Raw genomic sequence first — 57,671 nt, 5'->3', positions numbered from 1 at the left:
AATCATTTTCGCATACTCATTGCTGCACAGTATAAGTCCGCCCCTCGGACCTCTCAAAGTCTTGTGAGTGGTAGTAGTAACAAAGTGGGCATAAGGAACAGGATTCGGATGAAGTCCTGCAGCAACAAGTCCTGCTATATGGGCAATATCCACCATCAAATATGCGCCAACTTCGTCTGCAATATCTCTGAAAGCTTTAAAATCAATTATTCTGGGGTATGCACTGGCACCTGCAACTATAAGTTTGGGCCTGTGCTCCTTTGCAAGCTTTCTCACTTCCTCATAGTCTATCCTGCAATCTTCCTGACTTACTCCATAGGATACAACATTGAAATACTTTCCGGACATATTTACAGGGCTTCCATGGCTTAAATGGCCCCCATGGGAAAGGTTCATTCCAAGAATCGTATCCCCGGGATTCAGAACTGCAAAAAACACAGCCATGTTTGCCTGAGCTCCTGAATGAGGCTGAACATTTGCATGCTCTGCTCCGAATATTTTTTTAGCCCGTTCAATAGCAAGATTTTCAACAATATCAACATATTCACAGCCGCCGTAATACCTTTTTCCCGGATATCCTTCAGCATATTTGTTGGTGAGCGGTGTACCCATTGCTTCTATTACCGCTTTACTGACAAATTTTCAGATGCAATAAGTTCTATCTTATTTCTCTGACGATTAATCTCAAGTTCGATTGCCTTTGCAACTTCGGGATCGATTTTCGATACTTCTTTCAAACAATACATAAAAAACCTCCTATAAATTAAGGGAACATAAAATTCCGATTAATATGAATTAAAATAACAGAAAAAGCCAAATCCAAAGGATTTGACCTCCGAAAAGACTGGCAAAAAAGGAGTCCCAAACTATATTAGCCCATAAAAATAAAAACACTTCTCTGTCCTTTTGCCTGAGAGATTTCTGAATCGTCCTCTACGGAACCATTCATTTGCCCCTTCGGCGCCTTTACGGTCTCTCCAGAGGTGCGTCCGGCCATGGTCACAAACCTGAAAGTATCACTCCTTCGGTGCATCGGAATATCTCCAATGACTCTCCCATGACAATCATCCGCTTTATTCACTTAACCAATAAAATTATAATAATAATTTCCTACTATGTCAACAACTATTTTCGACAAACGCGCGGCCAAAGCATAAACATTATCTCTACCCAAGACCTTTAAAATTAATTTTCTGCAAAATCAAACCAAAAAATCAAAACCGGAATAAGCTTTGATTTTCAAGCTATCCCGGTTAGTGTTTAAATATATAAGAATATGCTTTTGGAAATGACTTTACTTCAGGATTTAGCTCTGTATGCCAAATCCATATCTATCTATACAGGGTCGTTCCAATAACCGCTTGATATAACAACGCGTTCTCCCGATAAATTCAGCTTCCGGTTAATGCCTTGCTCATAACAAAGCACTTCTCCTGTCTCTATATCACTTATTTTTATCCATTCTATCTTCCAATCGTCGCTTCCTTTTTTATAGAATTCAAAGGATTTGATAGAAGACTTTTGAACCCTTCTAGGCAGATTAATATTGAAAGTGTCGACATCTCCTCTTTCAAAATCATTGTGCCAATCCGTATTAAGATAAACTTTGTGTTCGCCGTCGTCAAATTTTATCTCCATATATACATTATCATCAGTTCCGGACCACAAATCGTTGCTTGTTTTTATCACTACCTGAAGCCTGCATATTCCCAAACCCTCGTCCCTATTTATAAAATTGTCCATGTATGTCCTGTCAAAGGGAACAAGGGTCCACGCCGATGTAACTTTTCCGCTAAATCTGTGATGAGCCAGACATATTCCGGTTCTACGATCACACACAGTTATATGTTCAGGCTTCCAATCACTTCCACCCCTCTTTCTTATATAAAAATTCTTAATTTCATTATAATCTATAGGGTTGCGAATTTGAAAGGGATATGTATCGAGATCTCCCCTTTCAAAATCATTGTAAAAACTTTTATCGAGCACATGTTCCACATTTCCCTGAGTTGTCTCCATTTTAAATATAACATCTCCGTCCGTTCCCGAACCAAAGTCACTGCTGGTTTTGATAGTAACCATAAGCCAGTTATGGTAGTTACTCTTGTAGCCCCATCTTGCAATTGGCAATATGCATCCTCAAGATGTTCTAATACACCTATTTCAATGGTCTTTCCACCATCCAGCGTAATATTGGATGCTTTTGCAAGCATGATACCGGTTCTTACATCAATTACATATATATTCTCTGCTTTCCATTGGTTACTGCCTGCAAGACGAAGGGTAAAAGACTTTATGCTTGATATAGGCACCACCGACGGCAGAATATGGTGTACACGCGCACAACTTCCCGGTATTGTCAGTCCCACCAGTCCACTATTCAATTGTATTTCAAAGTCCTTATCTTCCATATTATTGCTTGTTTTCAAACCAAAGAATACCTTGCTTGTAGTACTTGCGTTTCCTGACTTTGCAGTCGTGGCAACAACCATAATCTCATGCAATGACCACTGTAAGGTGTGCTTGTGAAGCTTAATCTCCGTTTTCTCGCAATCAGGCTCGCCTGCCTTTGGTTTTTCATAATACTTGTCTATTATTTTGTTTATGTTGTCAGTTCCGATAAGGCATAGTTTCCCCATGTTCAAACAGCGTTTAAATTCGGGAAACGGCTGGTCAAAGCAGTCATTCTTTTTCCAGAATTCGCCCCATTCCTTCTCCAATTTTTGCTGAAGATTATTCATTCCCAATGAAAGGAAGAGCTTTGCAGGATTGGCGAAATGCTCTTTAATGCTTTCAATGGCCTCATCATAGTCATCTATATATTTCGGGTCTCTGCCGGTAATATACGCCGCAATGGGACGAACATAAGGAAGGAGTATTTTGTCCTCAATAATATCTTCAATCTCTTCACTTATTACATCAATGAAAGGGATTGATAAATCAGAGAACAGTCTTGCAACTGAAGAAAAGAGTTCCCAAGTATTTCTTGCCTCTTCCGAACTACACAAATAATTAGCCAGCAAATCAATAAAATCCGGTTTATAGTCAGACCATGCTTCCGAGAAACCTTTGTCGATTATTCTCTGCGTAAATTCGCCCCAAACCCTAAGCCATCTTTCAATATACTCTCCTCTTTCCGTAATATCAGTGAGGGATACCGATCCCCCTTGAGCATTTTCTTCGAGAAGCCTCTCATAATAGAATACAAAACGCTCCAAAAAGTTGAAATCTGTAAATTTCCCTTTCGACACCCCGCTTTTTCCTTTCAATGCATTTGTTTCCTCTATAGCGCCCCGCGTTGCAAAACAGGTTCGAAGAAAGCTTATAGGAATGTCAATGCGGAAATCATCCTCAGAATGGTCGTAGCTTATTAAATTATCCAGATGAGTTTCTATTGCGAAATGTATAATGATAATTCTGATTTTTTGGAATATGGGGTTATCCAGACTTATTTTTTTCCAATCATCAACCGCTTCCAAAATGCTGGAGATTTCAGGGAATGGACCGCCGGCATAATCATTTACATAATCGTGTGTAAACATATCACCAGCATAATGTATCATATATCCCAGATAAAAAGCCAACGCTTCATTAAAATCATTATCTGCCGGGGAGTAGGTTAAAAGCTTCTCTTGCATATAGGGAAGCCATTTGCCCGAATCTCTCGGGTGTATCCCCCCCTGCCCTTCAAAAATATCAGGAAAGAAGTCCGGTCCTACTGCACCGCCGCGAAAATATGTAGGACAATTTTTATAGCTCTATAAAACATATCCGGTACTTTGTATTCTTTTCTTACCATCTTTCCGTTCTCGTACTCTTCAAGATAAAGGCACCCATTGTTTTTTATCAGTTCATCTCGAAGTAAATTTGCCGACAATATATGCCCTTTTGGTTTCATATGTACACCTCCATTTATTTAGTTTTTTACTTATCGAATCCCATTAGTTTTGCAAAGAAATTGTTTTTTATTCCGTTATTTTTATTAAACCAGAATTCTTCGTTTTCCCATTGTCTAAAGCCCACTCTATCCGATTCACGTTTATTGGCATCTAAACTGTACAGCGAATCAACCACTTTAGAATCGAGCGGTACACTTTTTGCCCGGGTTGATTTCCGGTTATCTAGAGAGGCCCCCTTTTTTTGAAACATCTTCTTAACCGTTTCAATTTCTTTTTCGCATTGCTCACGACTGTCAAATTCCACACTGCTTGCCAGTAGCTTTCCGTTTCCAGCATACACGTTAAAATAATACAGATTATTTCTCTTGCTTATCACTACCGAACCTTTTTTGTTAACAAGAGCAAGTTTCAAGGTCAAAATACCTTTAGCAGCACTTCGACGCTCCTTATACGAATCTGATTTCATAATCAACTGCCCCTCCGGTGTATGAATCGTAAAATAGTAGCTACCTGCGGTACTTTCTTCTCTTACAACTGCAACCCAACTACTCATAATTCCTCCTTTCTGCCTTCTCGGCAAATTAGATATGATTAAATATACTCTGGGAAAGCTAAGAAACTTGATTTGATAGTGTTTTCAAAAACAAGAACAGTTAGATTTTTAATTCCTTAGAAACTTTATTATATTGCTAAAAAATATTATTTTATGATATTACAAGACTTCAGTTTAAAGAAAAATTTTTGAGTTGTGAAAAAATTTTCTTGGATTGCAAAGTTATGCTTTATTGCTATTATATGAATCGTTTTGTCAAACCTTATATAACTCATCCGAACCCGGCTCACAAATATCAATGACTTGATTATCCTCATAAACAAGCTTTCTATCCAAATCGGCTGTTATTTTTCCGATAATAGCCGCCTCTATTCCATTATCTTCAAGCTCTTTTACAAGTGCAGGACCGTCTTTGCAGGTTATTATCATACAACCGCTTGATATAAGCTTTAAAGGATCAATTCCATAAACTTTGCAGATTTTTTGTGTTTCATCTTTCACAGGAACTTTGGTTTTATATACCACAGCTCCGGTTCCCGAGGCTTCTGTCACTTCCCATACAGCTCCTAGTATACCTCCCTCGGTCACATCGTGCATTGAATTTACTCCAAAGGATCCCGCTATAATTCCTTCCTTGAGCACACTTACGTCATTTATAAAAGCTTTAGCCCGTTCCACAGCATTCGCACCAATTATGCCTACCAGCTCTTCTTCTCTGTCATGGGCTATAATAGCCGTTCCTTCGATACCCGCAGCCTTGGTAACAATAATATCGTCTCCAGGCTCTGCCCCCGATGTGGTAACCAGCTTATCCTTTAATACCTTTCCTACGGCAGTACTGATTATAACTATCCTGTTTACGGCAGTAGTTATCTCGGTATGCCCCCCAATAATATCGACATTCAAAGAATTGGCAGTATCGATAATCTGAGTCATGACACTTTCGATATCCTTTTCTTCGGTACCTTCCGGTGCAAGAATTGTCATAAGAAGGCCTAACGGCTCGGCACCGCACGAAGCGACATCATTGCAGGATACATGCACGGCAAGGCGCCCCACCTCGCTAACAGCACCTGTAATGGGGTCGGACGACAGAACGCAAACATCCTTGCCGAAATCCACAGCACAGCAATCCTCGCCTACCTTTGGTCTTATGAGTATCTCTTTTCTGTTCGCCCTAATCTTATTTATTATCAGTTCCGTTAATACACTGTTCGGAACTTTACCTATCTCCATATTTACCTCCGCTGCAACTCCGTCGACAAGTTAACTTGTATAAAAATACTAAAGTTTGTACACTTTACACAGGCTAATTCCACGTAAAAAATCTATATTATTTACAATAACCATTTTACATTGATTTTGGATATTAAAAATATATACATTGATTTATATGTTGAGAAAAGTTCAGCTTCTATCCTGAAAAGGCAGATGCTTTAACTGCTTTTGCAAAATCTTTTTTGCAATATATCTATGTTTATATAAGTATATCATAATTTTTAACAAATATAAAGATCTAATTTATCAAAAAATGAAATTTTTACCCTTTTTCCTTGGCTTCCTTTGCCAAACGGTACTGCTCCCTGGTATTATCCATCAATGTTTTATTTGCTCTAGCTTCAGGAGAGCTTATTACCTTATTGAACCAAGATATGGCATCGTCATATTTTCCCACACGCCGGTTCAGCTCTGCAATCAGATACATACATGTATACTGATCAAGCTTCCCCACAGGAAACGTTTCACTTTCATAGGTTTCACTATAGTACCTCAAAGCATATTTTAAAAATTCTATCTCACGCTCATCCTTTTTCATTCTATAGAGCCATGCGATTCGTAAGCATACTTTTGCAAACTCAATCGGTTTTGCGCTGGTCTTGCAAAGGTTATAAAGCGCAAGTTTAAAAGCTTCCATGGCTTTTTCAATATCCCTTTCCCCACAGAAGCTTCTAGGTTTCCAATACTTAGAAATATTTTCTTTTACTATCTTTGCCTCAATCGGCGAAATATTTTCAAATCTTTCTTGCTGTGCCGCATAACCGCAGTGTTCGCAAACCCATACATCATAGAAAAGCGGATTTACATTTTCATAATAAATGCAAAAATCCGAATCCCTGGATGCAATAACACAATCCTTTGATTTAACTTTTGTAACCTCAATTTTATTTTGACATACAGGACATACTACAGTTTTGTTATACAGTGAATCAAGCATTAATTCATCCCTCTTTTTTATAGTTTATTATCCGTCTTCCGCAACATCGTTGTTACTCGGGCCTACTCTTTTGCGGCCTTGTACCGGTTTGTAAATATCTTCGGATATTTTTTCTCTTTCAATTAGTTTATTGCTTTCATAAGTTTCCCTGTAAACCACCACTTTCATACCCTGTACCGGTTCTCTTTCAACTTCGACCGCTCCTTTAGGCAATGTATTGTCGACAATTATCTCATCTGCCGGAGGAGACATACGCTCTACAACAACAGATTTCAGCCTTACATCACGCTTAGAATCACTTTTTGCTCCAAGCAGCTTTATGACTATCTTGTTTCCGACAACCGACGCGCTTATAAGGCAGGCACGGTCTGTGTTATTCCTAAATTTAAAATCAATATAGCCTTCCGATATTGTCGCATCCTGCCCGGGTTCCACATAACCTAAAGGCATTGAATGCTTCACCCTCTCAACACATCGAGCTTTGCCTTGAGCACTGCAACATACAGCGTAGTCGTAACCTGACATACACCTCCTCCGACTCCTTCAATTAAACGGCCTTTAACAATAACAGGTGCATCTTTATAGCCGTTTTCTTTTGTTCTTGTCCCTAAAGAGGCATCCATGGAAAATATCTCACCGGGAAGCAATATTTTATTATTGATTCTTTCGCATGCAAGTTTAATATTATGACTTCTATTAACATTGGATAAATTAAAAACAGTAGAAAAAGAGGAAATTACCTCCTCAATATGAGAAATATCTTTGTACAAAACTCTCGGATAAATCTTTTTGACTTCAAGTTCAAAAGACGATAAATCTCTCCTTAATAATTTATTTTCTAATAAATCCACATTTTTGTCAACTTCCATAAATCGTCCAATAATCTCTTTATCAAACACAATTTTGCCGTTTTGATAGGTTACAGTTGCATTCTTCGCATTTTCATCCACTTGCTTTTTGATGCTGGTAATATACTCCTCAAGCTGTGATTTCGAAAAGACCACTTCCGCAAGAACATTCTTTTTATTAGACTTTAGGCCCCTTATGGTTTTAAGCCTATTAAAAACTCCGCCCTCTCTTCCTATTGAATAGGCTCTTTCTATTGCCTCATCCACAAGAAAGCCGTAGGATATGTCCGAAAGTCCAATCTTCCATGACATGTCTTCGTAGTTTAGTAAAAGACTGTTTCCATACACAATCCCGTCAAGTTTTCTTTTTACCTGCTCCTTTGCCTCGTCAATACTCAGCCCCGAGACATCTATCCCTTCAATGACGACACCATCGTAAAAGGTTTTTCTGTTTAAGACAACCATAATACGGATTGAAACAGCTAAAGTTATAAGCAGAAAGCTGCTTACTGCAATGATTAAAATTTTATTTTTGTTTTTTGATAAAAAATTAAGCAACATATCCATACCTTCTATGCCAATTGATTCTATCCTTCAATCGAACATCTCTTTATATAGATATTGTTGCTTGTTGATATATTATTACATACATTTCAAACTTTATTTTTTAATTTTGCTTTAATCCCCGGTTATTGTCAAAACTTCAGCATTTTCCACTGCTTTGCTTATCAAATCTTCCATATCCAGCTTGCTTTCCGAAATAAGTATTTTTTCCATCTTCGGCTTGGTAGTAGGATGCTTTGCAACAAAAACCGTGCAGCAATCCTCATAAGGAAGAATCGATGTCTCAAAAGTGCCGATTTTTCTGGCAATATCTATGACCTCATTTTTGTCCATACCTATCAGGGGCCTGAAAACCGGGAGACTTACCACTGCATTTGTAACCGCAAGACTTTGCATTGTCTGACTTGCAACCTGTCCGACACTCTCTCCGGTCACAAGAGCCAGAGCCCCTGTCTTTTTGGCAATTATTTCGGCTATTTTCATCATCGCTCTTCTCATAATTATTGTCAATTCTTCATGGGGGCATTTTTCATTTATCTCCAACTGTATATCGGTAAAAGGTACAATATGAAGATTTATTTTTTGGCAGTATGAAGCAAGAATTTTTGCCAGTTCAATAACCTTCTCTTTTGCCCTTTCGCTAGTGTAAGGATAACTGTAAAAATGCACTGCCTCTATTTCAACACCCCTTTTTCCTATCATCCAGCCGGCCACAGGACTATCAATACCTCCCGAAAGCAAAAGCATTGCCTTTCCGTTGCAGCCAAGGGGCATTCCGCAAACCGCCGGTATTATCTCCGAATAAATATACGTAAACTCCCTTACTTCCACATACAAAATAAAATCTGGTTTTTTCACATCAACACTGAGTCTGGGAATATTTCTCAAAATATGTCCTCCCAATTCCCTGCTTATCTCGGGCGAATCCATGGGAAAACGCTTATTTCCCCTCTTTGTCTCAACTTTAAAGGTTTTATATCCTTCCCGCTTTATGAGATCCTTCACCATGATTACAGAATACTCTTTTATAACTTCAAAATCCGAATCTATCTTCCACACCGGACTTACGGATACGATTCCGAAAACCTTTGATAAGAGCTTTAAAGCTTCATCAAAATCATAATTTTCTTCCTCAGGCTCAATATATATCCTTGCTTGCGATCTGGTAATAGACACCTTGCCCAGCTTGTGAATAGCCCTTTTTATGTTACTTACGAGCTTACTCTCAAATATAGGCCTGTTCAAGCCTTTCAAAAGTATTTCACCATATCTTACCAAAATAACCTTCTTCATTTTCTTCCTCCACGTTTTATTCTAATTTTCGGCAAAATATCTTTAATAGCCTCCACGGTCTTTATTATATCCTCTTCGGTGTTGAAGGACGAAAAGCTGAACCTAATCGCCCCTTCAATTATTTCAGGCTTAATTCCCATTGCTTTTAGCACATGGCTTAAAACCTGCTTTCTGGAAGAGCAGGCTGCACCTGTTGACACAAATATATTCTTTGTCTCCAAATGGTGAAGCAGCACCTCTGCACGGACATTCAAAAAAGAGACATTCAGAATATAAGGCGATGCTCCTTCGGGAGATATCACAACCACATCCTCAACCTCTCTCTTCAGCATGTCTAAAAGCAATGCTTTTAAATTCTCACAGCGCCCGGCACTTTCCTCTATTGTCCTAAAGGTTATATCAACCGCAGCCCCAAAACCACAGATTCCCGGAACATTTTCAGTACCGGATCTCAACTGGCTCTCCTGCCCTCCGCCAAAGATAACCGGTTTTAGTTTTATGTCACGGCTGGCGTATAAAGCCCCTACACCCTTAGGTCCGTGAATCTTGTGGGAGCTCATGGTCAAAATATCAATTCCCTGTTTTTTGGGAGCAATTTTTATCTTTCCGTATGCCTGAACCGCATCCACATGCAGCACTATATCCCTGTTTAAACTGTTTTTTATCTCTGCGATCTCTTCAACAGGCTGAACCGCACCAGTCTCATTATTAATATAAATTACACTTATCAAAGAAGTCTCTTCATTTATTTTTTTTCGCAAATCATCAACAATCACTATACCGTTTTTGTCAACATCTATAAAATCAACTTTGTATCCGTATTGGGATAAGTTGTTATATACTTCCATAACGGAAGGATGCTCAATCTTTGTGGTAATAATATGCTTTCCCTTTCGGGGATTTGCATAAAGATATCCGGAAATAGCAAGATTATTGGCTTCGGTTCCGCCGGACGTAAAATAAATCTCATCCCTTGATACTCCCAAAGATTTTGCAACAATCTCCCTCGCGTTTCTCACCATTCGTTCGGCTTCAATCCCTTTGGTATGTAGTGAAGAAGGATTGCCGTAAACATTCATGCTTATATGAGTTACAAACTCTATAACCTCATCATACGGCCTTGTAGTGGCACTGTTGTCAAGATAAATTTCCCTGCTCATCTCAATTCCTTTCCTTAGTCTCATTTAACTTACTGTATTTTATAACACTTCAGTTCATCATTAAGACTTACACTTTAGAATATTCTAACATACAATATATAGTTTAACCAATAAAATCTGCAATTTTAAAAGAAATATTAAAAAATTGCATATAAAAAAGTCCTTCCGTAAAACCGGAAAGACCGATTTCCTCATATGAAAAATTATCTATAATCCGAATCGAGCCATTTTAAGTAGTGATAAAGGCATTTTAAGTTATTCTCCGATATACCCCTTATCTCAATACCGTATTCAAAATAATCCCTCACCTTGTTTTTCCTCACTACTGCTCCACTGAAAACAAGTTTGTTCGTCCTGTCCAGTAAAATTTCCACCTCAAGAACATCTTCCGTCGTAAGCTGATCGTTGCAATTTATCTTTATGCCTCCGGAGCTCATGTTTTTGACAACGGCAAAAACAAGCTTGGAAGTACCGTATACTCTGATATTGGCCATAAGGCTTACATAAAATCTCTCATGCTTTCTCAAATCATTTAATTTTTCAACTTTGTTTATCTTCACATCAACAAGCAGAGGATTTATATTATAAACGTAGTTAATACTTCCATCCATTACATAAAGTTCATTGGTATTGGAATAGTTTACGACAACGTGATCACCGGGAAAGAAAAGGGTCTCTTTCACAATATCCTTTGCTTCTACCTTTATTGTATCGTCTTTTTTTGCAAGAACTTCGGCATTTATGTATTCAAACATTTTAAAATGTTTTATGTCAACTCCAGAACCTGGCTTAATGACTTTTGTATGACTTCTGATTCCTAAGACGTTAAACAGTCCGGTACCCCCATCCAGATTATACTTTGTCATATTTCCACTCCTTCCGAGTTGAATTCCAAACGTCAATAATAACTACCATCAAGAATTACAATTTCAGACTTATGATAAATAAACTTTACACCCATTTTCCCCAAAACAGACTTAAAGAAATAAAACCTCATAGAATGTTTATTTCACAATAAACCAAAAACTATTAAAACACTTGGGATAAATAATGACAGAAAAATCTTCATAGTTTAATTATATCATTATTTACTTTTAAATTACAGACTATTATTGAATTTTTTAAGAATAGTAATATTTTATAAGAAAATCGTAAAATAGTACTCGAATGCCTCTTTATTTTTTATAAATGCTGTGTTATAATAAATATATAGTTCAATATTTCCTCCCGAAAAAGGTATAAGGAGATATAAACTGTGACTTATGAAACAGGGCAAAATCACTGAAAGGTGATGACGCAAAGCCGTGGGTCTAACGTTTTAAATTAATAATTTAAAGCTATGATTGCCAGGCTGCCATTAAAAGTCCTGTTTAATCTCTTTAAAATAAATTTTAATAGGAAATAGGTCATAAGATATTTCCTTATACCGCCCTTTTTTTTACACTTTACACTGTCAAGGTCTTAATAAAATCCAGCTTGTTGTAATTCTTCTCCAGTCTATCCCTCATATATCTTTGCGACACTCTGCCAAGTTCCTCCAAAACATTTCCGGATACCTCGAAACTGAACAAAGCGTTCATTTTACTGTGCACTATATAATTTAATGCTTTTGCAGCACCTTCTGATATCCTTAATGCTCCTTTATCCTTTTCCCCGCACTTGGTACATAAAAAACCGCACTTTAAAAAGCTGAAACACATACTGTCAAAGACGGTGCTTCCGCACTCAGTGCAGCTACTCACCCATGGTGCATATCCAATCATCGAAAGAAGTCTTAACTCGAATATTCTTACTATTTGCAACGGGGACTTATCCGTTTTCGAAAGCATATGCAATGAGTTTAAAAAAAGCTGCAGCAACCTGCTTGCAGCTGATTCTCCAAAATAACGTCATTTACTATATCTATCATATGGGCTGCATATGTCAACCTTGTAAGATCGTTTCGAATATCATAAAATGACTCTATAACATCACAACTATTGACAGAATACATATCCTTACCTTTAAAAAGCACGAATTCACTATAGCACAACAACTGTGTCCCTGCAACCAGGTGACTTTTCGGTCTCCTTGCACCTTTTGCTAAAGCAGACATCTTTCCCTTGTTTTTAGAAAATATAGTTATTATCCTGTCAGCTTCTCCTGTATTAACTTCTTTTATAACTATTCCTGATGTTTTTAAATAACTCATTCTCTATATCCCTCTAATGATGAGTACTTGCAACCTCATCCCTTGCTATCTCGGTCTCTCTTACAGCTTTAGCTTTTTCTTCTATTTCTTTAAAAAACATATATGTTGTAATATCTCCTGTATTTTCAAAAGCCTTCCATGCAAACTCTTTCAACATAAATGCATTCCCCCTTATTATTTCTTGATAATAATTAGGTTACACTAAAAATTTATTTGTATACTTTGAAAATTTATCATATAATTTCTACCCGGGAACCACACTTATGTAACAGCTTGAATGCTGCTTTACACAAGAGTTTCAGGCATCTATTTCTTGTACCCCAGCATCTTTAGCATAAACTCATTATTCCGCCAATCAGGCTTTACTTTAACCCACAGTTCCAAAAATACTTTTGTGGCAAAAAGTCTTTCTATTTCCGCTCTGGATAGGCTGCCTATGTTCTTTAGCATTTTACCTCCTTTGCCAATCAGAATCCCTTTATGACTGTCCTTTTCGCAGTAAATATTGGCCTGAATATCCAAAATGTCCTTATCCTCTTTCTTGAAGTTATAACCTCAACACCGACGCATGGGGCACTTCATCACTCAATAGTCCCAGTATCTTCTCTCTTATAAGTTCTGCCGCTATTACTTTTTCTGGCTGGTCGGTTATCATATCTTCAGGAAAATATTTTGGTCCCTCCGGCAAAACCTTTTTGATTTCTTCTTTAACGATATCCACGCTTTTATCTTCAAGAGCAGAAATAGGTATTATCTGGGAAAAGTCCATAGTTTCCTTATAGGCTGCTATTGTGGGCAGTATTTGGTCCTTTTCCACAAGGTCAATTTTATTTATCAAGCAAAATACCGGTGTCTTTACCTTTTTAAGCTGTTCTATAATATATAAATCCCCCGGTCCCGGCTCCTTATCCAATGCTTCAACCAAAAACAACACCAAATCCACCTCGTTCAGGGAATCTTTGGCGATATTAACCATGAAATCCCCCAACTTTGTTTTCGGCTTATGTATACCGGGAGTATCAATATATATTATCTGATAATCCTCCCTGTGTCTATTGCCCGTATAGTGTTTCTGGTTGTCTGGGGCTTGTCCGACATAATTGCAATCTTCTCTCCAGTAAATTTGTTAAGCAAAGTAGACTTACCTACGTTGGGCCTGCCCACTATTGAGACAAAGCCTGATTTAAAAGCCATATACTCACCCTCCGGTCAAAAAATATTAGAATTTGAAAAAAGCATTAGGTAAAAGCTCTCCGAGCTTAAAAACCTTGAATTCTCCGCTTTTATTGCCGCATATTACTCGAGTACCGTCATCACCGAATTCTCTGAGCACCTGCCTGCATATACCGCACGGAAAAGTGTACTCGTCACTGTCACTCGTTATGGCTACAGCCACTATTTTTCGTTCGCCTTCGGATACTGCCTTAAAAACAGCAGTTCTCTCCGCACAGATGGTGGCACCAAAGCTTGCGTTTTCCACATTCACTCCCGCAAAAGTTTTACCGCTTTGAGTAAGTACGGCAGCCCCCACCCTGAAATTGGAATAAGGAGAATAGGAGTTCTTTTTTATATTTTCAGCTATAGCCAAAAGCTCTCTGTCATCCATTTTTCTGCCTCCAAAATACATTATTGCTACTCAAATTGATATTCTATCCAGTTTTTAATTTATCGGCAATATTTTATTATCCAATTACCAAAGTTTATAATATTTTTAAAGCCTGTTAATGCCTCTCAAGGTTTAAGCTTTTAAGAATGATCTCCTGTTTTTCAAACATTTTTTCTCCCTTTCGGGAATATCGTGGTCATAACCCAAAAGGTGGAAAACACCGTGAACCAACAGGAATATCAGCTCCCTTTCAAAAGAATGCCCATATTCAACGGATTGCTCTTTTGCCTTTTCCAAAGAAATCAATATGTCACCTAAAATAATCCGTCCTTCATCCATGTCAAAATCGCCCTGACTTGATTTTATCACTCCTTCATACATATCTACAATAGGAAATGACAAAACATCCGTCGGTTTGTCAATATTTCTTTGCTCGCTGTTGACCTCTCTTATTTTTTCATTGTCCGTAAGAATTATACTTATTTCATAAGGATGCTCAAACTTTTCATGTTCAAGACATGCTTTTACAGCTTTTTTCATCAGCTCAAGCATTTCATCGGTAACTTCAATCTCATCCTGTATGTTTTCAATAAATATTTCCATATATTTTCTCCCCTTAAATCTCTTTCTAAATCCATTTTAGTCTTTTATTTTTAAGAGTTTTTCCAAATTTCCTATTAAAAATGCTTATTTCAAAGACTCCGATTCCAAGTTTTCATGCTCCAACTCTTTATCATTATGAACTTCTTCCCCGCCGCCTTCTTTCTTTATATCGGGATACTCCTCTCTTGCATGAAATACCCCGCTAAAAACCTTCATAAATGCTTTTGCAATATTATCAAGGTCTTTTAATGTAAGATTGCAATTGTCAAGCTGTCCGTCATCCAGCTTGTCCTTTATTATTTTTCTTATAAGACCTTCAATCTTTCCTTCCGTCTTGTCGGGCATAGACCTTACAGCAGCTTCAACAGAATCTGCCAGCATAACCACCGCAGCCTCTTTTGTCATGGGCTTTATTCCATCATATCTGAAATTTTTTTCTTCAACATTCTCCGAGTTTTCGGCCATTTTGGCTTATGATAAAAATATGCCACAAGAGTAGTCCCATGATGTTGTAAAATTATATCCCTTATCGGAAGCGGTATTTTGTATTTTTTCGCCATCTCATTGCCGTCATGGATATGAGATGTAATAATAAGGGCACTTAAGTTTGCAGTCATCATGTCGTGGGGATTGCCGTTCATTTGATTCTCAATAAAGAAATTGGGCTTTTTAAGCTTTCCGATATCGTGAAAATATGCTCCAACTCTTGCAAGCAGAGCATTTCCCCCGATAGCTTCGGTACCTGCCTCCGCAAGGTTACCCACCATCAGACTGTGATGATATGTCCCAGGTGCTTCCATAAGCAGCCTTTTTAAAAGGGGTTGATTGGGATTGGCAAACTCCAAAAGTCTCAAAGGCGTAATTATATTAAATGTACTTTCAAGAAATGGCAGAACCCCGATTGTAATTACCATTGACATTATTCCGTTCACAAAAACCAGGTACATTCTCTAAGTATTGTCTCCCATCCTGCCTTATACATAATATCTATGGCAGCCACTAACAGCACATTGATTACCGAAACAACAATTCCGGCCAAAGAAAGCCTGTTTCTTTGATTTGCCTTTGATACTATGAAAGCAGAAAAGGTCCCGGATATAAGGGCCATATAGACAAACTTGAAATCGTAATTTATCATTAAGGATATTGCTATGGTCAAAACAACATTGACCACGATGGCAAGCCTTAAGTCAAGCAAAATAGATATAAGCATTGTTGCTATAAATACAGGTATAATCAAAGAGGAATACTCATAAGCCCCTCTTGCGATAAGAAGCATCATAAGAATAACAACGGACAACAGAATCAAATCGGTTCTGTTGTAATATACTTTTTTGCAAAAGTTATGCATATACAAAATCAAAAGCAAGGACAAAAGAATCAGAATAACCAGTATTCCTCCGGCAAAAGAAAAGTCAAACCTGCTCGTGGTTTCAAGAAGATTCAGTTCCTCCAATACCTTAAGCTTGTCCTCTGTCACTCTCTCACCGACACTTAAAATCCTCTGACCCTTTTTAATTGTCTCAATATTTCTAGGGTCGTTATATGCAGCATCTTTCCTTGCCTTTGTAAGCTCATCATCAATAGTCCTGTTGGGCTTTAGAATAAAATCCGCGACTGTAAGGCTACATTCTTCAGCTCATATTTTATTTCGCTATTAAAAATGCCGTCTTTTAGCTCATTTATCCTCTCTTTTAGATTGTCCTCAGTTATATCCTTTTTCATTATATCGCTGACATGACTGCGAACTAAAGCCTCAAAACTATTTATATCCTCTTCACTTGCTTTTGATATAAGATAATCTACCTGGCATCTTCAAGTTTTATGCCAAGCTCACCTATGTCCTTTACAAATGCTGCCTTTGCCTCACTTAGCGCATTTGAAGTAAGCTCTTCATAGCGGCGGCTGCCGGAGATTGAATCAATCCTCAACTTGTAAGAGTTTTGGGCCTCATCAATCAGGAAAAACAACTTATCAAGGACATTTATTACTTCTATAGGCGCATTCGGTATATCCTTTATAACCGGTAAAACTTCCGAAGCGGCTTTTCTTGCATTCTCCTCAGTCTTTATAGTGTTTACTATGTCTCTTGGAGAAAGGATGTCATATCCCGATATTGTACCTAAAACAACTCTGTATTTTTTCGGAGTTGCACCGTTTGAGACGATAAGATATGCAAGAATAATTGTCACAACAGCAATAAAAAACCTCTGAATGCGCTTACTCTTGAAAAATATTTTTTACTGCCGTTATTGCCCCTATCCTTGTCTTTTGTCATAATAATTGTTCTCCTCCAGTTAAGAAGCTGCTTAAACCCCTCTAATTGCTTCCCTTTTTGCCCTTGTCATACCTTTCATATGCCTGGATAATCCTCTGAACCAATTCGTGCCTTACCACGTCCTTGTCGGACAATTGGATAAAAGAAATACCCTTCACATCCCTTAAGACTTTCATTACCTCTACAAGACCTGATTTTTTGTCCCCCGGAAGGTCTATCTGGGTAATATCTCCGGTAATAACAGCCTTTGAACCAAAGCCTATTCTTGTAAGAAACATTTTCATTTGCTCCGGAGTAGTATTTTGGGCTTCATCAAGTATAATAAAAGAATCATCCAAGGTCCTTCCCCTCATGTATGCAAGGGGTGCAACTTCTATCATGCCTTTTTCCAGATATTTGTGATAAGTTTCGGCTCCCATCATTTCATAAAGAGCATCATACAGCGGCCGCAAATACGGATCCACTTTGTTTTGCAAGTCTCCCGGCAAAATCCCAGCTTTTCGCCCGCTTCAACCGCAGGCCTGGTAAGGACTATCCGGTTTACTTCCTTGTTTCTGAAAGCAGTCACTGCCATAGCCACAGCTAGAAACGTCTTTCCCGTACCTGCCGGGCCTATGCCGAATACTATATCATTTTCTTTTATTGCATCCACATAAATTTTCTGTCCGTGGGTCTTTGCTTTTATCTGTCTTCCTCTTGCCGTAAGACAGATGAAATCCGCTGTAAAACCTTTAACCTTATCAAGCTGGTTGTCTTCGGCCAACTGAACAAAATAACTTACATTTTGCTTTGATATAATGTCCCCTTGCGCCGCCATGCTGATAAGTCTGTTAAGAACCGTCTGAGCTTTATATACTCCGTCACTATAACCCACTACTCTTATTTCGTTATCTCTTGAAATAATCTTTACATTAAAAGCATCCTCAATTATATTAATATTTTCGTCAAAATTCCCAAAAAGGTTCATAGCATGCTCAATTCTGTCAAATTCCAAAGAAACTTCTACAAGACTTTCCAATCATTCTCCTCCATTCTCTTTTGCAACTCCAATGTCCTCCAAGCATTCTATAATAACGTCCGCTACAATTTCACCGTTTTCATTTTCAATAAACTCAACCTTTCTGTCAACTATCTTGGCACCTTCGGGAATATTTTTTGCGGCTTTCTTATATGCAACGCTTGCGGCATTCTCCTTTGCATCTTCTAAAGAAATATCGGCTTCTATCACATCATTCTCATAATACCTTTCAATAATAAGCCCAAAGGGCAAAACAAATTCTTCTCCTATTGAAAGATTTTTTTGATTTCCACCTTTTCAAAATCATTAAAACCTGCCTCTTTATGAAATAATTGAATCTCTTTTGAAAACAAAACCAAAGTCAAATTGTCTTTCTTTCTCCCGGTTCTAATTTTTTCAACAGCTCTAAGTTCCACCGGATGCTTGCCCTCATACCACGTCCTGGCAAGCACTTCTCCCATTGCATGCACCCTTTTTGGGTTGTTTTCCGCCCTCTTTATCGGTATACTTCCCGATACAAGAATCTGGCCTTTTCTTACCGTATCCCCCTCTTTGACTTGTGCCTGACCCACCTTGACAACAATAGACTTGATTACCCCATCTTTTTTTGCCACAATATCGCAGGGTTCGTTCAAAGGTATAATCGGAGGACGCTTGACACCCTCAGCCACTTCTACTTTTATTTTTGTGCCTCTTACCAACACATTGACATAGGAAAGCCCGTCTACGTCCAAAATTATATTGCTTGCAATTTCCTCGGGGTTTATCTTGTATTTAAATACTCCGGGCTTTACTCCATGCTCCTCAAGGCTTTTTAAAATAATGTCCGTTTCAATTTTCTGATTTCCACAAACCTCAACACTCCATACAAAGGATGTCATTATATAAAATAACACAATAGATACCGCTGCACCAAGTAAAAAAGTTTTCCTGCGCCGGTATCTGTTTAACAAAAAAGGCAAACCTCTTTTTTTCAGTATTTTTACCCTGCAGCCAGTCTTTTTTGCCACGGGCTTTAGCATTTTAAAGCCTCGGATACTGACTTTCAGAGTCATTTTGCTGTTCTTGTGCCTTTTGATATCCCACAACAAAATTTGTCTTCTGGTGCATATGTTTACAAATTTCTCTAGAAAATATCCTTCAACAAATATAATAACATATCCTCTTATATAATTCCATAACCTTAATATCAACATTTATATTCCCCCGAGCTACTTTAGAAATTCCAGGGAAAGGATTTCTCCATCTATCATAAGGTCTTCTGATGTAATTTCCTTGATAATCAGGCTGTCTCCGGTAACCCTTATGATTCCTTTCCCCGTATTTACCCTTATTCTGTTATTGTCGTATTCAATAATTCCTTTGTAGTTTTCTACAATCAGGTTTTTGTTTCCAAACATCGTTATTTTAGGCAGATCCAACACAAGCTCTTTCGGAAGTTCCAGCAATTCTGCCATTTTCTCCTTAAGATTTATTTTTGGTTCTTCCTCCTTGCGTTTTTTGGCTGATTTCTTTCTTTTTTCGGGCATAAATCTTCTCCTTCAAAAAACATTTTTCACCAGTATTAAATTTATGCTCTTGGAAATGTATTGATTCATCTGTCAGGTATAAGGTCATTTACATCTCCGAACTCAAATCCCTTCTCTCTCGCTCCTTTAATAATCATATCAAGGGCATCCGCATTGTCCTTTGACACTGCATGCAAAAGAAGTACCGCCCCGTTGTGGAGATTATCCATAACTTTGTTGTAAGCATATTGAGGCCCTCTTACTTTGTCTCTGTGCCAATCATCGTAAGCAAAGCTCCAAAACAGATTGGTATAGCCCAATTTCTGCGTTATTGCAAGGGTTCTTTCGCTGTATTCTCCCTTTGGCGGTCTTAAGAACTTCATGTTGATACCGAATTTTTCATGAAAGGCTCTGTCAAGCCCCAGGATTTCCTCCTCAAGTTCTTTATCCGAAACGCTGGGAAGACTGGATGATGTACCGTATGGTTTCCCACCACATGACCTTCTTCCACCATTCTCCTCACCAAGTCCTGATGCTCGTTTAGATAAGGTCCTGTTATGAAAAATACGGCTTTTACATTGTTATCCCTCAGGACATCAAGAATCTTTGGAGTGTACCCGTTTTCATATCCTTCATCAAAAGTAAGGTATATCACCTTTTTTGATGTATCGCCCAAATAGACGCCGCCGTATTTTGCCAAAAGTTCCGGTGCTCCGGGGTCTGCGTCCGGTATTTTATCATATCCCCTTCTTGCTATCCCCCAGCGAAGAACTTTGTTGCTGTATCCGCTGACAGGAAGCGCCTCTGCAAATACATCTTCATACTCTTCATAGGGTACCTCGTCTATAACTCCATCGCTTAACATACCGGTAATCTCAGTAGAAAAATCCAGATTGTTAAGGCTCACCGAGTACACTCCGCCCATATCCGGCAGCTCCAGGTTTTCCTGTTCTCCTCCCGGCAAAAATCTTATTGCCAGAAGCAAACATACAGCAATCACTATAACAATTACCCCTTTTTTCATTGTACAAGCCTCCCTATAAAAACAGTGGAGCCTTAAATAGTGCACTAAAAACATAGTACAAAATTTAAGGCCTACAATATTTATATATTGGATTTTCCAAAAAAATAACCTGTTCTTCATTAGACAGAAAATTTATTCTTTTTTTATAAAGAGGCTTTTAAATCACAACGGAGTAAGGAGGTTGTATTTTAATACCGAACCATCATCCTCACCTTTGGTATTGTAATCCTGTCCACCTTGTTTACGCTGATTTTGTATCCAAAACTGTCCCGAAAAATTTCTACTATACCTCCCAGCATGTTTAGGGCATAATCAAGCTTTTCGGGCTCGGCAATGGCCTTTATAATATAAGGCGGATATATCTGCCTTCCGTTTATAACCATATACGGTTCTGTATATCTGATTTCCGTCATGGCCACAACCCTTTCGCCATTTATCGATATAGCCTGTGCTTCTGCTGCTCTAAGCTCGTTGACAAGCTTCAAAAGGTCAATATCGTAGACAGCCTGATAATCATACTCTCCGTCATCTAAAACTATCTCAATGCCGGGACCTTCAACATCAACCAAACCGGCAAGCATCCTTGCCCTTATGAGCTGCTCCCTTATACTCTCCTCAATCTTTTTATTGTTTCCTGCAGCATTGATGTACTCCGACAGCTGCGCTTCCAATTCCTCGTTTCGGGCCCGCAAATTCTCATTATTCTTTTTCTCTTCCAGCAGTTCCTTTTGCAGATCGTACAAGTTTTTCGTCTGACTTGCCGATACCTTTTTGTTGCTTTCAATACTTTTATACTGCCAAGACAGCATGATACCCAATATAATACAAATTACAGTAATGGACATATTTCTTGCAAACCTCATTATTCAATCACCTCCAAGCCGTCAACCAAATTATTGATATCTCCGCTGTACTTAGGTATTACTATGTCTTTGGCTATCCGAACTTCAAACCTTTTGTCAAACATTTGAAATTCACTGGCAATATGACTGTTTACAAGTGCATCATATAGCTTTTTCGGATTGCTATAGCCTTTATTTCATATGGAACCGGATACCTGTTTCTGTTGATACGCACCGTAGGTCCCGCACATATTATTTCACTTGTGGATATAATCCTCTCATTGTTCACCGATATAGCCTGTGCTCCTGCTTTTTTCAGCTCATTTAAAACCTCCACTATTTCAACGTCATGCACAACATAATTCTCGATCTTCCCTCCCAACTGCTCGGGAGCATCTGCCATAAATATAATCACTCCATTTCCCATTACATCGGTAAGGCCTGCCGCAAGTTTCACGCTCTCCCACTCTCTGGCAAGTTCGTTGTCGTTACTTCCTTCCATAAACATCTTAATGTATTCATCCTGCTTTTTAATATTCTGGTCAATTTCTTCTCTAAGTTTGCTCGCTATAAGTTTTTCAGTTTTTATTTCGTTTTGGAGGTTTTCAATCTGATAAGCAATAGAAGGCTTATTCTTTTTAGAGTTTAAAACGCTTCTAAACTGGACTGATAAAAGTATTCCAAAAAACATGAATAAAACTGCCAAAATATAGCTCTTATCACTTTTTTTCATACCCCAGCTTCCTTTTCTTTGTAGTGAAGTAAAACTATTCTACATTTTATGAAAAACATTCGATAATTTAATTCTACATTAAAAATACACTATTTCAAGTACCAATATATAAATTTCTTATTATACATTACACCAAATCTGAAAATCCAAATGAATGATATAATAATCAAACTCTGGTTATACTAAATAAATCGGATTTTAATCTTCAAAGTTCAATCTTAGAATCGTGGAGGTGGGTTTTATGTTTTGCAACTTGCTTAGGGAAAAACTAAACTTTAGAGACATCAGCGTATCCTTTGATAATGTTTTAGATAATGCAAAAGCCTCAAGCGGCGGAGAAAGGGATGTGAATTTCCTTAAATTTCTGGTGGACAACAAGCTGCTTTTACAGGAAGATGCTTTCCTTATAAGAACAATCACAGACTTTAGAGAAGAGACATACATGGTCAAATACAAGAAAATGAGTCATGAAAGTACCAAACATTATCTCTGCAGAGCTATATTAGCCCAAGAGCTGGAAAAGCTCGGAATCGACACTGTCCCCGGTACAGACGCAGGGAACATGAATATACTTCGCGCCAGTGCAAATTATGACATCGCAGCCAAAGACCTAAGCTTTATTATGGATATCGGACTGACACCGGCGAGAAACTTTTTCAGAGGCCTGACAGATACCCGGGTAAAATATTACCTTATCACCTCATACTTTGACGATTACATGGATGATATAATATTTTGCTGTCTCAGAAGAGCAGAGGACAAAGCTTTTCTTGACGCTGTGAAAGATTACGAAGACGGCTTTAAAATGTTTATTCCCGAGGAATCTTCATCTATAATCGGAAATTTTGATACTTCCACCCCTCCTTCAAACTATGCGGATTAATTTGCATTATTTTTTTAAACTTTGCTTCCAAACTACTTTTTGTGGTATATATTAAATGTTAATATAGTAAGCGGAGGGTGGTTTTGATGTTCTATCAGATAAGGTACCAAACAGGAGAAATTGAAGATATGGTCGCTGAGATGAGAAAGGGCAGCATTCCATGTATGGATGTTGATGATATGGATGAATTTAATTGGGTGGTAAATAAACTCGAAGAGTATAATATTTACCTTGCAAAAAATATTCCTTTGGACAGAAATGCAAGGGACAGGTTAATGAGCCGGAATTTGAATTCAGAGCTGCATTTTCGTCAGGCAAAGACTCAGAGAATAACTTAATGTACATTGATTTTTATTTTGAACCTTATGTAGAAGAGGATTACGACCCCATATTCGGGGATTGATAATCGCCGGCATTCAGTCATATTTAATCTTAAAGGGGCATCAAAGCCCCACTTTTTTTGCATTAAAACAGTTGTTACGTCATTTTTGCTATTTTTGACTTATCTCCTTTACTTTGTTTACATAGAGATTTGTAAGTTCTTCCGCAAATTCAGCAGAATAACTTTCACTTTTTATTCTACATATTGGCTGCTCGGCATCAGGTAAAACCAGTACCCAGCTTCCGTCCTTAAATATTTTGACCCCTTCAAGGGTTTCAATGCTTTGCCCTTCATTTTCCTGTATAATCTGCCTTATTACCTTTCCCTTTGCATTCCATGAACACTCAACCTCTTTTTCGCTTACATAGAAATCCGGTATCATATTCACAAGGTCTGTAAGGGCGTAGTTTTCCGATTTCATGAAATCAAGAATTTTTACAAGTCCCGCAATTGCGTCAAAATGCAGTGTAAACTGCTCATATACACTTTCCTTTATTTCATTTCCCAGTATCTTGTTCATAACATCCTGCGGAGATGTTTTGGTTCTTATTACCTTGCCGTTGTTTTGCTCAGCAAGTTTGTCCACAACGGAGCTCGTAGAAATCGGCACAACCACTGTCCCGCCTTGGACAGTTTTAAACATGATTAATGAAATAAGGGCTGTAAACATATCATCCGATATAACCCGCCCATTATTGTCTATCAGCATCATTTTTTCAGAAGTGTCTTCAATTGACACGCCCAAGTCATAGTTTCCCATTTTACCATATCGGTAAAATAGCTCATTTCTTTTGAGTCATTGCCACTTTTCATTGTTTTGGCATTCTGTAAATTTAAAGAAGTTTTTTCCACCGTACAGCCAAGATTTTCAAGCAAATTGCTTACCGTGCCGAAAATAAAATCCGAAGTAGAATTCAGTACTATACGATAGCCCAATTCTTTTGACCGGGTATTGTTCATTATGTTTCTCAAATAGTATTTTGTGTAATCCGGTATTATTTCAATATCCTTAATCGCCTCCCCTTCACATCTGCTGAAGTCTTCCCTCTGAAAAGCATTTTCAATTTTTCTTTCCACCGCTCTCTCTATGTTGCTTCCATTCTTGTCTAGAAAATCCACAGTAAGCCGGCCAAAATTCTTACTTGATGTACTTATATGAATTCCTCCGTCTGCACCGTAAAATCTCACCGCAGATCTGGCAACCGGCAAATGAAGGACTCCAAAGTCCAAAACTTTAAGTCCTGCCGAGAGCAACCCCGACATAAAGGACATCTTCAGCATTTTTGCCGCAGCAGCGTCGTCAGAGCTTACTCCGATTTTTCCTTTGCCTTTAAAAATAGCTCCATAGGCAGCCCCAAGCTTGGAAGCATACTCCGGGGTAATGTCCACATTTATTTCCCCGGCAACTCCTCTAAAGCCAAATATGGAGCGAACGAATTTTGAGCCCCATACAAGGTTTGAGTTTACCTCAGTTCCTCCCTCCACAATCTTGTTAGGCCATATTTTAATGCTGGGTTTTATTACTGCATTTTTTCCTATTTGAGTATCGTCTCCGATGACGGAATTTTCAAAGGTTGATACCCCTTCTTTGATATTAACCTTATTGCATATTACTGTACCCCTCAGCTGGGCATTACTGTCAAGTACGTTGTTCTTCCAGAGAATACTTCTTTTTATGCCGCTTCTCTCACCTATAATATTGTTGTCTCCCAAAACAGAATAACTGCCTACAACAGAATCTTTCTTAATTCGGGTATTTGCTCCAATCACGCAGGGTTCTTCAATGACAGCATTTTCCTCTATGACACTTCCTTCTCCTACCCATACCCTGTCTCTTATCTTGTTTCCTGGTATGTTTACTTTCACTTTGCCGTCCAAAACATCCATATGCGCTTGACTGTAGGCCATAAGATCACCTATGTCGCACCAATATTCATCGGTTATATACCCGTACATAGGTCTGTTTTCCCTTAGTAGTATTGGGAATAAATCCTTGCTGAAGTCAAACATTTCATTTTTGTTGAAATATTTTAAAACCTCAGGAGATAGTATATAAATGCCTGTATTTACAGTATCACTGAACACTTCTCCCCAGCTTGGCTTTTCCAAAAACCTTGTTATTCTGCCGTTTTCATCAGTGACTACAACTCCATATTCCAAAGGTATATCAACCTTCTTTAATACAAGAGTTGCAATGGAGCCTTTGCTGAAATGGTAATCAATTGCTTTCCCCAGATCAATATCCGTAAGGGCATCTCCGCTTATTACCAGGAATGTGTCATCCAAAAACTCCTCGGCGTTTTTAACGCTTCCCGCTGTTCCCATCGGCTTGTCTTCAACGTAATACCTTAAATTTATTCCAAAATCCCTACCATCCCCAAAATAGTCCTTTATCATATCCGGTAAATACTGTAAGGTGACGGCAATATCCTTAAATTCGTATTTTTTCAACAACTCAATTATGTGTTCCATAACAGGTTTATTTACAATAGGTACCATTGGTTTTGGTCTGTTACACGTAAGAGGTCTTAGTCTGGTACCTTCTCCTCCCGCCATGATAACTGCTTTCATTCTATTCATCCTTTCATAGATTTCTTGCATGAAGCTTGAGAAACAAATAAATTCCCTAACAATAAATAAAGTCTCCTAATTAAAGCTTTTGTAAAACCGGCAAGTTTAATTCATTTTAAATTTAATCATCTTTGCTATTTTTTGCTTTTGCCGCAAAATTTTAACGAGTCTTTTTATTATGCTCGTTTGTCCGCGAAATATTACATATTAACTGCTTCGTCTTTATATACCAGTATTTTTTCATGCCGTTTATCAAATAATAAAAAACCCCGCAGGTTATGAATTCATAAACAACATTACCTGTCAGAAATTATTAACAAAAAATATAATTTTTATTATGAATGGAGGAATAAACATGCCAAGAAACACCAGAGCAAATAATGATTATATGTCCAACGGTATCACCATAAAACCGGCTACTCCTACCGCCGGAGAGAATCTAACCATCATGTATGACGGTCTTCTTTCAAAAAGCGGTGCATCCCACCTATATGCACACGTAGGCTTTGACAGCAACTGGAACCACGTTCATGACTACCCTATGATAAAGACTCCAATGGGATTTGAAGCAACAATCCCTGTCATGGAAGCAGACACTCTAAACATCTGCTTCAAAGACTGCGCAAACAACTGGGATAATAACTGCGGAGCCAACTACTCTTTTGATATATCCAAATAAAAATTCTTTCTTCCTTTTTATTTCGAAACTTCCAAGAGACATCCAATTCCTAGTCGGAATGGCTTTAAAAGCAGGGGCACACTCAAATCCCCTGCTCTTTTTTGGTCTCTTGGAATGAAATGAAAGAGGCAAAAGCGAAGGGACTCGATGTCCCGAGCTTTTATTCTATGTATTGAAATACCGGGCCACTTATGGAACTATTTTCTTTATTCTTTAATATAATAAAGGAAGGAGGTAACTGCCATATGATGTTTAATAATCGTAGAATGTACATAAACAGATATCCTGTGAACCCAAAATCAATCGACTCAAATAATTCGCCAGATGTCCAAAGCGATAGTGATTTCAAAAAGACTGATGATGCCGAAGATAACAAGAAATTGATACTGGACACCTTCAAAAGCATTAACGATACCTTTATGGAAAAAATCAAAGAAATCCACCGTTCAATCAGTAACCTTAGCGAAAGGGTTGAAAATTTAGAAAACCAAATGCTTTTGTTGGAATCCCAGATTGAATCCGAAGAATCGTGCAGAAGCCAAATCTCCCACTCGGAACTTTCAAATATCAAAACAGAACTGGAGATTTTAAGGAGAGATTCCTCTAATATACAGTTCGAAGAAAACGGTAATATGCCGGTAATGCCCGGTTCCGGATTTTCAGCAATTACCGCAGAATATCTCAGAAATCTGAATAAAAGGTGATTCAGCTAAAAAAGTCTTGAAAAAAGACTTTTTCTTTTGCTTTCATTGATTAATTCCCTATAAACGCCCCTAATTTTTAAATCAAAAATATAGGTAACATAAAACTATCAAATGAATATTATGTATAAGAAGCAAAAAATGATTTAAATAACTTAAACTATTTAAATTATTATCTCAAATAAGAAAGGAGCTAAGTCTTTATGAAGTATCAAGAAGATTTTTTCGGCACAAAAAGTGAGTTTGCAGATTTCGTGAAAAGAGTTGTTCCTGAATTGTTCGCAGGAAAATTGACAGTTGAAGGAAAAAGTGTATCAATTCCTACTGACCGTGAAATTGATTACAAGATCAAGTACAGCGAAGACGAACAAGGTGGTGCACTCACTCTTAAAGTTTCCTGGGACAATGGAACTGCAGTTGAAGAAGAAGGATTAGAACTGGATGTAGACTAATTGATTTTTTGCCTGGAAAGGGGGTTTTTCCCCCTCTTTCCATACCTTTTTTCTTTCTTAGCGCTTTATTTGCAGCCATATTTATTTTCTCTTTAAAGGAGGATGCATAAGAACATGACTTCTATAAACCACGAACCTCTTTTTGACGTCCTTTCACAATATGATATAAAGGTCGTATCAATAAGAAATGAGACCTACAAAGATAAAAAAGGCGTTTGGTGGATACAAACCCCTGATGAATACAGGATTTTAAAGAAAATATCCAATTCTGAGGATACTTTTAAATATATATTGAGTGCTGCATCTCACCTAAGAAAAAATGGAGTGAATATTCCCTCTGTATATAAAACCAAAGATGGAAAAGACTATGTGAATATTGACGGAACCTGCTATGTCCTGTTTGAAGCAGTTGAAGGCAAAAGCCCTTCATATAGTTTACCTGAAGACTTTAAGGCGATTGTTAAAGAACTTGCCAGATTTCATGCCGCATCAGCCGGATTTTCTCCTCTGGAAGGTACAAAACCCAAAATCCATCTGGGTAAATGGATTGAACAATACACAGAGCAAGTAGAAGACATGAACAAGTTCTATCAAGCCGAGCTTGAAAAAACCGAAAACGATAAGATAGGTAAAGTAATCATTGAAGAGTTTCCCGCCTTTTATGAAAGAGCAAAACAAGCGATTGAAGGCTTAAAGGGAAAAGAATATCAAGACTGGGTAGAAAAAGTAAAAAGCCACGGTGGGCTTTGCCATCAGGATTTTGCAGCCGGAAATCTTTTAAAAAATTCTACGGGTAAAATTTTTGTTCTCGACACAGATTCGATTACCATAGACATTCCGGCACGAGATATAAGAAAGCTCCTTAATAAAATTATGAAAAAAAGCGGAAGATGGGATACGGAGACTTTCCGAAAATTTGTAAGATTCTATCAATCGGAAAATCCTTTGGATTATTCCGAGTGGAAGGTTGTAAAACTCGACCTTATGTTCCCCCATCTGTTCTTGGGAGCCATGAATAAATTTTATTATCAAAGAGACAAGGAATGGAGTTTTGAAAAGTATCTAAAGAGAATAACCGAAATGACTGCTTTTGAAAAGACCATCGCACCTCTTTTGGAAAACTTCGATTCAATTGTTTATGAAGAGATTAATCAAAGGAAGGACTGAGCAGCTTGAACGATATTAACAAAATCCAAAATATAGATCTGAATAAGCTTGCAAGCTATGTATTGGAGGGGTATGAAATAGAACCTCAAGACATCAGTGTAGTTCAAAGTGCAAGCATAAAAACCGTATGGAAAATAAAAACCAGGGACCGTGATCTGTGCCTAAAAAGACTGAAGCAGACATTGGATAAGGCCCGCTTTTCTGTAAATGCACAGGATTTTATATATAATAGCGGCGGAAATGTTCCCGGGATAATCCGGGATAAAGAAGGCAACCTTATCCATTCCTTTAATGACCAACTGTTCGTTGTGTATGAATGGCTTTACGGCCGGGATCTGTCCTTTGGCAATCCCGATGACCTAAAAGCTGCCTTGCATGGCCTTGCCAAATTTCATATTGCATCAAAGGGCTATGTTGCCCCGGAAAATGCCAAAGTCTCTTCAAAGCTTAACAAGTGGCCCGAACACTACAAGTCCATGGCTGATAATCTTTCTTCCTGGAAAGAAGCATCCATGGAAAAGCCTGCTTCAGCATCTATTAGTTCTTACCTGAAATATGTTGACGATATGCTCGATATCTGTCATAGAGCTATAGAGCTTTTAAATGGCTCAAAGTACACCGAATTAACAGATAAAGATTCCAAAACAATTGTTCTGTGCCATCAGGATTATGGCAAAGGAAATGCGCTTCTTACAGACAATGGTGTTTATGTTATTGATCTCGACGGAGTAACTTGGGATCACCCCGGACGCGATTTAAGGAAAATAATCGGCAAGCTGTCGGAGAACAGAGGATCTTGGTCTTTGGACGAAATTGAAAAAATCCTTGACTGGTACAGCGAAATAAATCCCCTTTCCCCCGCCGACAGAGAACTCATATATATTGACCTTATGTATCCCCATTGGTTTTTCGGCCTTGTTAAAAACATTTTCAAAAATAACAAAAACGAAAGCGCGTCAAAAATTGAAAAAATCGCAAGGCTTGAGAATTCCAAGGTGCCTTTGCTTACCGAAAAACTTCGGGATATAAAATCACTAAGCTAAAGGGGGCTTTTAAAATGAAGATTGCTTTTGTATGTACCGAGAAACTTCCTGTTCCTCCGGTTGCCGGAGGCGCAGTTCAGCTATATATAAGTGAAATACTGCCGTATATCAAAGAGCAGCATGAAATAACCGTTTTCTGCAAGCGCTATCCTGAACTTTCCAACAATGAAGTCGTTGACAATGTAAGATATATCCGGGTACCGGCCAGTAGTGCACTGAGGTATCTTAGGAATATTCAGGATCAATTAGACGAAAGTTTTGATCTGATACACATTTTCAACCGTCCAAAGTGGGTGCTGGACTTAAGTGAAAAACTTCCTTCTGTCAGATTCAGTCTAAGTCTTCACAACGAAATGTTTTCGCCGGATAAGATACCGCCGGAAAAGGCAATTGAGTGCATAAACAGAGTTGAATTTATAAACACCGTGAGTAAGTTCATAGCTGATGGAATAAAACAGCTTTATCCCATGGCGGAAAGTAAATTAAGAGTGGTTTACTCCGGAGTCGACATCAAAAAATTCAAAACCAACTGGTCTGATGAAGGTATTAGGAATAAAGAGCTTCTAAAAAAGAAGTTGGGGATTGAGAATAAACGGGTAATACTCCATGTCACAAGACTAACTCCAAAAAAGGGCCCCATATAGTCCTTTCGGCCATGAAGAAAGTAATGGAAAGTTTCAGCGACACTGCTTTAGTAATAATCGGAAGCAAGTGGTACGGTCGAAACGAAGAAGACGATTATACAAGACAGTGCAGGGCCTTGGCAGAAGAATTAAACGGTCCGGTTATTTTTACAGGCTTTATTCCCCCCGCTGATATTCCGGTCTATTATAATGTGGCAGATATATTTGTATGTGCATCCCAATGGAATGAGCCGTTGGCAAGGATACATTACGAAGCAATGGCCGCGGGTCTTCCTATTATAACAACCGACCGGGGTGGAAATGCTGAAATATTTAAAAATAATGTCAATGGCATTGTAATAAAGGACTACAACAATCCGGACTCTTTTGCCGACTGTATAATCCATCTTCTTAACAACCCTCAGACAGCCTATAAAATGGGACAAAAAGCCTATGAATCTGCTGTGTCGAAATATACCTGGAAGAGAGTGGCCGATGAGGTTTTAGCTCCAATCCAAAACTTTGGCCCAAGGCTGACTGTCAAGGAAACGAAAATACAGAGCCCATCAACAGAAAAAAGCATGATAGAAGAAAACATATCAAAGAAAAATATGACAGAAAAAAGCGCAGAAGAAAAAACTTCACAAGACATTGAGACTTTCTTTGATGATATTAATTTTTAAAATAAAGCGGGATAAATTTTTTATGTAAGAAAGCAAAATTTGGGCTTTCTTGACAAGGGAAGTGATTCTATGAAGGTAATGCTTATCACAGGGGGAGCAGGTTTTATAGGAAGCAACTTTATACGTTCTTTCTTAGAAGAAACAAAAACTTTATTATCATAAACATGGATAATCTAAACTATCCGTCAAACCTTGAAAATTTCAAGGATTTAGAAAGATCGCCCAGATACCATTTTGTAAAGGGCAGTATCACAAACCATGAGCTTGTAAACTATGTTATTAAAAGGCATAGACCCGACTATATAATTAATTTTGCCTCAGAATCAAATTTGGATAATTGTGCAAACAATCCCCTGAATCTTACACAGACACATATACTCGGTACTCAGACATTGCTCGAAAGTGCCCGGTATTTCTGGGGAAAACAAAAATTTCAGGGAAACCTTTTTATTCAAGTATCAACAAATGAGGTATATGGGAGCACATCGGTAAGTGACGTATTTTTCAACGAAGATGCACCGCTTTTGCCTGATAATCCATTTTCAGCTTCAAAAGCCGGTGCCGATATGCTGGTAAAATCCTATCAGTCAACCTATGGCTTTCCGGCGATAATAACCCGGTGCTGCCCAACCTACGGACCTTATCAGAATGTTGGAAATTTCATTCCAAAGTGCATAATAAATGCGCTTTCGGATAAACCCATTCCGGTCTGCGAAAACAAGGTGCGGGAATGGATATATGTGCTGGATCATTGTATAGCCCTAATAAGAATATTATTCTACGGCAGGACGGGTGAAGTTTATAATATCAGCTCCGGCAACGAAATATCGGACTTTGATATGGCAAAAAAGATTCTTGAACTTGCCGGTAAACCCGGCGGAGCAATTGAAAAAATCAATGACAGTTCCCTGCCGAACACTAGATGTATCCTAAATAGCTGCAAGCTGAAAAACAACCTGAACTGGAGCGCAAAATTCAATCTTGAAGAGGGATTACGAGATACCGTTTTGTGGTATAAGCAAAACCCGGATATATGGAGAAATATAGAAGCTCAGAACTAAATTTCTAAAAAAAAATCAGAACCCCATTACTTTTTAGATGGGGTTCTAATGATTAATACGAGATTTCATGGTAGCAGTACCTGTCAGGTCTTGCAACCTCTTTGTATAATTTCAGTCCTTGCAGGTTAAAACGTCTCAACAAATCTATAGCCTTTGGAAGCTCATTTTCCTTAAATCTTACTCCAATATTGCACAAATCTATCATTATATCTCTGGGCATATAAGTTATTTCACAGGTTTTCATACCCTCAATCTTCATCCTGTGCTCTAAAAGAAAAGCATGTGTTCTTGACTCTAAGCCAACATAATAGTACTCCATCCAAACCACTCCACAACAATAGAGAAGCTCGGGACGTAGAGTCCCTTCACTTTTACCTCTTTCTTTTTACTCCGAGAGGCTAAAAGCACACAGAACTGCAGCTTATTGCAGTTCTGCGCGTTTTATAGCCTATTCACTTCTATGATCCAACGGATTCCACTTCTGATCTGGGAAGAACTTCGTCGGGAAAGGTGTCTTTGTCTTGTCGTTAAATGTTTTACAGTTCTGTACGGCCGGATTGACCTGTTCGGGTGGAACCGGGCAATAGCCGTAAGAAGGAATAAGAAGCTGTACAACACATTCACATTTAACTATAAAGAATACTCCGATATCCAGTGAAAGCACTCCTGTATTAGGATTAATCACGTCGTTAAAAGCTTCAGCCAAAGCTTCAACTTTTATCATGGTTCCATCGGGATCCTTGGTCTTCGTCGAACAATCCCAGAAGTCATCATTGGATTTGATTACTCCAACCTGTGCAACACAGCTTGGGCAGTATATTTCATTAATCGTGAGGTTGAATGTTGCCTCGTCGGTCTGGGAAAGCTGTTCGGAACCGTCGGAATAGTGTATTTTGTACCTTATCTTCACAAAAAGTTTCAGTTTTTTATAACCGGGTCTTGTCAAAGAGTCTGTTTTTGATATTACCTTAACTTCAACGATGTCAAAATCTGTTGCACCTTCAAATGCAAAGACAGAATGACAGTGGTCACTACCCTTTTTCAAGCATATGGTTCTTGTCACACAATCTCTCAATGCCACCTGGTCAAATACCTTCGGCACCTGTATACATACTAATTCTGATGGTGGTGGAAAGCAGTCAGGATTTAAAATCTGACCGGCTTCAATTTTAGGTCCATGTGCATGCATAGCGTAATCCTCCTTTTTACATAATTCCTTATACCGATTTATAATTCCTGTGCTATTCATCCATTTTTTTATCATAAGAATTTATCTACACTATCAGTATATTAAAAAATAAAAAAAGGGTTACACTTTCTGCATATTATGGTTTGAAAGTAAACGTAAGACACTTCAAGTCTTTAGAAAACGGCATAAAAAAACTGCCCTAAAAGGGCAGTACTTTTTATGCAAGATAATATCTCTATTTAAAGACATTATCTCTTTCTCGGCTCTACAATAAGCTTAATTGCTGTTTTTTCAACACCATCAATCTCAACATCAGTAAAAGCCGGGATGCAAATCAATTCAATTCCCGATGGGGCAACAAAACCTCTTGCTATAGCTATCGCTTTTATAGCTTGATTCAACGCTCCGGCACCAATTGCCTGAATCTCAACCGTACCGCTTTCTCTGACAAAACCCGCTAACGCTCCTGCTATGGAATTTGGATTAGACTTTGCTGAAACCTTTAAAATACTCATGGTTTTTCTTACCCCCTTTTTTTACATACAAAAACCACGCCAAAAAACAAGTTCGGTTCATAAGTTATATTTATTATAATTCTACATAAAATCAGAAAATCCTCTTTTTTAGTCAATAATTAGTAATATACCGGCATTATATCGAAACAATAAATATCTTCATGCTCTATTTATTTTGGAATTGAGGTGATATAAGTTTTTTAGATCACACCTCAAGTATTTGATGTATTCTTTCTATATTTATCGTTTTTCCGGTCTTTTCATCAATTTCCAAATATACTGCACTAAACTGAACTCGTCCGACAGCCACCTCAAATCTCACGGGCATATGCGTTAAAAACTTCTGAATTACAATTTCTCTGTTTACACCTATAATACCGTCATAGGGCCCGGTCATCCCAACATCAGAAATAAATGCCGTACCGAAGGGCAAAATTCTTTCATCGGCGGTCTGGACATGGGTATGGGTTCCCAACACACAACTGACCCTACCGTCAAGATACCATGCCAAAGCACACTTTTCCGAGGTCGCCTCTGCATGCATATCCACAACAACTATTTTGCAGTTGCTCTTTAAAAACTCCAGCTCTCTTTCTGCTGCCTTAAACGGACAGTCTATGCTATCCATGTATACTCTTCCCATCAGGTTAAGGATACCTATCTTCCCATTTTCACCGGAGATAATCGTAGAACCTTTTCCCGGAAGTTCAGGCGGGTAATTGGCCGGCCTCACGATATTGCTGTCCGAATCAATAAAATTCATTATCTCCTTTTTCGACCATGTGTGATTTCCCAATGTTATTGCATCAATTCCGTATTTGTACAATTCTTGGGCAACTACATAAGTTATTCCGCTTCCACCTGCTGCGTTCTCACCATTGGCAATGCAAAAATCTATTTGCCTCTCCCTTTTTAATTTCTGTACCATTTCCTTCGCAGCTTTTCTACCAGGATTGCCAAAAATGTCTCCATCAAACAGAATTTTCAAATTATATCCTCCATTTCTAACGTATGGCAACACAATATGTACTCAATAATTATTCTATTAGCATAAACTCTTATAAATGAAAGCTCGGGACATTGAGTCCCTTCGCTTTTGCCTCTTTCATTTCATTCCAAGACGCCAAATAACACAAAAAGCGTGAATTCACGCTTTTTGTGCAGAAAATATCGGAAATCTATTTAGCATATTCGATAAACCTGGTTTCCCTGATAACATTTACTTTTATCTGCCCAGGATAATCAAGCTCATTTTCAATCCTTTTAACAATATCTCTTGCAATCAATGAAATATCTGCATCCGATACATCCTCGGGTTTAACCATGATACGAACTTCTCTACCTGCCTGAATAGCAAAACACTTATCCACACCTTCAAATGAATTTGCTATTTCCTCAAGCTTTTCCAACCTCTTGATATACGACTCAAGAGTTTCTCTTCTAGCACCAGGCCTTGCTGCGAGATAGAATCCGCAGCTTGTACAAGTACTGCCACTATAGAGGTGGCTTCTACATCCCCATGGTGCGAAGCAATTGCATTGACAACTTCATTGCTCTCTTTATACTTCTTGGCAATGTCAGCCCCAATTGTAACATGTGAGCCTTCAACTTCATGGTCCACAGCCTTACCAATATCGTGCAGCAGACCTGCTCTTTTTGCAAGATTAACATCTACGCCAAGCTCTGCCGCCATCAAACCTGCCAAATGAGCCACTTCAATAGAATGGTTCAAAACATTCTGGCCATAGCTCGTTCTAAACTTAAGTTTACCAAGCAACCTGATAATCTCGGGATGCAATCCGTGAACTCCCGTGTCAAATGTTGCATTTTCACCTTCCTGACGAATGGTGTTTTCAACTTCTTTTTTGGCCTTCTCAACCATTTCTTCAATTCTTGCAGGATGAATTCTCCCGTCAAGAATGAGCTTTTCGAGAGTAATTCTTGCCACTTCTCTCCTTATTGGATCAAATCCGGAAAGGATAACGGCTTCAGGCGTGTCATCAATAATAAGGTCGATTCCCGTTAACGTTTCAAGGGTTCTGATATTTCTTCCCTCACGGCCTATTATTCTACCCTTCATTTCATCATTTGGAAGTGGAACAACAGAAACGGTAACTTCAGATACATGATCAGCCGCACATTTTTGAATCGCCATGGCGACGATATTCTTTGCTCTGGTCTCTGCCTCTTCCTTAGCCTTTGCCTCAATGTCCTTGATTAGGATTGCCATTTCGTGTCTTACTTCACTTTCCACATTCTTCAGAAGAACTTCCTTTGCTTCATCAACAGACAGCCCGGATATTCTTTCAAGTTCGGCTATCTGCTGCTTCTGTGTCTCCAGTGTCTGATCGTAAAGCTCTTGAATTTCTTTTGACTTCTTGCTAAGAACTTCTTCTTTTTGCTCCAAGGATTCGACTTTTCTGTCAAGAGCCTCTTCCTTTTGAACAAGTCTTCGTTCCAGACGCTGAATTTCGTTTCTTCTGTCCTTAATTTCTCTGTCAAGCTCTAACCTGCTTTTGTGAATTTCTTCTTTTGCCTCAAGCAGCACTTCCCTTTTTTTGGCTTCTGCAATTTTTTGAGCTTCGCTGACTATTCTCTCAGCCTCTTGTTCGGCACTGCCAATTTCGGCTTCTGCTTTTCTTTTTCTAAATTCAATACCTTTTCGGTAACTTATTACTGAAGCAATAATTGAAGCAATTATTGCAATTACTATACCTATTAGAAATCCAACAAAATAAGCTATAGCACACACCTCCTTATTCAGTTTTCAATGGTCAGTTTTCTAATATTCAAAATCTATATGCACTATTTAAGTACCTTTTCATTTTAATCTTTTTTATATTTTATGTCAAGAATCAATTAGGCCAGTTAGCTTTCGCCTCCAGTAACGATGCTTACTCCGTCTGTCATTTCAACCCGATACCATCGATCTGCCATTTCGCTAAGATGCCTGTTGTGTGTTACCATTATTACCTGTCGCTGAAACATATGTGTAGTTTGTTTTAAAAATTCTGCACGTGTGTAATATAATCATCGCTAACATGCTTGGCAGGCTCATCCAAAATAATCGGACCTTTAATTTCCAGGTTACTGCATTCTAACATGGCAATCCTTATAGCAAGGGAAATTATATCAATTACCCCTCCGCCTCTTGCCTCTTGCGGCTTAGTCTTTATCTGCGTTCCGCCAAAGTTGCTCACAACGTAAAATTCTGCCTCAGGTCTTCCTCTTACCTCATTTATTTCAATTTTAAACTCAATATTGGAATCAAATATGTATTGAAGGCAATTGGTCACCAGTGACTCAATTTGTACCCTTGACTGTTCTCTTGCGTATTCGGATACTTTTTGAAGGAGCAGTCTTACCTTTTCCAAAATATCTATGTTTTCAAGAGCTTTTTTTAGCTGTGTCTCCAATGAATCTTTCTGTTCTATGAGCTGATCCATCTTGCCCTTTTGGTTGTAGTAGTATATCTTTGCTCTTTCGTATCTTTGTTTGAAATTTTCAATATCGCTGCGGTATTTTGAAAGGGTACTTTGCTCCACACTTTCTACCTGCCTTCCTTTTCATTTGCATCCTTCCTGCTCATACCTTGGGGCATTCCTGCCATTTTTCATTCGTATCCTTAAAACCTAACCCTTTATTTTTGCCTGAAGCCTAGCGGCATTTACAGTGTTTTTCATCAGCATTGCTATGGTCATAGGACCAACTCCACCGGGTACAGGAGTTATAGCCGATGCTACACGGCTTGCCGATTCATACTCAACATCACCCACAAGCTTTTTGTCTTCCAAACGATTAATCCCGACATCAATCACCACTGCTCCGGGTTTTATGCTGCTACCCTTGATAAATTCCGGCTTCCCGACGGCTACAACAAGTATATCGGCTCTTTTGCACACTTCCTCAATACTTTTTGTCTTGGAATGACATACAGTCACAGTACCGTTTTTCGCCAGCAAAAGCATGGCCATGGGCTTACCCACAATATTGCTTCTTCCCACAACAACACATTCCTTGCCGGAAATCTCAATGCCGCTCTCTTTTATCAGCTCCATTACACCTGCAGGCGTGCACGGAAGAAAATCAGGATTTCCAATCATAAGCTTTCCCACATTTACCGGATGGAAAGCGTCCACATCCTTTGACGGATCTATGGTATAAATAACCTTTTCTTCATCAATATGCTTCGGCAGCGGCAGTTGAACAAGAATCCCGCTAACCTTGTCATCTTTGTTCAGCTTATGTATGAGCTCAATCAACTCCTCCTCGGTCGTATTTTCATCAAGAGCATATTCAAAGGACTCAATCCCTATTTCAGCGCAAGCCTTCTTCTTTGAATTAACATATACCCTTGATGCAGGGTCATTACCCACAATTATTACAGCCAATCCCGGATTAATATTGCTTTTTTTTAACTCGTCGACCTCGATTTTCAACTCTCCCTTTATTTTTGTTGACAATTCTTTGCCGTTTAATACCTTAGCCTCCATTTTAACCAACCTTTCCAAAACAATTTGTTATTAAAATAGCTTTCGCCGGATTTCATTCAACTTTATCATTTTAGTTTATTCTCACCAACTTGTCAAATTCTTTCAGCTTATCTTGAATTCTTCCTCCTGCTTTTTCTTTCCTTTTTTGATTTTGTTTTTGCGCTATCTTTTCTAAAATTGCTTTTAGAAGGATTCACTGGAGGCCTTATTAGGCATTTTTTGCCGTAACCGATTAAATCTTCCCTGTGGGCAAGTCTAAGGGCATCATATACCAACTTGTAATTCTCCTTTTTTCTAAATTGTAAGAGTGCCCTTTGCATCGCCTTTTCCTTTGCAGTTTTGGGAACATATACCTTTTTCATTGTCCTCGGATCCAATCCCGTATAAAACATACAGGTGGACAGAGTCCCGGGAGTGGGATAAAAATCCTGTACCTGCTGGGGCGTATAGTTCATATCTCTGATATACTCCGAAAGCTCTATAGCCGCATTAAGGTCACTTCCCGGATGGCTGGAAATCATATAAGGAACAAGATATTGCTCCTTTCCTATTTTCTTGTTTATTTCATAAAACTTTTTGACAAACCGGTCATACACCTCCCTTTGGGGCTTTCCCATCTTATCGAGCACACGGTCCACCACATGCTCCGGTGCAACCTTCAACTGCCCGCTTACATGATGTTTGCAAAGCTCCACAAAGAAATCATCGTTTTTATCCAACATCAGATAATCATATCTTATACCCGAACGAATAAAAACCTTTTTTATTTCCGGTATTTCCCGAAGTTTTTTTAGAAGCTCCAGATACTCGCTGTGATCGACAATAAGGTTTTTACAAGGCTTGGGATAAAGACACTGCCTTTCTTTGCACGCGCCTGAGGATTCCTGCTTTTTGCAGGCCTTGCCCCTGAAGTTTGCCGTAGGGCCACCCACATCGTGAATATATCCTTTAAACCCCGAAAGCCATGTAAGTTTCCGAGCCTCATTTATTATTGAGGCCTGACTGCGCTTCTGAATTATCCTGCCCTGATGAAAATTCAATGCGCAAAAGGAACAACCGCCATAACAGCCTCTGTGGCTCGTTATACTGAACTCTACCTCTTCTATGGCAGGAACACCCCCTTCCTTCTCATAGGAAGGATGATAAGTCCTCTCATAGGGAAGGGAATATATCCTGTCCATTTCCTTTTCGGAAAGAGGATAAGCCGGAGGATTCTGGACTACAAACCTGTCACCGTGCTGCTGTATCAGAATATTCCCGCTATAGGTCCTGCTCATTGTACTGAGTCATAAAAGCCTCGGCATATTTTCTTTTACTCCAGTTCACATCTTCAAATGACGGCAGCAGAATATAACCCTTCTTTGGTTTGTCTTCTTCTCCTTCGATAAACTTTCTCAGTTCTCCGTTCATGTCCTCTTTTCTTGCCAAGAAAGCTGTGCCTCTCATATTTTGAATCTTATTTATCGGCACTCCCATGGAAAGGTACCGGGCAATCTCCAATATCGGTTTTTCTCCCATTCCATAAATTAAAAGGTCAGCTTTTGAATCAACCAGAATAGATCGTCTGACCTTGTCATCCCAATAATCATAATGGGCAAACCTCCTCAGGCTTGCCTCAATTCCTCCGATAATAACCGGTACATCCTTAAAAAGCTGCTTTGCCTTATTGGTATATACAATCACTGCTCTATCCGGCCGTCTGTGGCTCTTTCCCCCCGGACTGTACAAATCCTCACTTCTTGGCTTTTTACTCGCAGTATAATGATTTACCATGGAGTCTATTACCCCCGAGGATATAAGTACAGCCAACCGAGGTTTTCCCAATGCCACAAAGTCATCATCTTTCCTCCAGTCCGGCTGGGCAACAATCCCCACTCTGTAGCCTTCACTCTCTAATAGTCTTGTTATTATAGCATGTCCGAAGCTGGGATGATCTACATATGCATCACCGCTGATATAAAGGAAATCCAGCTCATCCCACCCTCTCTTCATCATGTCTTCTCTTGTCACAGGTAAAAAAGCCATTTCTTCACTCCTAAACCATCATACTACTCTGAACTTTTCATATTCATTTCCTGCAGTTGCTGTTTAGTTATAAGCACCTGTCTTGGCTTGCTTCCCTCAAAAGGACCTACAATACCCCGAGCCTCCATCTGATCGACTATTCTTGCCGCCCGGGCATACCCCACCTTGAATTTTCTCTGTATCAAAGATACCGATGCCTGCCCGGCATCAACCACAAGCTCTATTGCCTGGGGCAAAAGCTCGTCATTGTCTCCTGGGTCACTGTCCCTACTTTCCCTTTCACTATTTATCTCCTCAATAATATCCTCATTATATTCTGCATTTCCCTGGGATTTTATATACTCTACAACCCTCTCAACTTCGCCGTCGGATACAAAAGCCCCCTTTACTCTTATAGGCTTTGACGCACCCACAGGGTAAAAGAGCATATCACCCTTTCCAAGAAGCTTTTCTGCACCAGCCATATCGATTATGGTCCTGGAATCCACTTGAGAGGACACTGAAAAGGCAATTCTTGAAGGTATGTTGGCCTTGATTACACCGGTAATTACGTCCACCGAAGGTCTTTGGGTGGCTATTACAAGATGCATGCCTGCCGCCCTTGCCATTTGTGCAAGCCTGCAAATGGCATCTTCAACATCGTTTGGAGCAACCATCATCAAGTCTGCAAGCTCATCGATTATTATAACAATCTGGGGCAAAAGTTCAGTCTCACCGTTTTTGGTAAGCAGGGCATTATATCCCTTAATATCCCTGACTCCCCGGTCCGCAAACAGCTTATACCTGTTTACCATTTCCTGCACCGCCCAGTTCAGCGCTCCTGCTGCCTTCCTAGGGTCTGTTACGACAGGTATAAGAAGGTGTGGAATTCCGTTGTATATACCAAGCTCAACCACTTTGGGATCCACCATCAGAAGCTTTACCTCATTGGGAGAAGCTTTAAAGAGCAGACTTATAATAAGACTGTTGATACATACACTTTTTCCCGATCCGGTAGCACCGGCAACGAGAAGGTGAGGCATCTTGCAATATCCGCCACCACATTCTGCCCGGATATATCCTTTCCCAAAGCAAAGGCAAGCTTTGAGTCATAATCCTTAAATTCCTTGGAATCCAAAACATCCTTTAAAAATACCGGAACTACTTCTTTGTTCGGGACCTCAATACCAACTGCAGCTTTGCCCGGAATCGGCGCCTCTATTCTTACTCCCGATGCCGCAAGGTTTAAGGATATATCGTCGGAAAGGCTCACAATTTTGCTTACTTTGACACCGGGGCTGGGTTGAAGTTCGTAGCGGGTAACTGCAGGCCCCATACTGACATTTACAACCTTTGCATCCACACCAAAGCTTTTTAAGGTTTCTTCAAGCTTCTTTGCCCCTTTTAGGGCAGCACTTCTATAGTTTTCCGCATTTCCCGAACTTACCTTGTTGTCGTCCAACAGCCCGGTATGAGGATACCTGTATTCGACATTGTCCTGGGTCTTTGAAGTGATTTCCCTATTGACACTCTCTGCAATATCTTCCACTTTGGCATTGGACATATCATTTTTCTTTAAATCCTGTACAATAAATTCTACTTCCTCGGTTTCGGGCTTGACTTCAATAACTTTGGATACTTCATTGTTATCATCAGCCATTTCCAAAGTACCGGCATCTGCAGTCTTGCTTTGCATGCTTTGCTTTGAAGCCTTCTTTTCTTTAAAATCCAAAACTTTAGGAAGCTTCTTGCCATTCATCACAATATCAATGTCGGCATCTGCTTCAGTCTCAGGCTTGTCCTCTTCTTCCTCTTCTCTCAGTTTCTCTTTAAGCTCATTTTTCGTTACCCTAAAGCGGTTCTCAAACTTCGCAGTTATTGCCGCAATGTCATTCTTTATCCTCAAAATCACGCCTGCAATTGATATATCTGTGATAATAATAATATCGATTAACGCAATGGTGGTAAGAATGATTATTGTACCGAGGTTTTTAAACAACAGCAGGAAAGGTATACTGATAATCCCTCCTAGTACACCTCCGCCCTGCATGGCAGTTCCGTCATAAAAGAATTTTTTGATGCATTCAACAATTCCTTTATTTATATAATCCTGTTCATTGTAAAACAATGTCTGAACCATTGCAGTCAATATAAGTACCAAAGCAAATACATATGCAGTCTTTAATTTTACACTTCCACTGTTCTTCTTAAATATCAAAAGTATCGAATAGAAAATTATAAACAGAGGAACAACATACCCTAACCATCCCATAAGACCTAAAATTAGAGTTTTGATAAATGTACCGAATACGCCTATGGAATCCTCCATAAGCAAACCGAACAAAGCCAGCACGCCCAGTGCCAGCAGCATAATTCCAATTATTTCATTGTTATATTTTCCAACACCGTTTTTCTTTTTGGTAAATTTCTTCTTTTGTGTTTTCTTTGCCTTCAACTTGACACCCCCACAAATTACCCCTCTTCAGTTGTGAGATGAGATAATACAAGCTATACTTAATATAACATAACCGTAGCTTCGCTGCAAATAAATCAAAGAGGGTATAGTCCTTAAAAATTTTGCATGCAAATTAACTTTTGAAAAATACAGCATTAATAGTATAAATAGCTTAAAATGTCCCGGTTATAATATTTCCCGGCATTAGCTTTGGATTTAAGTAAGCCTTTGGTGAAGTGCTGATAACCCTGCTTATCATATATCGGTTATTTGAGAGGGGCATAACCACAACCCTTTCTCCGGAATAATTCACTTCAATATAGTTTTGATTTTCACACCAGCCAAAATTTCCAAATACAACTTCCGGCGGTACTATTGAATAAAGTATCATTGTAATCCCTCCGGCCTCTGTCCTGATCCTTTGGAAATATTATTCCCGTTTCTTTTTTTCTCCTCGATTAATTCATATAGCTTTTTCAATGCATCCTGAAGTCCCCCTGTTTCGTCAATGAGCCCATACTGAACGGCTTCTTCGCCAAACAATATGGTACCTACATCATTGGCCAGTTCTCCGGTCTTTAGCATTAGCTCCCGGAAATTTTCCTTTGATATCTTTGAATTCTTGGTTACAAACTGCACTACTCTGTCTTGCATTCTGTCAAAATATTCATAGGTCTGCGGTACCCCTATAACCATACCGTTGAGCCTTATGGGATGTATTGTCATTGTTGCCGATGGAGCTATAAAGGAGTACTTGGTTGATACAGCCATAGGAACACCTATACTGTGTCCTCCTCCTAACACAAGCGAAACAGTGGGCTTTGACATGCTTGCAATCATTTCGGCAATAGCAAGACCTGCCTCAACATCTCCTCCGACGGTGTTTAAAATTAGCAGCAAACCGTCGATTTCTTCACTCTCTTCAATAGCCACAAGCTGAGGTATTACATGCTCATATTTTGTTGTCTTGTTCTGTGGAGGCAGCACCATATGTCCCTCTATCTGGCCTATAACGGTTAGACAGTGAATATTTCCCTTTGCAGTTGATATGGACGTTTTTCCCAATTCCTTTATTTCCTCAAATTCGGGCTTTTTTTCACTTTCAGTATTTGCGGCTTCATCAACGGAAGCTCTTCCAATTGTAACCTTGTTTTCCTCTATCAAATCATCACATCCTTAGTATGTATAAAGTAATACTATTAGTATTATTTTTAAGACGAAAAATATTATACTCAACAAAAAAGTTCTGCACTTATTTTTCATGCAGACTTTTTATATGTAAATAGCTCATAATAACCGGAGATTTTTATTTAAGATCTATACTGTCATCCTTTTTTTCTTCTTTCTTCTCATCCGCCTTCTCCTTTGACTTTGCATCATCCGCCTTGTAGAACTCATGAAGTTTGATTCCGTCGATCATAAGCTTATTATCCTTATTCTTCAACGTTACAGTATAATCATATTTATATACAACGTTATTGCCTATCATCCCATTCGCTTTTACAACCGCTGCATCAAAGGATACAAAATATATCTTATTCTTTTCGGTATAACCCGGATGCTGAGTTACTTTAATATTGTTGATGCTTTCTATTCTCTCCATATTAACCTGCAGCGGGAAGGACGCAATATTGAATTTCTGTGTGTAATTCGCATCGGTAAACAGTATTTCGCTGCCATTTACCTTGTTTAATTCCAGTTTATTCAAAAACTGAATAAATCCATCATATCCTTTATACCATTCTGCTCTCAAAAGAGCCATTCTTTCCTTGTCTAGCTTCAACAAATTATTGAAGAACTGCTCCAACAATGCCTTTTCATTATCAAATTGCTGTTTCTGTTCCGGAATACTCACATCAAGGTACGGTCTCTTCTCCATGAATTCATTGTTAAGTTTTGAAATTCTTTTTGAAAGGGGCGATTTAAAGTCTGCCTCCCTCTGAGTAAGCACCTTGTAGCCGTCTCCGTCTTTTACAACCTCAACATCATATTTGGCAGTCACTTTTATATAGTCATAATCTTCATTAGGAACTGTCTTCTCCACACCATTTTCTTTAATCTTTTCATAAGTATTATTTTCGGTATTTAATACATAATATTTGTTGAACAAACTGTTTGGCAATCCCTTAGCTTTAAGACCCACTTTTACATAATAAAGATAAGCATCGCCATTTTTGCCTATAAAAGTTGATTCAACAATAGGTTTATCGTTTGCATCTTTAAGTATTTCATAGTTTAATATTGACATCCCGTTAACTTCAACAATTCTTGGAATATGAATGCCTATCTCAGGATTCTTATTTCCCTCACTAACGGTCCGCTGCGCTATATAGCCGATAATACTTGCAGGAATTTCACCCGTTAGAAGACTATTTTTATAGCTCTCCACAGTCTGGCCAAACAAAGCGCCAAAGTACTCTGTCATAAACTCCTGAACCTTTTTATCTTCCTCAGCACTTGTATCTGGTGTCTCAATCTTAGGCGGCTCACTGTCAGTCGCCGGCGGCTTGTTAAACAACACCGAACATCCTGTGCTGAAAATTGTCGCTGCAATTAAAGTTGAAACTGTAAATATCTTTAATTTTTTATTCATAAGCTCCACCCCATAATTTATTAAAATATAGTATTTAAATAAATATCATGTTCTGAAAATTTTCTAAGGAGACTATTTCTAGCTGCCCTGTTTAAATAAGTATCTCCGCCTTTTTCAATAATTTCAGACTCGGTTGTAAGTCCCAAGTAAAAGTCAACCTTCACAATGCCAGGATCACTATATGTTGCTGGTACAATTTTAACACCAGCGTATTCCCCATGGTCAAGCTTAACCGCCTGCGAAGTGTTTCTATCAAGTCTTGTAAGTTTCGGTTGATACTCTCCTCCCGACCAGGTTCCACCGCCGCCGCTGATTATAGCTCCCCTTATGTCGCACCGCCGTGTAATATAACTGAACCTGCTGTGAGTATTATACCGTTAAATACACCATCTACAACCAGATCAATATTTGGGTTTTCGTTAAACACCAGATAATACTCTGTATCACTTTCGAAGTCTCCTCCAGCTCTGCTGTTTGCACATTCTTGATACAAATTAAAGCCTGCCAACAATGATAAATTGTATTCACCTGGTGAAAGACTTGGATCTACTTGAATATAATATCCATTGGTAGTATATACACTAAATCTGCTCTTGGCCTTTTCTATCAACTTGGAAATACCATGTTCCCCTGAAATATCCCATTCACTTCCGCTCGATGGATATTTCCTGTTTGCAAGCAATTGAGTATAATCTAAAAGATTATTTTTTATATTGTCCGGATCACCAAACACTCCTGCTCTATCCAACTTGGTGAAAATACTCTGTGTATAGTAATAATAAGTGCTTTCACTGATTTCTGGAACGTCATCCCAAATAGTTTCGTCGAACTTTAAACCAATTATATTTCCATAGTCATCCTTTTTGTAAATATTGTCAATTACAAATTCCGGACGCTTAACATAGTTGATTCCCTTTATTCCAACAGCATTATAGTCAGGGGCTAAAGGTACTGCATAATAACCCCAGTTTGCAGCCAATTCATATGACCATGCTCCAGATATTGCCGATGGAGTGGAAATTCCTGCCGGACGTTTTGTATCGCTCCGAACTGCTCTTATACTATTTATAAAATCGTTAATAACATAATCAGCCAATCCTCCACCTGTTTCAATATCATTATCACCATTTACCGGCTGTCTGCTAGGCCAAAGCTGGAACAAGTTGAAAGGACCGTTTAGATAGACACTTGATAAAGACGTAAGCTTATTTCTTAACTCTCTATGGTACTCATCCGGGTCATCTATATCCTTATCGCCCCACGAATACATCTTGTAAAACGGTATTCTTATACCGTTGGTATCTTCATACCAGAACACAGATGCATCTTCCAATAGTCCGGTGAATATACCATTGTCATCTACTCTGAAGGTTCCTCCCGGAATAATAACATCACCATTGACAGCTATAGTAGACCTTAGCGATGCTTCGGACAACAGATTATGCACTGGAGCACTGCTTATAATGGCACTCAAAGCATCGTGGTTTCTAGTCTCGAAATAGTGGGACAAACCAATAGCACTTCCATTTATGGCAATTATTGAATCTTCACCGTTCATTTCTATATCATCAAAGGTATATGCATTTCTAAATACAGATATTAGGTTGTGATTTCCAAATACCTGTAGACACTGGGCAATGGCATCACGATATATGTTTATCATACTTCCATCGTTAAAGTTGGGAGCTTCTGAAACACCTCTGTACGGCCCTGTTCTAATAAAGGCTCTTGAGTAGCATTTCCCTTAATGTCCATCCGAGCGCCGTGCATTGCCATTATTCCGCCGTAATAGAACTGTTCGGGCCAGAGAGTATCTTTTGGGAAAGTACCAAAAGCAGACACATCCCCTTTGATATCCGCCCTGAATCCACTAACATTCGACCTAATATTTCCAGAGCCGTCATAATTTCTTGTGCTTATGTACAAATCACCGGCTGTAGCTATAGCAAAGGCCAGCTTAAAGTCATTTTGAGGTACTTCAAATATAAATTCCTTCTCGGCATATATTGGCTGGCGAGTATTTCCATATGGACTACTAGGATTATCAAAAGATGCTTCTGCCTCGATACCGATTTTAACCTTTACCTTTTTCCCTCCGGACAGCAACTGCGGAGCACCTATCATATTCAATGACTTTAATTTAATCTCTGAATAATCATCTCCTGACAAACCCGCAACTGTTGAGGCTCTTGAAGTGACATCGATATACTCTATATCTTCTAATTTCCCTCTTAATTTCTCAATAATTTTATCAACATAATCATCAACATTGGTAGCAGTCACTTCTTGAGTAAAATCTGAACCAATATCTTCATTCTCCGATTCCTTTTGTATTACATTAAACCATTTTTCAATGGCAGATTGACCCGCAAAATATGTAAGCTTGATATTGCTTTGACGTTTAGATAATGTCAATCCCTGAATAGCTGAACTCAAAAAAATTACAGAAAGTGTCGTAAGAACTGCAGTAATAATTATTACTGTCATAAGTGCAGCTCCCTGCTCTTTTCTTAACAGTCTATACATTTATTTCAGCACCCCCGTTACAAAAAATAACATGTATATATAAACATAAAACTATGTTATTTACAACTTTATGGCGTACTAAAGTGTACCATTTACATTTGCCGCAATTTTAAAAGTATTTAATGATTCAATATCACCTTTAGAGTTTTTTGTTAAAATATTTACAATCACATGGTAAGTATACGGATAATTTGGATCATAGCAACTATTATGCTTATAGCTTACTGTATAAAAAAACTTTTCATTTACAGCACCCGAAGAATAAACTACAGCAAGATTTGGTGATTTCTTTTCCACATCAGGAGTAGATTTCGCATCAACAATAAACTGTCTCAACTTCCACTCTGTCTCTGTTGGTGTAGGTTCAAGAAGCACAAGAGGATAATTCTCCTGAAGCAAAGCTTCTGCTACCTGATCTTTAACTACCTCGCTGACAGCATTTAGCTCTGTCTGTCGTTCAATAAGTTTAGATACTCTTAAAGCGTTCATAAAGCCAATTGTTATCGGAACAATCAAAATACCCAGCAAAGCTATTGCCACAACAACCTCTATAAGGGTCATTCCTTTATTGTTATTTAATTTGATAAATTTTTTAATCATATCTATCACCTTATATGCCCTAACCCATTTTGATCTCTATTGACTAGACAATAGTAACCTTTTCAGTTGAACTGCTGCTGTAGATGCTGTTACCGTTTCTATCTGTTATTTTTGCTCTTCTGACCTTGTCATATAAATTAATATTTATTTTCTTATCGGTATTATTGATAATCTGAACATTCACACCTAAATCTTTATTTTCAACAGGATTCAAATTATAATTGAGTACAATATGCATCTCTACAGTATCCTTTGGCACATGCCCGGTCATATCATATGTATTACCTGCATTACCCACAACATTTATATCAACAGTATCACCATTAAATGTCATTATAACCTTTGGTGTAATCTTCGTTTTAAAATTTATCATTTTATTTGTTGTGTTATCATAAGTACAAAAATTTTGCCCCCCAGTGAGAAAGCTCTGCATATATATGCCTAAATCTCCTCCAAAGGCTTAGCATTTCCGGTCACCACTATATCCGATCTATCAACTAAAGAGCCGCCACTTGACGAGCCATCACCTCCATCTGCACTTACGGTTTCGCTTCCTTCCCCGGAATTAAGTGCTATTCCGGTATTTTCAAAAAAAACATTGTCTCCTTCATAATATCTTTGGAAATTCTGACGGCTGAAGTCATAAATCTTATCTATATTTCCCTGATTCAAGGAATACAGATTAACGGTTAAAGATAAATTCAACACTTCATTCTCATCAAAAACCGTTTTTACAGTAGTAATCTGTTCTTCCTGCCCATTTGCTTCAGTCTGAGGAGCTGTTGTATTTTGCGGAGTCTGTGATCTGTTTTCTTGTTTATCACTCAAAGGGGTCACTTCAAATTTTGATATCTTAACTTTTCTGGTACCCCCTTCGAGATAATCCACTAGATCCATAATTTCTCTATAAGTCATTGTCGCACTAAAATCAATTTGAATTTCATAATAACTCTGAGCATTCTTGTCATTCTTGTTATCCTTGGAATCCCCAACTTTTTTCTCTACCGGTCTTTTAATCTTTACATCGTACAAATTATTCTTAAACAGTTTGGCAAGCTTTTCAACGTATTCAAAACCGTCGGTTACATTGGAATCATTAAGTAAATATGCTTCAAGTCTCTCATTTTGAACGGTTTTCATCTGAAAGTTTCTTTTTAGCGTTTCTATGTTTGCCAAGTCATTGTCCAATTTTTGCTTTTTCTTTTGAGCAATCTCGATTTTACCATTAATATCTTCTATATCAAGGCTGAATTTGGGCCTCCAAATAAACTGATAATATATAACGCTGTATAGAACCAACAACAACACAATTAAAAGTGCTACTTTACCTTTACCGTTTCCCATTACTTTTCACCCTTTCTGCCTACAAGCACTGTAAGCTCAAATACGTTGCCTTCCTCAATCTTAACTTCACTATCTAAAGCTAGAAAACTAAGTCTTTGTATAGCAGATACAAATTCAGCAACCACTAAATTATCCTCAACTAACCCGGTTAGTTTCATTTTGTTGTTTTTGAATTCTATAGCAGTTAACTTGCAGCCTATTGGCGCTGCGTTGCTTACCGCAACTAATATATCATTTATTGGATAACTTGCATTATCGATTTGATTTAAAACAGCCTCTTTCTTTCCCAATACACCATTGATTGAATCCAAATCAGAATTTACCTTTTTTACCTCATTATATTTTTGACTCGCTATCTCTTTTTCAAGCTGGGCAAGCTCTCTCTCCAACATTTTTACGTGCAAAAACGGTGCCAAGAGAGAAGTTCCAACAACGACACCCACTAAAATCAACCCTATTACCAACTTTAGCGCACCAGAACCCGAACTCGGCCGTTCATAGCTCGTTGTAGACATTATGTCTTCAGGCAGTAAATTAATATCGCCCTTCATGATAATTACCCCCTTATGTATTTTAATAATCAATAATGCTTCTCAATTGATTTATATCTAACAGAATACTCTGTAATTATCTCACTCTGAACATTTCCAGCTTTGTTTACAATTCTGTCATTTCGTTTTGGCAAAATATGAAGGATCAATTGCTTAACGTCACCGTCTTCATAATATTCAAAATAACTTTTTGCAACATCAACATTATCAACAGCTTTAACAAATTCACCAGCTATACCATTATTAATAATTCTTAACTGAAGCGCATCATCCTCAAACTTCCATTCCTTCTTTTCATCCGGTTCACCCGGCAGATTCATGGTGAAACTAACACTACTAAGTTTTTCCTCACCTTTCGCAGCCACATCACCGGTCATCCACATTTCAACGGTTTTTGCATCCTGAACGTCATGCCTTACCTGTCGTATAACGTCCTGAATATCATGCTGCTGGTCAATAAAGTTACATCCCCGCGCAAAATTATTAAGCCCTCCAATAAATATAGTATAAATGATGGGGGCAGTTATACCCAGCATAGCTATCACAACCAACATCTCTACAAGCGTTGCACCCTTACAGTTATTTTTAAGCATAATCACTCACCCTGAAAAACATTCTATCGGTTATAAATCCTTTCCCGGCCGGCATACGCCGACCGGGATAAGTTAAAACACTATATGTAGCTTATATTATGTTCCTTACTCACCAGAAGACTCACCAGAAGACTCACCAGAAGCAACAGTTGGAGTATCTTCAACAGCTTCAACATCAGCTTTCAAAAGACGTGGATAATATGTTATTGAATATCCTTTATGTTTGTCATATTGCGGTGCAAAATTATCATAGCTAGCATCGCTGCCTTCCTTTGGTGTTAAATATGGTCCATATGATTTTTCAGTTGTACTACCTGTAGGAGTATATTTAATTTCTTTTTGTAACTCTGTAATAATAATTTTTGAATCTTTGGAAGAAAATGCTTTCAACTCAGAATCTCCAGAATCAACCATATAAGCTGTCAGAGCTTTTGCAATCTGATCTGCAGTTCTCTCATCAGCCCGTCTCTTACTATTACTCAATACACCGGCAAACATACTAAATGCTACAGCTGCCAGTACACCCATTATTGCAATAACTATAAGCAGCTCAACCAAGGAAAAACCTTTTTGATTCTTTAACATTTTTTTCATACAAAACCCTCCTATTTTTGTTTTATTTGGTTATTTATATTGTTTATACTTGCCTATATTTTATCTTATTCCCAAAAGAATTTAAATTAGCAGTATCCCCCCCCTAAACTTTTTTGGAATAAGATAAATGTATAAGCAAAAACTAAAAAGACATTTCGTTGTAAATACTGAACATCGGTGTTAATACGCTCATTACTATGAAACCGACAATTAAAGCTAACATAACTATAATTGTAGGCTCAATAAAACTTGTCAGCAATGCAAGAGAAGCCTCTACTTCTTCATCATAAAAATCTGCGGATTTATCAAGAGCAAAGTCAAGGTTACCGGACTCTTCCCCGATTCGTATCATTGAAATAACCATCGGTGGAAAATAGTTTAAAGATGCAAGAGGTGCTGTAAGACCTCTTCCTTTTTTATTTCCTCAATTACACTGTCAATCTTTTCTTTTATTACCTGATTTCCCAAAACCTTTTGAACTACTTCCATGGATTGAATTAACAGTACACCGCTGGACATCAACGTTCCTAATGTCCTTGTAAGCCTAGCTGTCATAATATTCTTTGTTACTCCCTTTATTACAGGCAGCTTAATTGCCAATGTTCCAAAAAATATCTTCCCTTCATAAGTACGTGAAAAGTATACTATTGATGCAGCAATTATAACCAAGGCTCCCAATATAATATACCAAAAGGATTTGAAGAAGCCACTTACCGCAATCAATATCTTTGTGTATACAGGCATCTCAACATTAAAATCGGTAAGAACTTTAACAAATGTCGGTACAACTGCAACCATCAATATCATTATAACAGCTATAGCTACAACTGATACTATAATCGGATATGTAAGGGCTCCTCTTATTTTTTGATTTAGTTTGTTTTCCTTTTCAAACTGAACAGCCATTCTCTTAAAAACCAAATCAAGCTGACCGCTTATTTCTCCTGCTTCAACCATGTTGATCAGCATCTCCGGAAAAATTTTCGAATGCTGCCTCATGGCATTAGAGAGCGCAATACCTTTTTGAATGTTATCATAAACATCATCAAGACACTCTCTCAAGGTACTGTTTGTGGTCTGCTCCCTTAAAACATCCAAGGAAGTGGCTATAGGTACACCTGCTTCCAACACTATAGCAAACTGCCTACAGAAAATAGCCAAATCTTTTGTCTTTACTTTTGGCTTAAACAAACTAATCTGGCTTATATCGTTTATTGCATTTTTCTCGACAATTTCCACCGGGATATATCCCTTGTCCAGAAGCAGCCGTCTAAGTTCTTCCTCGCTGTCCATCTTGGCTTCACCGGTAAACAATTTGCCGGCTTCATTTTTAACCTTATAGCTGTATAATGGCATTCCCTAAACCCCCAAAAAATATTGTCCGCAATTAACGCTATATTTTTATGATTTTTATAATAATTGATTACATTTATACGCTTTATGGAACCCTAGAATTTATTGACCTCGCATTATGATTATACTTTAACGTGGGATAAGAAGATATATTGATGAACAATTCAAAAACGAATTTCATAATTTTAAATATGTATAAATAGACGGTTCTTTTCAATTGATACAGAGAGCTTGTTTCCAAGCCATAAGTCAGATATGCCATCAATCTATCCAACCTCCCATATTAGAACACACCAATAAATAAAAACAAACAAAATATTCATTAACAATTTATATCTATTTCTTAATTTTTTACTTAATAATATTGTAATACATTTTTGAAGAAAATGCTAGTGTTTTTTTTAATTTGAAATTAATTTTCTCAAATTATCCATATCAACAGAGTATTGGCACGCACTTTCATAATCAATTTCTCCGGCTTTATACAGTTCTGCAAGGCAGCTGTCCATGGTATACATACCAAACTGCGAACCCGTCTGAATACAAGTATTTATCTGAGGTGTACGGCTTTCACGAATAAGGTTTGCTATAGCAGGTGTCCACACCATGGTCTCAGTAGCCAATACACGTCCTTTGCCATCGGCTCTTCTAATAAGCTGTTGGGATATAATACCCATAAGCACAGTGGAAAGCTGGGTCCTTACCTGCGCCTGCTGATGAGGCGGGAAGACGTCAATAATTCTGTCGATGGTTTTTGCAGAACCGACGGTATGCAAAGTAGACAGCACCAAATGACCTGTCTCAGCAGCCGTAAGTGCCGTTGAAATAGTTTCCTGGTCACGCATCTCTCCAATGAGTATAACATCAGGGTCTTCTCTTAGGACAGCCCTCAACGCGTTTGCATAAGATTTAGTATCGGCACCTATTTCCCTTTGATTTATAATACTTTTGTTGTGTCTATGTAAAAACTCTATCGGATCTTCAATCGTAACTATATGGCATCTCCTTTTACTGTTTATGTAGTTAATCATAGCTGCCAGTGTAGTGGATTTCCCATGACCTGTAGGTCCGGTTATCAGTATAAGTCCCCTCTGTTTCAAAGAAAGGTCATACACTAAGCCGGGAAGTCCAAGGTCTTCAATCACCGGAACCTCTGTAGGTATTGTTCTGAACGCAATCGCACAAGTACCTCTCTGTTTGAAAACATTAACCCTGAACCGCGCTACACCCGGAACTGAATAAGAAGCATCAACTTCACCGACTTCAAGAAAACGTTCATACGCTCTGCTGCTTAAACATTGCTTGGCAAGCTGCACACAATCGTGTGGGGTCAATATCGGTTCATTTAAATTATCAAGGTCGCCGTAAACTCTTATAACCGGCGGCACTCCCGCACAAATATGCAAGTCAGATGCACCTTTTTCGACCGTCTTTGTAAGTAAATCATTTACATCCATGTTACATCCCCTTTTCTAATCTTTGAAGTATGCAATACGCAGCATCTCATCTATTGTTGTGGTACCGTTCTTCACCAGTCTCGTACAGTTCATTCTTAATGTTTTCATACCCATCTTAATAGCAGCTTCTTTAATTATATCGGAACTAACATTCTTAGATATCAGTTCCTTTATTTCCCTATTGACCGTCAATATTTCATAAACTGCTATTCTTCCTTTATAACCGGTATTGTTACATTGATCGCAGCCTTTTGCACGATATATTGTAACCTCTTCATCTTCTTTTAAATCAAGAATGTCTCTTTCATTCATATCCGGCTGTATAGCTTCTTTACAATTCGGACACAATCTTCTCACAAGTCTTTGCGCAATCAAGCCAACCAAAGATGAAGACAACAGGAATGGCTCTATTCCCATATCAATCATTCTTGTAACAGAACTTGCAGCATCATTGGTGTGCAATGTACTGAAAACAAGATGTCCCGTAATAGCTGCACGGATTGCTATTTCAGCCGTCTCAGCGTCACGAATCTCTCCTACCATTATTATGTCAGGGTCCTGTCTTAAGAAGGACCTCAATGCCGAAGCAAAAGTCATACCTGCTTTTACATTTACCTGTACCTGGTTTATACCTTTTATAGTACTTTCAACAGGGTCCTCAACCGTAAGTATGTTAACGTTCGGTTTGCACAATTCCTTGAGCGCGGTATAAAGTGTTGTTGACTTACCGCTTCCGGTAGGTCCGGTAACTAGAACGATGCCGTGAGGACTTGATATTATCTGATCAAATTTTTCCAAATCATCTTCAAAGAATCCCAGATCCAGCTTTGAAACATTAAAGCCTTGCTTGTCTGCAATTCTTATAACAATCTTTTCCCCGAACATCGTAGGCAAAACGGAAACACGCATGTCATAATCCCTGTCGTCAATTTTTATTGCTATTCTTCCGTCCTGCGGTACCCTCTTTTCCGCAATGTTCAAACCACTGATAATTTTTATTCTGGCAACAATTGACGGAACAATCTTTCTATCATGCCTCATTATCTCTACCAATTGTCCATCTATTCTGAATCGAACCAAAACACAGTCTTCCTGCGGTTCTATATGAATATCACTTGCTCTTGTAGCTACAGCTTTCTGGAAAATAATATTAACCATCTTGACAATAGGAGCATTTTCAAGATCGCTAATATCAATTGTTGTATCTTCCTCTTGCGTTTGGGTTATTTCAACTGCAATTTTCTCTTGCACCTTTTGAATTTCTTCATCAAGGTCGGCAACCTTTTGCTCTATATCTTTCGCACTAAGCACCTTAAAGTCACTTTTGTAGTATTTATCCAATTGCAATAAAATCTGTTCCTCATCGGCAAGGCAAGGAATAATCTCCATACCGGTTGTAAGCCTTAAATCATCAATTGAAAAAATATTCATCGGGTCGCTCATTGCAACCTTTAAATTGCCGTCAATATTTTCAATAGGAATAACTTTGTGGGTTCTCGCTAAATTTGCAGATACTAAACTAATGACATCTTCACCGATTTCGATTCCCTCAATATCGACAAATTCGACTCCCATCTGCTTTTGAAGAAATTCGTAAAGAGACCTTCTATCAATATAGCCTTGTTTTACCAAGATTTTACCGATAAGTTCTCCGGTTTTACGCTGTATGCTGAGAGCATTATCCAACTGCTCCTGCGTGATAACTCCGGCGCGCACCAGAATGTTTCCTATTTTATCCTTAAAAATTCCGCTTTCGTTATAATTATCTTGTTCAAATGCCTTGTTAGTAATCACTTCAAGTTCCGGCTCAATCGACTCTACATCGCCTTTTATATTGTTATATATATCTTTTCCGAGAAGTTCTTCCTCCATTTTTAAGAGCTCTTCTTTTCTAACATCATCATTTTTTAGTACCTTTAACTTCGGTCCCTGCGGCTTTTTTTCTTCTCCGAAATATTCAATAATAAGTCTTTCAATTTCCTTGACATCCGCAAGAACAGGCTTTATTTCGAGGGCAGTTGCGAGTCGTATATCATCTATACAGAAAATATCTGTAGGGTCACTCATTGCAACTGTCAAAACGCCATTGTCTTTTTCTATAGGTATAACCTTATATCTGTTTGCTATATTTCGCGTAATTAATAAGGGAACACTGGAATCGGCAATTTGATAAGTTGAAAGGTCTACAAAGGATATACCCATCTTCACGGCATTTGCATGCATAATATCCTTCTGGGATACAAGACCAAGTTCTAATAGCACATCCTCAATATTCTTATTGCTTTCCCTTTGAATATCCCAGGCCTTTTTTAAGATCAATTATTTTTAAAACACCCATTTCCAAAAGTATTTCATCAATACCTCTTGTATCTACTCCTAGCATCTCGTACCCCCACATCTCATATATAATTATTTTAGAATATTTGAGTTCAAAAAATATTTAGTTGTGTATTCAAATTGTATAAATAAAGACTTAATTATAGTTTATACTAAATTCTATTCGTTGTGAAGTATAAATTATGAATATGTTATCTATTTTACGATAAAATGCTTTGTTCCGACATCTCTAGAACTAGTGTTTATTCAAAATTATTTTATCACTTTTCTTGCTAGTTCTCAAGTAGATTTTCAGTATATTTATTTATATCTTTCACTCATCTTTAAAGTCTCGAGCAACGAAAATTTGGTTGACTAAACTGTTTTCCGTAAATGTTGGCCGGTTATTGACTGCCCGTATTATGGTATTACTGTATCCTTTGCAAATACGAAACAGGTATTTTGTGAAATCCTAAGAAGTTTTGAATGAGTCGAATTAGCTTATTTG

Annotated in this window: 48 protein-coding genes, 17 pseudogenes and 3 riboswitches (1 of these 68 running past the window's edge); of the genes and pseudogenes, 10 read left to right on the top strand and 55 right to left on the bottom strand. The window is 38.3% G+C overall.

What is annotated here, in order from left to right; translation table 11 throughout:
- The 30 genes and pseudogenes from glyA to JCM21531_RS05270 all read right to left on the bottom strand — a co-directional run.
- A pseudogene (gene glyA / locus JCM21531_RS05380) lies at window positions 1–746 on the bottom strand (serine hydroxymethyltransferase); it reaches 491 nt to the left of the window's first position.
- 150 nt (window positions 747–896) lie between these two features.
- Window positions 897–983: riboswitch (glycine riboswitch) on the bottom strand.
- A gap of 3 nt (window positions 984–986) precedes the next feature.
- A riboswitch (glycine riboswitch) is annotated at window positions 987–1,068 on the bottom strand.
- A 267-nt stretch (window positions 1,069–1,335) separates the two neighbouring features.
- Entirely contained in the window at window positions 1,336–1,839 is a 504-nt protein-coding gene (locus JCM21531_RS05370) for a PLAT/LH2 domain-containing protein (protein WP_243467265.1), read from the bottom strand.
- Window positions 1,840–1,887: 48 nt separating this feature from the next.
- Window positions 1,888–2,082: pseudogene (locus JCM21531_RS24325) on the bottom strand (PLAT/LH2 domain-containing protein); the annotation flags it as partial.
- A gap of 1,340 nt (window positions 2,083–3,422) precedes the next feature.
- Window positions 3,423–3,695: pseudogene (locus JCM21531_RS24320) on the bottom strand (zinc dependent phospholipase C family protein); the annotation flags it as partial.
- A 20-nt stretch (window positions 3,696–3,715) separates the two neighbouring features.
- Window positions 3,716–3,898 carry a hypothetical protein gene (locus tag JCM21531_RS05360; RefSeq protein ID WP_038288030.1) on the bottom strand — a complete coding sequence of 61 codons (183 nt, stop codon included), beginning with the start codon at window positions 3,896–3,898 and terminating at the stop codon, window positions 3,716–3,718.
- Window positions 3,899–3,924: 26 nt separating this feature from the next.
- Window positions 3,925–4,452, bottom strand: a complete 528-nt coding sequence (locus tag JCM21531_RS05355; protein ID WP_038288028.1) for a YegP family protein — start codon at window positions 4,450–4,452, stop codon at window positions 3,925–3,927.
- Window positions 4,453–4,707: 255 nt separating this feature from the next.
- A complete protein-coding gene (locus JCM21531_RS05350; protein WP_038288027.1) occupies window positions 4,708–5,688 on the bottom strand; it encodes an AIR synthase family protein in 981 nt (326 codons plus the stop codon).
- Window positions 5,689–5,992: 304 nt separating this feature from the next.
- Entirely contained in the window at window positions 5,993–6,667 is a 675-nt protein-coding gene (locus JCM21531_RS05345) for a DUF2225 domain-containing protein (RefSeq protein WP_038288026.1), read from the bottom strand.
- Window positions 6,668–6,694: 27 nt separating this feature from the next.
- The gene (locus JCM21531_RS20760; RefSeq protein ID WP_243467270.1) at window positions 6,695–6,919 is read right to left on the bottom strand and encodes a G5 domain-containing protein; all 225 of its coding nucleotides are present in this window, start codon (window positions 6,917–6,919) and stop codon (window positions 6,695–6,697) included.
- A gap of 120 nt (window positions 6,920–7,039) precedes the next feature.
- Window positions 7,040–7,827: pseudogene (locus JCM21531_RS20755) on the bottom strand (VanW family protein); the annotation flags it as partial.
- A 366-nt stretch (window positions 7,828–8,193) separates the two neighbouring features.
- The gene (gene thiI / locus JCM21531_RS05335; RefSeq protein WP_038288024.1) at window positions 8,194–9,372 is read right to left on the bottom strand and encodes a tRNA uracil 4-sulfurtransferase ThiI; all 1,179 of its coding nucleotides are present in this window, start codon (window positions 9,370–9,372) and stop codon (window positions 8,194–8,196) included.
- On the bottom strand, window positions 9,369–10,532 hold the full coding sequence (locus tag JCM21531_RS05330) for a cysteine desulfurase family protein (RefSeq protein ID WP_038288021.1): 1,164 nt from the start codon (window positions 10,530–10,532) through the stop codon (window positions 9,369–9,371). The genes thiI and JCM21531_RS05330 overlap by 4 nt, the downstream gene beginning before the upstream one ends.
- Window positions 10,533–10,735: 203 nt before the next feature.
- The gene (locus JCM21531_RS05325) at window positions 10,736–11,398 is read right to left on the bottom strand and encodes a PilZ domain-containing protein (protein ID WP_038288019.1); all 663 of its coding nucleotides are present in this window, start codon (window positions 11,396–11,398) and stop codon (window positions 10,736–10,738) included.
- Between the two features lie 395 nt (window positions 11,399–11,793).
- Window positions 11,794–11,891: riboswitch (cyclic di-GMP riboswitch) on the top strand.
- Between the two features lie 86 nt (window positions 11,892–11,977).
- Window positions 11,978–12,723 (bottom strand): annotated as a pseudogene (gene recO, locus JCM21531_RS05320) (DNA repair protein RecO).
- 13 nt (window positions 12,724–12,736) lie between these two features.
- A complete protein-coding gene (locus JCM21531_RS18250) occupies window positions 12,737–12,880 on the bottom strand; it encodes a YqzL family protein (RefSeq protein ID WP_094184738.1) in 144 nt (47 codons plus the stop codon).
- A gap of 149 nt (window positions 12,881–13,029) precedes the next feature.
- A pseudogene (gene era / locus JCM21531_RS05315) lies at window positions 13,030–13,917 on the bottom strand (GTPase Era).
- Between the two features lie 25 nt (window positions 13,918–13,942).
- Window positions 13,943–14,329 (bottom strand): cytidine deaminase, encoded by a 387-nt coding sequence (cdd, locus tag JCM21531_RS05310; RefSeq protein WP_038288017.1) that lies wholly within the window; start codon window positions 14,327–14,329, stop codon window positions 13,943–13,945.
- Between the two features lie 115 nt (window positions 14,330–14,444).
- Window positions 14,445–14,932, bottom strand: a pseudogene (ybeY, locus tag JCM21531_RS05305) (rRNA maturation RNase YbeY).
- Window positions 14,933–15,016: 84 nt separating this feature from the next.
- Window positions 15,017–15,337: a hypothetical protein gene (locus JCM21531_RS20750; protein ID WP_243467264.1), complete on the bottom strand. Its 321-nt coding sequence runs from the start codon at window positions 15,335–15,337 to the stop codon at window positions 15,017–15,019.
- Between the two features lie 5 nt (window positions 15,338–15,342).
- Window positions 15,343–15,864: an HDIG domain-containing metalloprotein gene (locus JCM21531_RS20745; RefSeq protein ID WP_243467263.1), complete on the bottom strand. Its 522-nt coding sequence runs from the start codon at window positions 15,862–15,864 to the stop codon at window positions 15,343–15,345.
- Complete coding sequence (locus tag JCM21531_RS20740; RefSeq protein WP_243467262.1) at window positions 15,861–16,412, bottom strand: hypothetical protein; 552 nt, start codon at window positions 16,410–16,412, stop codon at window positions 15,861–15,863. Before JCM21531_RS20740 ends, JCM21531_RS20745 begins: the two co-directional genes overlap by 4 nt.
- Before the next feature lie 12 nt (window positions 16,413–16,424).
- Window positions 16,425–16,517: pseudogene (locus JCM21531_RS20735) on the bottom strand (hypothetical protein); the annotation flags it as partial.
- A 14-nt stretch (window positions 16,518–16,531) separates the two neighbouring features.
- Complete coding sequence (locus tag JCM21531_RS23560) at window positions 16,532–16,657, bottom strand: hypothetical protein (RefSeq protein WP_279378982.1); 126 nt, start codon at window positions 16,655–16,657, stop codon at window positions 16,532–16,534.
- Between the two features lie 77 nt (window positions 16,658–16,734).
- A complete protein-coding gene (locus JCM21531_RS20730; RefSeq protein WP_243467261.1) occupies window positions 16,735–17,124 on the bottom strand; it encodes a hypothetical protein in 390 nt (129 codons plus the stop codon).
- Between the two features lie 127 nt (window positions 17,125–17,251).
- Window positions 17,252–18,027: pseudogene (locus JCM21531_RS05295) on the bottom strand (PhoH family protein).
- A gap of 201 nt (window positions 18,028–18,228) precedes the next feature.
- Window positions 18,229–19,424, bottom strand: a pseudogene (gene yqfD / locus JCM21531_RS05290) (sporulation protein YqfD).
- 15 nt (window positions 19,425–19,439) lie between these two features.
- Window positions 19,440–19,757 carry a sporulation protein YqfC gene (yqfC, locus tag JCM21531_RS05285; RefSeq protein WP_038288013.1) on the bottom strand — a complete coding sequence of 106 codons (318 nt, stop codon included), beginning with the start codon at window positions 19,755–19,757 and terminating at the stop codon, window positions 19,440–19,442.
- 65 nt (window positions 19,758–19,822) lie between these two features.
- Window positions 19,823–20,760 (bottom strand): annotated as a pseudogene (gene pdaA, locus JCM21531_RS05280) (delta-lactam-biosynthetic de-N-acetylase).
- Window positions 20,761–20,948: 188 nt separating this feature from the next.
- Window positions 20,949–21,623: a DUF881 domain-containing protein gene (locus JCM21531_RS05275; RefSeq protein WP_038288011.1), complete on the bottom strand. Its 675-nt coding sequence runs from the start codon at window positions 21,621–21,623 to the stop codon at window positions 20,949–20,951.
- A gap of 130 nt (window positions 21,624–21,753) precedes the next feature.
- Window positions 21,754–22,335, bottom strand: a complete 582-nt coding sequence (locus JCM21531_RS05270; protein WP_243467260.1) for a DUF881 domain-containing protein — start codon at window positions 22,333–22,335, stop codon at window positions 21,754–21,756.
- Between the two features lie 241 nt (window positions 22,336–22,576).
- On the opposite strand from JCM21531_RS05270, the gene JCM21531_RS05265 reads away from it, so the two are divergent.
- Both JCM21531_RS05265 and JCM21531_RS05260 read left to right on the top strand, forming a co-directional pair.
- Window positions 22,577–23,218 carry a hypothetical protein gene (locus JCM21531_RS05265; protein ID WP_038288009.1) on the top strand — a complete coding sequence of 214 codons (642 nt, stop codon included), beginning with the start codon at window positions 22,577–22,579 and terminating at the stop codon, window positions 23,216–23,218.
- An 86-nt stretch (window positions 23,219–23,304) separates the two neighbouring features.
- Window positions 23,305–23,556, top strand: coding sequence for a hypothetical protein (locus tag JCM21531_RS05260; protein ID WP_243467259.1), 252 nt, complete (start codon window positions 23,305–23,307; stop codon window positions 23,554–23,556).
- A gap of 153 nt (window positions 23,557–23,709) precedes the next feature.
- Here JCM21531_RS05260 and JCM21531_RS05255 read toward each other — a convergent pair.
- Window positions 23,710–26,171, bottom strand: a pseudogene (locus tag JCM21531_RS05255) (sugar phosphate nucleotidyltransferase).
- A 355-nt stretch (window positions 26,172–26,526) separates the two neighbouring features.
- Between JCM21531_RS05255 and JCM21531_RS05250 the strand changes: the two are divergent.
- The 8 genes from JCM21531_RS05250 to JCM21531_RS05220 all read left to right on the top strand — a co-directional run bounded on the left by JCM21531_RS05250 (window position 26,527) and on the right by JCM21531_RS05220 (window position 32,580).
- Entirely contained in the window at window positions 26,527–26,850 is a 324-nt protein-coding gene (locus JCM21531_RS05250) for a carbohydrate-binding protein (RefSeq protein ID WP_038288007.1), read from the top strand.
- A gap of 245 nt (window positions 26,851–27,095) precedes the next feature.
- Complete coding sequence (locus JCM21531_RS05245; RefSeq protein WP_038288005.1) at window positions 27,096–27,554, top strand: hypothetical protein; 459 nt, start codon at window positions 27,096–27,098, stop codon at window positions 27,552–27,554.
- 200 nt (window positions 27,555–27,754) lie between these two features.
- On the top strand, window positions 27,755–28,003 hold the full coding sequence (locus JCM21531_RS05240; protein ID WP_038288002.1) for an amphi-Trp domain-containing protein: 249 nt from the start codon (window positions 27,755–27,757) through the stop codon (window positions 28,001–28,003).
- A gap of 114 nt (window positions 28,004–28,117) precedes the next feature.
- Window positions 28,118–29,170, top strand: a complete 1,053-nt coding sequence (locus tag JCM21531_RS05235; RefSeq protein ID WP_038287999.1) for a CotS family spore coat protein — start codon at window positions 28,118–28,120, stop codon at window positions 29,168–29,170.
- A 5-nt stretch (window positions 29,171–29,175) separates the two neighbouring features.
- The gene (locus tag JCM21531_RS05230; RefSeq protein ID WP_038287996.1) at window positions 29,176–30,213 is read left to right on the top strand and encodes a CotS family spore coat protein; all 1,038 of its coding nucleotides are present in this window, start codon (window positions 29,176–29,178) and stop codon (window positions 30,211–30,213) included.
- A 14-nt stretch (window positions 30,214–30,227) separates the two neighbouring features.
- Window positions 30,228–30,857, top strand: coding sequence for a glycosyltransferase family 4 protein (locus JCM21531_RS20725; protein WP_243467258.1), 630 nt, complete (start codon window positions 30,228–30,230; stop codon window positions 30,855–30,857).
- An 11-nt stretch (window positions 30,858–30,868) separates the two neighbouring features.
- The gene (locus JCM21531_RS20720; protein WP_243467257.1) at window positions 30,869–31,519 is read left to right on the top strand and encodes a glycosyltransferase family 4 protein; all 651 of its coding nucleotides are present in this window, start codon (window positions 30,869–30,871) and stop codon (window positions 31,517–31,519) included.
- 164 nt (window positions 31,520–31,683) lie between these two features.
- Entirely contained in the window at window positions 31,684–32,580 is an 897-nt protein-coding gene (locus tag JCM21531_RS05220) for a dTDP-glucose 4,6-dehydratase (RefSeq protein ID WP_054847008.1), read from the top strand.
- 52 nt (window positions 32,581–32,632) lie between these two features.
- On the opposite strand, the gene JCM21531_RS05215 is transcribed toward JCM21531_RS05220, so the two are convergent.
- From JCM21531_RS05215 to JCM21531_RS05115, 24 genes and pseudogenes are all read right to left on the bottom strand, one after another.
- A complete protein-coding gene (locus JCM21531_RS05215; RefSeq protein ID WP_038287993.1) occupies window positions 32,633–32,899 on the bottom strand; it encodes a putative Se/S carrier protein in 267 nt (88 codons plus the stop codon).
- A 129-nt stretch (window positions 32,900–33,028) separates the two neighbouring features.
- Window positions 33,029–33,769, bottom strand: a complete 741-nt coding sequence (locus JCM21531_RS05210; RefSeq protein ID WP_038287991.1) for a hypothetical protein — start codon at window positions 33,767–33,769, stop codon at window positions 33,029–33,031.
- A 248-nt stretch (window positions 33,770–34,017) separates the two neighbouring features.
- Window positions 34,018–34,284, bottom strand: a complete 267-nt coding sequence (locus JCM21531_RS05205; RefSeq protein WP_038287988.1) for a stage V sporulation protein S — start codon at window positions 34,282–34,284, stop codon at window positions 34,018–34,020.
- Window positions 34,285–34,489: 205 nt separating this feature from the next.
- Entirely contained in the window at window positions 34,490–35,272 is a 783-nt protein-coding gene (locus JCM21531_RS05200; protein ID WP_038287985.1) for a TIGR00282 family metallophosphoesterase, read from the bottom strand.
- 190 nt (window positions 35,273–35,462) lie between these two features.
- Window positions 35,463–37,036, bottom strand: a pseudogene (gene rny / locus JCM21531_RS05195) (ribonuclease Y).
- Window positions 37,037–37,152: 116 nt separating this feature from the next.
- A pseudogene (locus JCM21531_RS05190) lies at window positions 37,153–37,829 on the bottom strand (P-loop NTPase family protein).
- Between the two features lie 87 nt (window positions 37,830–37,916).
- Complete coding sequence (gene folD, locus JCM21531_RS05185) at window positions 37,917–38,777, bottom strand: bifunctional methylenetetrahydrofolate dehydrogenase/methenyltetrahydrofolate cyclohydrolase FolD (protein WP_038287982.1); 861 nt, start codon at window positions 38,775–38,777, stop codon at window positions 37,917–37,919.
- A gap of 107 nt (window positions 38,778–38,884) precedes the next feature.
- Window positions 38,885–40,802: pseudogene (locus tag JCM21531_RS05180) on the bottom strand (YgiQ family radical SAM protein).
- Between the two features lie 23 nt (window positions 40,803–40,825).
- A pseudogene (locus JCM21531_RS05175) lies at window positions 40,826–43,236 on the bottom strand (FtsK/SpoIIIE family DNA translocase).
- Between the two features lie 172 nt (window positions 43,237–43,408).
- Window positions 43,409–43,627, bottom strand: a complete 219-nt coding sequence (locus JCM21531_RS05170; protein ID WP_038287979.1) for a YlzJ-like family protein — start codon at window positions 43,625–43,627, stop codon at window positions 43,409–43,411.
- Window positions 43,624–44,400: a ClpP family protease gene (locus JCM21531_RS05165; RefSeq protein ID WP_038287977.1), complete on the bottom strand. Its 777-nt coding sequence runs from the start codon at window positions 44,398–44,400 to the stop codon at window positions 43,624–43,626. Before JCM21531_RS05165 ends, JCM21531_RS05170 begins: the two co-directional genes overlap by 4 nt.
- Window positions 44,401–44,542: 142 nt before the next feature.
- Window positions 44,543–45,829, bottom strand: a complete 1,287-nt coding sequence (locus JCM21531_RS05160; RefSeq protein ID WP_038287974.1) for a hypothetical protein — start codon at window positions 45,827–45,829, stop codon at window positions 44,543–44,545.
- A gap of 20 nt (window positions 45,830–45,849) precedes the next feature.
- Window positions 45,850–45,993 (bottom strand): hypothetical protein, encoded by a 144-nt coding sequence (locus JCM21531_RS20715; protein ID WP_243467255.1) that lies wholly within the window; start codon window positions 45,991–45,993, stop codon window positions 45,850–45,852.
- A 161-nt stretch (window positions 45,994–46,154) separates the two neighbouring features.
- Entirely contained in the window at window positions 46,155–47,492 is a 1,338-nt protein-coding gene (locus tag JCM21531_RS20710) for a hypothetical protein (RefSeq protein WP_243467254.1), read from the bottom strand.
- Window positions 47,489–48,355, bottom strand: coding sequence for a nucleotidyl transferase AbiEii/AbiGii toxin family protein (locus tag JCM21531_RS20705; protein ID WP_243467253.1), 867 nt, complete (start codon window positions 48,353–48,355; stop codon window positions 47,489–47,491). The genes JCM21531_RS20710 and JCM21531_RS20705 overlap by 4 nt, the downstream gene beginning before the upstream one ends.
- Window positions 48,356–48,433: 78 nt before the next feature.
- The gene (locus JCM21531_RS05150) at window positions 48,434–48,955 is read right to left on the bottom strand and encodes a type II secretion system protein (RefSeq protein ID WP_038287971.1); all 522 of its coding nucleotides are present in this window, start codon (window positions 48,953–48,955) and stop codon (window positions 48,434–48,436) included.
- Between the two features lie 43 nt (window positions 48,956–48,998).
- Window positions 48,999–49,328 (bottom strand): hypothetical protein, encoded by a 330-nt coding sequence (locus JCM21531_RS20700; RefSeq protein WP_243467252.1) that lies wholly within the window; start codon window positions 49,326–49,328, stop codon window positions 48,999–49,001.
- Window positions 49,329–49,396: 68 nt separating this feature from the next.
- Window positions 49,397–50,299: a hypothetical protein gene (locus JCM21531_RS05145; RefSeq protein WP_243467251.1), complete on the bottom strand. Its 903-nt coding sequence runs from the start codon at window positions 50,297–50,299 to the stop codon at window positions 49,397–49,399.
- Entirely contained in the window at window positions 50,299–50,850 is a 552-nt protein-coding gene (locus JCM21531_RS05140) for a PilN domain-containing protein (RefSeq protein WP_038287969.1), read from the bottom strand. Before JCM21531_RS05140 ends, JCM21531_RS05145 begins: the two co-directional genes overlap by 1 nt.
- A 29-nt stretch (window positions 50,851–50,879) precedes the next feature.
- Window positions 50,880–51,443: a PulJ/GspJ family protein gene (locus tag JCM21531_RS05135; protein ID WP_038287967.1), complete on the bottom strand. Its 564-nt coding sequence runs from the start codon at window positions 51,441–51,443 to the stop codon at window positions 50,880–50,882.
- 105 nt (window positions 51,444–51,548) lie between these two features.
- Complete coding sequence (locus JCM21531_RS05130) at window positions 51,549–52,037, bottom strand: type II secretion system protein (protein WP_038287964.1); 489 nt, start codon at window positions 52,035–52,037, stop codon at window positions 51,549–51,551.
- 142 nt (window positions 52,038–52,179) lie between these two features.
- Window positions 52,180–53,393 (bottom strand): annotated as a pseudogene (locus JCM21531_RS05125) (type II secretion system F family protein).
- Window positions 53,394–53,791: 398 nt separating this feature from the next.
- Window positions 53,792–54,847, bottom strand: a complete 1,056-nt coding sequence (locus JCM21531_RS05120; protein WP_038287961.1) for a type IV pilus twitching motility protein PilT — start codon at window positions 54,845–54,847, stop codon at window positions 53,792–53,794.
- 15 nt (window positions 54,848–54,862) lie between these two features.
- Window positions 54,863–57,166 (bottom strand): type II/IV secretion system protein, encoded by a 2,304-nt coding sequence (locus tag JCM21531_RS05115; RefSeq protein WP_500784527.1) that lies wholly within the window; start codon window positions 57,164–57,166, stop codon window positions 54,863–54,865.
- Between the last annotated feature and the right edge of the window lie 505 nt (window positions 57,167–57,671).

Source organism: Acetivibrio straminisolvens JCM 21531 (assembly GCF_000521465.1).
Classification (GTDB): Bacteria; Bacillota; Clostridia; order Acetivibrionales; family Acetivibrionaceae; genus Hungateiclostridium; species Hungateiclostridium straminisolvens.
The sequence above is the reverse complement of the archived record's forward strand: the minus strand, read 5'-3'. Positions and strand labels throughout refer to the sequence as shown.

What these genes read in the sequence shown, in the direction of transcription:
- JCM21531_RS05220 (WP_054847008.1), top strand. Translation starts at nt 31,684, where the DNA reads ATGGATAATCTAAACTATCCGTCAAACCTTGAAAATTTCAAGGATTTA.
- JCM21531_RS23560 (WP_279378982.1), bottom strand. Translation starts at nt 16,657, where the DNA reads ATGAAAAAGGATATAACTGAGGACAATCTAAAAGAGAGGATAAATGAG.
- JCM21531_RS05360 (WP_038288030.1), bottom strand. Translation starts at nt 3,898, where the DNA reads ATGAAACCAAAAGGGCATATATTGTCGGCAAATTTACTTCGAGATGAA.
- JCM21531_RS05235 (WP_038287999.1), top strand. Translation starts at nt 28,118, where the DNA reads ATGACTTCTATAAACCACGAACCTCTTTTTGACGTCCTTTCACAATAT.
- JCM21531_RS05270 (WP_243467260.1), bottom strand. Translation starts at nt 22,335, where the DNA reads ATGAAAAAAAGTGATAAGAGCTATATTTTGGCAGTTTTATTCATGTTT.
- JCM21531_RS05160 (WP_038287974.1), bottom strand. Translation starts at nt 45,829, where the DNA reads ATGAATAAAAAATTAAAGATATTTACAGTTTCAACTTTAATTGCAGCG.
- JCM21531_RS05215 (WP_038287993.1), bottom strand. Translation starts at nt 32,899, where the DNA reads ATGGAGTACTATTATGTTGGCTTAGAGTCAAGAACACATGCTTTTCTT.
- JCM21531_RS05350 (WP_038288027.1), bottom strand. Translation starts at nt 5,688, where the DNA reads ATGGAGATAGGTAAAGTTCCGAACAGTGTATTAACGGAACTGATAATA.
- JCM21531_RS20750 (WP_243467264.1), bottom strand. Translation starts at nt 15,337, where the DNA reads ATGACAAAAGAGGCTGCGGTGGTTATGCTGGCAGATTCTGTTGAAGCT.
- JCM21531_RS05170 (WP_038287979.1), bottom strand. Translation starts at nt 43,627, where the DNA reads ATGATACTTTATTCAATAGTACCGCCGGAAGTTGTATTTGGAAATTTT.
- folD (WP_038287982.1), bottom strand. Translation starts at nt 38,777, where the DNA reads ATGGAGGCTAAGGTATTAAACGGCAAAGAATTGTCAACAAAAATAAAG.
- JCM21531_RS05275 (WP_038288011.1), bottom strand. Translation starts at nt 21,623, where the DNA reads ATGAGGTTTGCAAGAAATATGTCCATTACTGTAATTTGTATTATATTG.
- JCM21531_RS18250 (WP_094184738.1), bottom strand. Translation starts at nt 12,880, where the DNA reads ATGTTGAAAGAGTTTGCATGGAAGGCTTTTGAAAATACAGGAGATATT.
- JCM21531_RS05245 (WP_038288005.1), top strand. Translation starts at nt 27,096, where the DNA reads ATGATGTTTAATAATCGTAGAATGTACATAAACAGATATCCTGTGAAC.
- JCM21531_RS05260 (WP_243467259.1), top strand. Translation starts at nt 23,305, where the DNA reads ATGTTCTATCAGATAAGGTACCAAACAGGAGAAATTGAAGATATGGTC.
- JCM21531_RS05145 (WP_243467251.1), bottom strand. Translation starts at nt 50,299, where the DNA reads ATGGGAAACGGTAAAGGTAAAGTAGCACTTTTAATTGTGTTGTTGTTG.
- cdd (WP_038288017.1), bottom strand. Translation starts at nt 14,329, where the DNA reads ATGGATGACAGAGAGCTTTTGGCTATAGCTGAAAATATAAAAAAGAAC.
- JCM21531_RS05325 (WP_038288019.1), bottom strand. Translation starts at nt 11,398, where the DNA reads ATGACAAAGTATAATCTGGATGGGGGTACCGGACTGTTTAACGTCTTA.
- thiI (WP_038288024.1), bottom strand. Translation starts at nt 9,372, where the DNA reads ATGAAGAAGGTTATTTTGGTAAGATATGGTGAAATACTTTTGAAAGGC.
- JCM21531_RS05240 (WP_038288002.1), top strand. Translation starts at nt 27,755, where the DNA reads ATGAAGTATCAAGAAGATTTTTTCGGCACAAAAAGTGAGTTTGCAGAT.
- JCM21531_RS05140 (WP_038287969.1), bottom strand. Translation starts at nt 50,850, where the DNA reads ATGAAGGGCGATATTAATTTACTGCCTGAAGACATAATGTCTACAACG.
- JCM21531_RS05265 (WP_038288009.1), top strand. Translation starts at nt 22,577, where the DNA reads ATGTTTTGCAACTTGCTTAGGGAAAAACTAAACTTTAGAGACATCAGC.
- JCM21531_RS20725 (WP_243467258.1), top strand. Translation starts at nt 30,228, where the DNA reads ATGAAGATTGCTTTTGTATGTACCGAGAAACTTCCTGTTCCTCCGGTT.
- JCM21531_RS05130 (WP_038287964.1), bottom strand. Translation starts at nt 52,037, where the DNA reads ATGAAAAAAATGTTAAAGAATCAAAAAGGTTTTTCCTTGGTTGAGCTG.
- JCM21531_RS05205 (WP_038287988.1), bottom strand. Translation starts at nt 34,284, where the DNA reads ATGAGTATTTTAAAGGTTTCAGCAAAGTCTAATCCAAATTCCATAGCA.
- JCM21531_RS05120 (WP_038287961.1), bottom strand. Translation starts at nt 54,847, where the DNA reads ATGGATGTAAATGATTTACTTACAAAGACGGTCGAAAAAGGTGCATCT.
- JCM21531_RS05330 (WP_038288021.1), bottom strand. Translation starts at nt 10,532, where the DNA reads ATGAGCAGGGAAATTTATCTTGACAACAGTGCCACTACAAGGCCGTAT.
- JCM21531_RS05150 (WP_038287971.1), bottom strand. Translation starts at nt 48,955, where the DNA reads ATGATTAAAAAATTTATCAAATTAAATAACAATAAAGGAATGACCCTT.
- JCM21531_RS20700 (WP_243467252.1), bottom strand. Translation starts at nt 49,328, where the DNA reads ATGATAAATTTTAAAACGAAGATTACACCAAAGGTTATAATGACATTT.
- JCM21531_RS05135 (WP_038287967.1), bottom strand. Translation starts at nt 51,443, where the DNA reads ATGCTTAAAAATAACTGTAAGGGTGCAACGCTTGTAGAGATGTTGGTT.
- JCM21531_RS05210 (WP_038287991.1), bottom strand. Translation starts at nt 33,769, where the DNA reads ATGCATGCACATGGACCTAAAATTGAAGCCGGTCAGATTTTAAATCCT.
- JCM21531_RS05345 (WP_038288026.1), bottom strand. Translation starts at nt 6,667, where the DNA reads ATGCTTGATTCACTGTATAACAAAACTGTAGTATGTCCTGTATGTCAA.
- JCM21531_RS20710 (WP_243467254.1), bottom strand. Translation starts at nt 47,492, where the DNA reads ATGATAAACATATATCGTGATGCCATTGCCCAGTGTCTACAGGTATTT.
- JCM21531_RS05250 (WP_038288007.1), top strand. Translation starts at nt 26,527, where the DNA reads ATGCCAAGAAACACCAGAGCAAATAATGATTATATGTCCAACGGTATC.
- JCM21531_RS20720 (WP_243467257.1), top strand. Translation starts at nt 30,869, where the DNA reads ATGAAGAAAGTAATGGAAAGTTTCAGCGACACTGCTTTAGTAATAATC.
- JCM21531_RS05355 (WP_038288028.1), bottom strand. Translation starts at nt 4,452, where the DNA reads ATGAGTAGTTGGGTTGCAGTTGTAAGAGAAGAAAGTACCGCAGGTAGC.
- yqfC (WP_038288013.1), bottom strand. Translation starts at nt 19,757, where the DNA reads ATGCCCGAAAAAAGAAAGAAATCAGCCAAAAAACGCAAGGAGGAAGAA.
- JCM21531_RS20705 (WP_243467253.1), bottom strand. Translation starts at nt 48,355, where the DNA reads ATGTATAGACTGTTAAGAAAAGAGCAGGGAGCTGCACTTATGACAGTA.
- JCM21531_RS20760 (WP_243467270.1), bottom strand. Translation starts at nt 6,919, where the DNA reads ATGTCTCCTCCGGCAGATGAGATAATTGTCGACAATACATTGCCTAAA.